General features: G+C 39.7%; 46 protein-coding genes and 1 pseudogene. 25 read left to right on the top strand and 22 right to left on the bottom strand.

Going from position 1 to position 57,671, the window contains the following annotated elements; translation table 11 throughout:
- Positions 1–45: 45 nt before the first annotated feature.
- Positions 46–237: pseudogene (locus CSC79_RS20275) on the top strand (sterol desaturase family protein); the annotation flags it as partial.
- A 64-nt stretch (positions 238–301) separates the two neighbouring features.
- Here the strand turns inward: CSC79_RS20275 and CSC79_RS15620 are convergent.
- The 4 genes from CSC79_RS15620 to CSC79_RS15605 form a co-directional block, all read right to left on the bottom strand.
- Complete coding sequence (locus CSC79_RS15620) at positions 302–1,783, bottom strand: S41 family peptidase (RefSeq protein WP_099296674.1); 1,482 nt, start codon at positions 1,781–1,783, stop codon at positions 302–304.
- A 174-nt stretch (positions 1,784–1,957) separates the two neighbouring features.
- Complete coding sequence (locus CSC79_RS15615; protein ID WP_099296673.1) at positions 1,958–2,392, bottom strand: hypothetical protein; 435 nt, start codon at positions 2,390–2,392, stop codon at positions 1,958–1,960.
- A gap of 118 nt (positions 2,393–2,510) precedes the next feature.
- Positions 2,511–2,771, bottom strand: coding sequence for a PspC domain-containing protein (locus CSC79_RS15610; RefSeq protein WP_099296672.1), 261 nt, complete (start codon positions 2,769–2,771; stop codon positions 2,511–2,513).
- Between the two features lie 329 nt (positions 2,772–3,100).
- The gene (locus CSC79_RS15605) at positions 3,101–4,621 is read right to left on the bottom strand and encodes an aldehyde dehydrogenase family protein (protein ID WP_099296671.1); all 1,521 of its coding nucleotides are present in this window, start codon (positions 4,619–4,621) and stop codon (positions 3,101–3,103) included.
- 173 nt (positions 4,622–4,794) lie between these two features.
- Between CSC79_RS15605 and CSC79_RS15600 the strand changes: the two genes are divergently transcribed.
- Together CSC79_RS15600 and CSC79_RS15595 are read left to right on the top strand one after the other, a co-directional pair.
- The gene (locus CSC79_RS15600) at positions 4,795–5,745 is read left to right on the top strand and encodes an AraC family transcriptional regulator (RefSeq protein ID WP_099296670.1); all 951 of its coding nucleotides are present in this window, start codon (positions 4,795–4,797) and stop codon (positions 5,743–5,745) included.
- A 157-nt stretch (positions 5,746–5,902) separates the two neighbouring features.
- Positions 5,903–6,988, top strand: coding sequence for a methyl-accepting chemotaxis protein (locus CSC79_RS15595; protein WP_099296669.1), 1,086 nt, complete (start codon positions 5,903–5,905; stop codon positions 6,986–6,988).
- Between the two features lie 95 nt (positions 6,989–7,083).
- Here the strand turns inward: CSC79_RS15595 and CSC79_RS15590 are convergent, their stop codons facing one another.
- Both CSC79_RS15590 and CSC79_RS15585 read right to left on the bottom strand, forming a co-directional pair.
- On the bottom strand, positions 7,084–7,500 hold the full coding sequence (locus CSC79_RS15590) for a phosphate ABC transporter substrate-binding protein (RefSeq protein ID WP_180270449.1): 417 nt from the start codon (positions 7,498–7,500) through the stop codon (positions 7,084–7,086).
- 10 nt (positions 7,501–7,510) lie between these two features.
- The gene (locus tag CSC79_RS15585) at positions 7,511–8,587 is read right to left on the bottom strand and encodes a porin (RefSeq protein ID WP_099296704.1); all 1,077 of its coding nucleotides are present in this window, start codon (positions 8,585–8,587) and stop codon (positions 7,511–7,513) included.
- A gap of 417 nt (positions 8,588–9,004) precedes the next feature.
- Here CSC79_RS15585 and CSC79_RS15580 point away from each other — a divergent pair, with 417 nt between their 5' ends.
- Positions 9,005–11,185 (top strand): OsmC domain/YcaO domain-containing protein, encoded by a 2,181-nt coding sequence (locus CSC79_RS15580; RefSeq protein WP_099296668.1) that lies wholly within the window; start codon positions 9,005–9,007, stop codon positions 11,183–11,185.
- Positions 11,186–11,276: 91 nt separating this feature from the next.
- Here CSC79_RS15580 and CSC79_RS15575 read toward each other — a convergent pair whose 3' ends face one another.
- From CSC79_RS15575 to CSC79_RS15555, 5 genes are all read right to left on the bottom strand, one after another.
- Positions 11,277–11,681 (bottom strand): DUF1801 domain-containing protein, encoded by a 405-nt coding sequence (locus CSC79_RS15575; protein WP_099296667.1) that lies wholly within the window; start codon positions 11,679–11,681, stop codon positions 11,277–11,279.
- A 17-nt stretch (positions 11,682–11,698) separates the two neighbouring features.
- Positions 11,699–12,319, bottom strand: coding sequence for a DUF1287 domain-containing protein (locus tag CSC79_RS15570; protein ID WP_099296666.1), 621 nt, complete (start codon positions 12,317–12,319; stop codon positions 11,699–11,701).
- A gap of 18 nt (positions 12,320–12,337) precedes the next feature.
- Positions 12,338–12,724, bottom strand: a complete 387-nt coding sequence (locus CSC79_RS15565) for a DUF6768 family protein (protein WP_237114040.1) — start codon at positions 12,722–12,724, stop codon at positions 12,338–12,340.
- Positions 12,725–12,733: 9 nt separating this feature from the next.
- On the bottom strand, positions 12,734–13,252 hold the full coding sequence (locus tag CSC79_RS15560) for an RNA polymerase sigma factor (protein WP_099296665.1): 519 nt from the start codon (positions 13,250–13,252) through the stop codon (positions 12,734–12,736).
- A 129-nt stretch (positions 13,253–13,381) separates the two neighbouring features.
- On the bottom strand, positions 13,382–16,264 hold the full coding sequence (locus tag CSC79_RS15555; protein WP_099296702.1) for an insulinase family protein: 2,883 nt from the start codon (positions 16,262–16,264) through the stop codon (positions 13,382–13,384).
- A gap of 160 nt (positions 16,265–16,424) precedes the next feature.
- Between CSC79_RS15555 and CSC79_RS15550 the strand changes: the two genes are divergently transcribed.
- On the top strand, positions 16,425–16,844 hold the full coding sequence (locus tag CSC79_RS15550; RefSeq protein WP_099296664.1) for an MAPEG family protein: 420 nt from the start codon (positions 16,425–16,427) through the stop codon (positions 16,842–16,844).
- A 51-nt stretch (positions 16,845–16,895) separates the two neighbouring features.
- Here CSC79_RS15550 and CSC79_RS15545 read toward each other — a convergent pair whose 3' ends face one another.
- A complete protein-coding gene (locus CSC79_RS15545) occupies positions 16,896–17,642 on the bottom strand; it encodes a peptidylprolyl isomerase (RefSeq protein WP_099296663.1) in 747 nt (248 codons plus the stop codon).
- Positions 17,643–17,905: 263 nt separating this feature from the next.
- Between CSC79_RS15545 and CSC79_RS15540 the strand changes: the two genes are divergently transcribed.
- Positions 17,906–18,088, top strand: coding sequence for a hypothetical protein (locus CSC79_RS15540; RefSeq protein WP_099296662.1), 183 nt, complete (start codon positions 17,906–17,908; stop codon positions 18,086–18,088).
- Between the two features lie 87 nt (positions 18,089–18,175).
- On the top strand, positions 18,176–19,810 hold the full coding sequence (gene ushA, locus CSC79_RS15535) for a bifunctional UDP-sugar hydrolase/5'-nucleotidase UshA (RefSeq protein WP_099296661.1): 1,635 nt from the start codon (positions 18,176–18,178) through the stop codon (positions 19,808–19,810).
- A gap of 350 nt (positions 19,811–20,160) precedes the next feature.
- Here ushA and CSC79_RS15530 read toward each other — a convergent pair whose 3' ends face one another.
- Together CSC79_RS15530 and CSC79_RS15525 are read right to left on the bottom strand one after the other, a co-directional pair.
- Entirely contained in the window at positions 20,161–21,108 is a 948-nt protein-coding gene (locus CSC79_RS15530; protein WP_237114039.1) for a hypothetical protein, read from the bottom strand.
- A complete protein-coding gene (locus CSC79_RS15525) occupies positions 21,101–21,928 on the bottom strand; it encodes a PhnD/SsuA/transferrin family substrate-binding protein (protein WP_099296700.1) in 828 nt (275 codons plus the stop codon). The genes CSC79_RS15530 and CSC79_RS15525 overlap by 8 nt, the downstream gene beginning before the upstream one ends.
- A 286-nt stretch (positions 21,929–22,214) precedes the next feature.
- On the opposite strand from CSC79_RS15525, the gene CSC79_RS15520 reads away from it, so the two are divergent.
- The 3 genes from CSC79_RS15520 (at position 22,215) to CSC79_RS15510 (ending at position 29,679) form a co-directional block, all read left to right on the top strand.
- A complete protein-coding gene (locus CSC79_RS15520) occupies positions 22,215–23,075 on the top strand; it encodes a S1/P1 nuclease (protein WP_099296660.1) in 861 nt (286 codons plus the stop codon).
- A 39-nt stretch (positions 23,076–23,114) separates the two neighbouring features.
- On the top strand, positions 23,115–26,321 hold the full coding sequence (locus CSC79_RS15515; RefSeq protein WP_099296659.1) for a TonB-dependent receptor: 3,207 nt from the start codon (positions 23,115–23,117) through the stop codon (positions 26,319–26,321).
- Positions 26,322–26,601: 280 nt separating this feature from the next.
- Positions 26,602–29,679, top strand: coding sequence for a TonB-dependent receptor (locus CSC79_RS15510; RefSeq protein ID WP_099296658.1), 3,078 nt, complete (start codon positions 26,602–26,604; stop codon positions 29,677–29,679).
- A gap of 63 nt (positions 29,680–29,742) precedes the next feature.
- On the opposite strand, the gene CSC79_RS15505 is transcribed toward CSC79_RS15510, so the two are convergent.
- The gene (locus CSC79_RS15505; RefSeq protein ID WP_099296657.1) at positions 29,743–30,174 is read right to left on the bottom strand and encodes a MarR family transcriptional regulator; all 432 of its coding nucleotides are present in this window, start codon (positions 30,172–30,174) and stop codon (positions 29,743–29,745) included.
- A gap of 138 nt (positions 30,175–30,312) precedes the next feature.
- Between CSC79_RS15505 and hmgA the strand changes: the two genes are divergently transcribed.
- Entirely contained in the window at positions 30,313–31,608 is a 1,296-nt protein-coding gene (gene hmgA / locus CSC79_RS15500) for a homogentisate 1,2-dioxygenase (protein ID WP_099296656.1), read from the top strand.
- A gap of 9 nt (positions 31,609–31,617) precedes the next feature.
- Positions 31,618–32,247 (top strand): maleylacetoacetate isomerase, encoded by a 630-nt coding sequence (maiA, locus tag CSC79_RS15495; protein WP_099296655.1) that lies wholly within the window; start codon positions 31,618–31,620, stop codon positions 32,245–32,247.
- Here the strand turns inward: maiA and CSC79_RS15490 are convergent.
- Entirely contained in the window at positions 32,244–32,477 is a 234-nt protein-coding gene (locus tag CSC79_RS15490; RefSeq protein ID WP_099296654.1) for a TIGR02647 family protein, read from the bottom strand. The genes maiA and CSC79_RS15490 overlap by 4 nt on opposite strands.
- Positions 32,478–32,649: 172 nt before the next feature.
- Between CSC79_RS15490 and CSC79_RS15485 the strand changes: the two genes are divergently transcribed.
- A complete protein-coding gene (locus CSC79_RS15485) occupies positions 32,650–32,952 on the top strand; it encodes a DUF1496 domain-containing protein (RefSeq protein ID WP_099296653.1) in 303 nt (100 codons plus the stop codon).
- A 100-nt stretch (positions 32,953–33,052) separates the two neighbouring features.
- Positions 33,053–33,316, top strand: a complete 264-nt coding sequence (locus tag CSC79_RS15480; protein ID WP_099296652.1) for a VF530 family protein — start codon at positions 33,053–33,055, stop codon at positions 33,314–33,316.
- Here the strand turns inward: CSC79_RS15480 and CSC79_RS15475 are convergent, their stop codons facing one another.
- Positions 33,317–34,942: a diacylglycerol kinase family protein gene (locus CSC79_RS15475; protein ID WP_099296651.1), complete on the bottom strand. Its 1,626-nt coding sequence runs from the start codon at positions 34,940–34,942 to the stop codon at positions 33,317–33,319.
- A 272-nt stretch (positions 34,943–35,214) separates the two neighbouring features.
- On the bottom strand, positions 35,215–36,249 hold the full coding sequence (locus CSC79_RS15470; protein WP_272897228.1) for a branched-chain amino acid aminotransferase: 1,035 nt from the start codon (positions 36,247–36,249) through the stop codon (positions 35,215–35,217).
- Between the two features lie 266 nt (positions 36,250–36,515).
- Here CSC79_RS15470 and CSC79_RS15465 point away from each other — a divergent pair, with 266 nt between their 5' ends.
- From CSC79_RS15465 to CSC79_RS15440, 6 genes are all read left to right on the top strand, one after another.
- Positions 36,516–37,055, top strand: coding sequence for a sigma-70 family RNA polymerase sigma factor (locus CSC79_RS15465; protein WP_099296649.1), 540 nt, complete (start codon positions 36,516–36,518; stop codon positions 37,053–37,055).
- Positions 37,052–37,747: an anti-sigma factor gene (locus CSC79_RS15460; protein WP_099296648.1), complete on the top strand. Its 696-nt coding sequence runs from the start codon at positions 37,052–37,054 to the stop codon at positions 37,745–37,747. Before CSC79_RS15465 ends, CSC79_RS15460 begins: the two co-directional genes overlap by 4 nt.
- A gap of 267 nt (positions 37,748–38,014) precedes the next feature.
- Positions 38,015–39,607 carry a DUF4331 domain-containing protein gene (locus CSC79_RS15455; RefSeq protein ID WP_099296647.1) on the top strand — a complete coding sequence of 531 codons (1,593 nt, stop codon included), beginning with the start codon at positions 38,015–38,017 and terminating at the stop codon, positions 39,605–39,607.
- Between the two features lie 10 nt (positions 39,608–39,617).
- Complete coding sequence (locus CSC79_RS15450) at positions 39,618–40,133, top strand: Ig-like domain-containing protein (protein ID WP_099296646.1); 516 nt, start codon at positions 39,618–39,620, stop codon at positions 40,131–40,133.
- A gap of 50 nt (positions 40,134–40,183) precedes the next feature.
- A complete protein-coding gene (locus CSC79_RS15445; RefSeq protein WP_099296645.1) occupies positions 40,184–41,191 on the top strand; it encodes a hypothetical protein in 1,008 nt (335 codons plus the stop codon).
- Positions 41,188–42,300, top strand: a complete 1,113-nt coding sequence (locus tag CSC79_RS15440; RefSeq protein WP_099296644.1) for a HupE/UreJ family protein — start codon at positions 41,188–41,190, stop codon at positions 42,298–42,300. Before CSC79_RS15445 ends, CSC79_RS15440 begins: the two co-directional genes overlap by 4 nt.
- Before the next feature lie 74 nt (positions 42,301–42,374).
- Here CSC79_RS15440 and CSC79_RS15435 read toward each other — a convergent pair whose 3' ends face one another.
- Entirely contained in the window at positions 42,375–44,075 is a 1,701-nt protein-coding gene (locus CSC79_RS15435; protein ID WP_099296643.1) for a cyanophycinase, read from the bottom strand.
- Between the two features lie 444 nt (positions 44,076–44,519).
- Between CSC79_RS15435 and CSC79_RS15430 the strand changes: the two genes are divergently transcribed.
- The 3 genes from CSC79_RS15430 to iadA all read left to right on the top strand — a co-directional run bounded on the left by CSC79_RS15430 (position 44,520) and on the right by iadA (position 50,185).
- Positions 44,520–47,447, top strand: coding sequence for a TonB-dependent receptor (locus tag CSC79_RS15430; RefSeq protein WP_099296642.1), 2,928 nt, complete (start codon positions 44,520–44,522; stop codon positions 47,445–47,447).
- A gap of 152 nt (positions 47,448–47,599) precedes the next feature.
- On the top strand, positions 47,600–49,006 hold the full coding sequence (gene yfcC / locus CSC79_RS15425) for a putative basic amino acid antiporter YfcC (RefSeq protein ID WP_099296641.1): 1,407 nt from the start codon (positions 47,600–47,602) through the stop codon (positions 49,004–49,006).
- Positions 49,007–49,018: 12 nt separating this feature from the next.
- Positions 49,019–50,185, top strand: a complete 1,167-nt coding sequence (iadA, locus tag CSC79_RS15420) for a beta-aspartyl-peptidase (RefSeq protein ID WP_099296640.1) — start codon at positions 49,019–49,021, stop codon at positions 50,183–50,185.
- A 200-nt stretch (positions 50,186–50,385) separates the two neighbouring features.
- Here the strand turns inward: iadA and CSC79_RS15415 are convergent, their stop codons facing one another.
- Positions 50,386–51,573: a serine hydrolase gene (locus CSC79_RS15415; RefSeq protein ID WP_099296639.1), complete on the bottom strand. Its 1,188-nt coding sequence runs from the start codon at positions 51,571–51,573 to the stop codon at positions 50,386–50,388.
- Positions 51,574–51,873: 300 nt separating this feature from the next.
- Between CSC79_RS15415 and CSC79_RS15410 the strand changes: the two genes are divergently transcribed.
- The gene (locus tag CSC79_RS15410; RefSeq protein WP_180270448.1) at positions 51,874–54,162 is read left to right on the top strand and encodes a winged helix-turn-helix domain-containing protein; all 2,289 of its coding nucleotides are present in this window, start codon (positions 51,874–51,876) and stop codon (positions 54,160–54,162) included.
- Positions 54,163–54,264: 102 nt separating this feature from the next.
- Here the strand turns inward: CSC79_RS15410 and CSC79_RS15405 are convergent, their stop codons facing one another.
- Positions 54,265–55,152 (bottom strand): LysR family transcriptional regulator, encoded by an 888-nt coding sequence (locus CSC79_RS15405; protein ID WP_201796686.1) that lies wholly within the window; start codon positions 55,150–55,152, stop codon positions 54,265–54,267.
- A gap of 149 nt (positions 55,153–55,301) precedes the next feature.
- Here CSC79_RS15405 and CSC79_RS15400 point away from each other — a divergent pair, with 149 nt between their 5' ends.
- Positions 55,302–56,486, top strand: coding sequence for an MFS transporter (locus CSC79_RS15400; protein ID WP_099296636.1), 1,185 nt, complete (start codon positions 55,302–55,304; stop codon positions 56,484–56,486).
- Between the two features lie 150 nt (positions 56,487–56,636).
- On the opposite strand, the gene CSC79_RS15395 is transcribed toward CSC79_RS15400, so the two are convergent.
- Positions 56,637–57,329, bottom strand: coding sequence for a hypothetical protein (locus tag CSC79_RS15395; protein ID WP_099296635.1), 693 nt, complete (start codon positions 57,327–57,329; stop codon positions 56,637–56,639).
- Positions 57,330–57,671: the final 342 nt, after the last annotated feature.

Genomic DNA, 57,671 nt, shown 5'->3' with positions numbered 1-57,671 from the left:
GCGAAATACAAGCTTTATGATGGGTGTCTTTGTTATTCTTCTTTTCACCACAGCCAGCGGCCTGATGAAACCAACAGTAATTATGGCTTTAGTGTAATTTGGTGGGATAAACTCTTTGGCAGTTATAAACCGCATGCCAGTGAAACCGACGCCACATTGAAAGTCGGCTTAAGCCAATACTCCGCAAGCAAAAAAAATGCATCAGTAATAACCTTATTACTGATGCCCTTTAAGTAAATACAAAACACCGGGAGTTTACCCACTTATCATATTAAAAACATGCTGAATAAGTAGTCTAGAGTTAAAGTTTTTTTATTCGTGCTAGTAGCGCTTGCGTTGTCCACTCAAGTTCATTAAAAGGGATATCCGGCTTGTAATAAGCCCCTTTTCCGCGGGGTCTATCCACATAGACTTTATTAGGAATAATCACCTTAGTTAGCCCCGATGGAGTATCAACAAGTCTTACTTCCATATACGTTGAATCTGCACTGCTGGGTGCACCTAATAACATTGTATTTGAAAATAGTTTGAATGTATCAATTGCATCAAGACAAGCACTAGCGCACTGCCCCGGCGCAATCACGATAACGTTATTATTGAAATCACTCTGTGCCACCACTGCTGCTTGTGTTGATGCTGCCTTCTCTTCGACATAAAATATCGCTTCTTTTTCTAAAGATTCCTTCATACCAGCAGATACTTTATCAACCATGTCATACATTTGAGGCTGCTCTTTTAGTAGTACTTTTAATGATTCAACATAATTAGTATTTTCTTCAGACGCCCGCCACCATACTTGCGTATTGCGCCCATATTGCGCTCGTTTTTGGTTTACTATGTGTTCTCCCCATAATTGCTCAGCAACTTTTAAACTCCAAAAAGAGGAGCCACCTTGATTATGACGAAGATCGAGTACTACCGTTTTGGCATTGAGTAACTTACCTCGTTGCTTTGTAAGATCATCAAGCAATGTTTGGTAATCAGCTATTTGCAACTCATTAGGGCTAAAAGTTGGCATTGCAACCCACGCTATATTTTCACTCGGCCAGCCTAAACCAATTGGCAATTCATCGCCATTGTAGGCATACTTTAATTGCTTACTCACGCTCTTTGGACGAACAGACCACTTCAGTATTACGCTATAAGTAGCGCCATTCGCGTTAACAAAATCACAGTTTTTTAGTTTAGGCAAAAATGGATTTCCATCATCAATCAATAGACGCCACCCTTGGTTCCACCAATGCCCAGGCTGGTCAACCTCACCATGAAAATTAAAGAGTGTTTCGCGCATCAGAGTTTTAATATCCGTATTATTACAACGTATTATTGTGTCACCTTTGTTCACTTTATGGTGTTCGCTGTAATATACCCTTAAGCTGTCACCACGCCATACAGCAGAAAACTCGGGCCACCGTCTTGGAAGTTTAAACTCGTCAGGTAAAACAGCGACCGCCCCGGCATGTCCATCTTGTAAAATCGTGTTAAAGCGCGCAATTGCAGCCTCGTACCCTTGAGGCGTTGTCACTTGCTGTGCAAGTGTTAAAGCGTGTTGTTTGGCGTCTTCTAGTAACGTGGGGAAGTTTGGATTATCACTGTCATACATGCCGGGGTGATTTGCGGCAGTCTGCGCATAAGCATATTCAATATCATGTGCTGTTAGCGCTTGCCATTGTGTTGCGGTTCGTGGGAAGTTTGGCTTCACAAAGTCATCATTTTGCGAAAAGCTATTGAATGAAATAAGCGTTAACAAACCCAATAAGCACAAATTAATGTCGTTTTTCATCTAAATCCTTCTATTTATTCCGAGCTAACTTGAAGTTTTATACAAATTAATAGAGAGCTAAACCTCATTCACATAAAGCTATGTTCTCGATAATCACTATTTTGCTATAGACTTTTTCTCAATAAAGAACGCCGATTCCACAAAAATACTAGACTGCATTTATAAACACGTTTCCTATGTGTTTTTCACCATTATCTGATTAATTTTATACTGCATATAAATCACATGAAATAGCGAGGTACTTAACGGATTTAACCAAAGTGTGTCACCCTTTTTAGCCTTAGTCATTAAATTAATACGGTTGCGTACCATGACTATCCAAGTCACATCAAAAATACTTGATACCACATGCAAACCAATGGAGCTTCTTAAAACGGTAGGATCATCAAAATTAGCAAGCCCATAGATTAAGCTACCCAATGAAACAACAAATAGCACACTCGCTGTTACAATAAATAACGTGGGTATTTTATACTCTGTATGTTTATTTATCTGGTTAGAAAAAGTATATAGTTTGTAGATCAGGTATGCGCCAATTGTCAGCAAACACAAAACAAGTGTTTTTATTACTGAGTCAACAACAAACACCCCAGTCAGTCCTTTTTGCATGTTATTTCCTTAAATCGACTCAATAATGTGCTTTTAAACAGCACAACCACAAATTAATAGTGACAAAACTAAACGTACTGGATTTACACAGCAACTCTCCCTATTAAATAAACGAGTGCTAATCTGCGCTGTTTTTATAATGCAGTGCTTTGCGCCTTAAATGCCTCGCCATTGCCTGTGTTGACGGATAACAAGGTAAAATAAGCCATAAAACAATGTATAACAATACTGGAATAACTAAAAACAAGCTGCTAAATATAAAAGCTAATCGTAAGCCATTTTTTCTCAAATTGTAATGTTCAGCTAACCCCGAACATACACCGCCGAGAACACCAGATTCGCCCCGTGCTAATAATTTTACTTTTGATAGATCCTGTATGCTTTTTATATATTCCTAATTTATGCAAATTAAATACTCAGTATCGCTCAATCGCTGCGCCACCTATCGAAATAATATACCCAAAGGCCATCCATGTTCACAACACGATATTTTGATACAAAAAACAGTGTTCCCTATTTATGTCCAATGAATGACTTCAATGCTAAATAAAATGGAGACTCAAGATAATTAAAAGCTCAGTTGAATGTAAAGGGGTTGTTAAGACTTTTTTGCTTTTGTACGGCTGATAAAACCAATGCTTTGAATAAAAAAGCGCTGCAAAAATACAGCGCTTGGCATTACTTAATATACTAAGATCTGTTTAGTGGTTAAAAAAAGCCAAGAGGATCTTCACTATAACTTACTAATAAGTTTTTAGTTTGTTGGTAATGTTCAAGAGCGAGTTTGTGGGTTTCACGACCAATACCTGATTTTTTATAACCACCAAATGCAGCATGGGCTGGGTACATGTGGTAACAATTCGTCCACACACGGCCTGCCTCTATTTTACGGCCAAAGTGATAAGCGCGGTTCATGTTACGGCTCCACACACCGGCGCCTAAGCCAAACTCTGAGCTGTTAGCAAGTTCTAGCGCTTCTGCTTCATCTTTAAAGGTCGACATGGAGATAACAGGGCCAAAGATCTCCTCTTGGAACACTCGCATGTCGTTAGTACCTTTAAGTAAAGTAGGCTGAATATAATAACCGCCATTTAGCTCCTCACTTAATTGCTCGACGTTACCGCCAGTGAGTACTTCTGCGCCTTCTTTTTTACCAATTTCGATGTAGCTGAGTATTTTATCAAATTGAGCTTGAGACGCTTGCGCCCCTACCATGGTTTCACTATCAAGTGGGTTGCCACGTTTTATCTGCAGTGTGCGCGCTAAAATACGTTCAATAAACTGATCGTAAATGTCTTCTTGGATGAATAATCGCGACGGGCAAGTACACACTTCACCTTGATTGAAGTAAGCCAGCACCGCTCCCTCAATAGCTTTACTTAAAAATGAATCGTCTTTTTCCATTACATCATTAAAGAAAATGTTAGGAGATTTACCACCGAGCTCAACTGTTGAAGGAATAATATTATCTGCTGCGCACTTTAAAATATGCGAGCCAACTGGCGTCGAGCCAGTAAAGGCAATTTTAGCAATACGAGTATTTGTTGCCAGTGCTTCGCCAGCTTCTTTACCAAAACCGTTAACAACATTTAATACACCCGCAGGTAGTAAGTCACCGATAATTTCCATCAACACTAAGATGGAGACTGGGGTTTGCTCCGCAGGTTTAAGCACAACACAATTACCCGCAGCAAGCGCTGGTGCGAGCTTCCAAGCTGCCATTAAAATTGGGAAGTTCCAAGGGATTATTTGCCCAACTACACCCAGTGGTTCATGAAAATGATACGCAACAGTGGTTTCGTCTATTTCTCCAATAGAGCCCTCTTGAGCACGTAAACAGCCCGCAAAGTAGCGAAAGTGATCAGCAGCAAGTGGAATGTCAGCCGCTAACGTTTCACGAATCGCTTTGCCGTTATCCCATGTTTCTGCAACAGCCAATAGCTCTAAATTTTGCTCAATTCGATCCGCTATTTTAAGTAAGATGTTACTGCGATCAGTAACAGAAGTTACACCCCAAGCAGTTTTGGCTTCATGCGCTTTGTCGAGCGCCAGTTCTATATCTGCTTTATCTGAGCGTGGAATTTTACAAAACACCTCGCCGTTCACAGGGCTTATGTTGTCAAAGTATTGGCCATTTACAGGCTCAACCCATTGCCCACCAATAAAATTACCGTATTGCGATTTAAAATTAATGAGTGCGCCCTCTGCGCCAGGATTTGCGTAAATCATTGTGTGTCCTTTGATCAGTTGTTGCTCAATAGTTGCCTTATAAGGCTCAATATGGCGAGGTAATTATTAATTGTTTATCTGCCATTTATTGACATTAGCGTATATAAAGCATACAAACTTGATTGCCTGTCCAGAAAACGTGCCTGTGTGTCCAAACTTAAAAAGGGATTATGATGACAGCCTACTTAATGACTGAAAAGCTAACAAAGCAACGTAAAGCGGTTGATGTACTCATTGAAAATAAGCTCACTTTTGCCTCTGACAGTGCACACTTAAGTATTTATGACACATATAAAAATGCACAAAAAATAGCATTACATTCCAGTGAGTTACTATTTTGCGGTATGATCACTGGAAAAAAAATAATGCATGTAAACGACAGTGACTACCACCACTCATTTTTACCTCAGCAATCATTTGTGCTTGCCCCTGAGCAAGGCGTCCTAATTGACTTTCCTGAAGCGTCAATGACCCAACCCACAACGTGCTTAGCCATTGAGATCAGTAGAGAGAAAATAAGCCAAGTAGCAGATGCATTGAATATACAACAACAAATAAGCAAGGATGATTTCTTTCAATATACCCCGCAACTTGTTCACACTGAACACAATCAAAACACGCAAAGTTTATTAGAGCGCATGGTGGGTTTATTTAGCGAAAATGAACAAGACCGCCAATACTTGATTGAGTTAAGCATTAATGAATTAATTACTCGCTTATTACAACAACAAAGTCGCGATTTATTATTGGCAAATAGCCAAAAACCAATAATTGATTGTGGTTTTACACACGTCTTAAGGCATATTGAACAAAACCTCAGTCATCCACTCGATATTGATGAACTATGCAAAATAGCCTGCATGAGCCGCAGTAAATTTTATCAACAGTTTAAATTAGCCTTTGGCCAAAGTCCTGCCCAATGGCAGCAGCAGTTAAGGCTTAAACTTGCACACTCACAATTACAACAGGGTAAGTTAGTTAGCCAAATTTGTTACGAGCTTGGCTTTTCAAGTCCGAGCCATTTCAGCCGCTTATTTAAGAGCGCGTTTGGCAAGCCACCCAAGAGCATTTTGATGCAAGTCAAAAACAAACTTGCTAATAAGTGCAATAATTCGCTGCAATAATCTATCTGTACAGGTTAATTACTTATTACTATTCTTAACATAAGAAAATTTAACGAATTAAATTATCCTAATGTATTAATATAATTGTACTTCATCTCAATCTAAGCTAGTTTTATTGTTCGGGTCATATTTGGATCCTCAATTACAGGAAATGTTCATGTTCGTCTCAAGTAAAACCTATTTAGCATCACAAAGCCAATGTGAGGCGCTTTTAAAAGAAATTGAGTTATTAAAAGCTGACAATCAAGCAATCACCATTGAAAATGAACAATTGCACGCTCAGTTAAATCAGCAGTCATCAGATGAAGAACAGCAATTTAATGCAAGCTTACTGCAAAGTACAATTGAATGTATCAACCAAATTGAGGGCATTAGGCAAACAGTTTTAGAGTCATACACAACCATTGATGAAGAAAGCAAGGTGAGCTATCAAATCAGCGACCTACTGGAGACTTCGAGTAAATCGCTTCAACAAATCATCCAAGAAATGGATCAAATGACCACTAAAATGGGCAGCATGACAGAGAGTATTTCTGGGCTATCTACTATGGCTGATAGCATTAATAACTTTGTAATCACCATTTCTAAAATTTCTGATCAAACAAACTTATTGGCATTAAATGCCGCTATTGAGGCTGCAAGAGCGGGCGAGGCTGGCAGAGGATTTAGTGTTGTTGCCGATGAAGTGAGGACATTGGCCACTAACACCAATAAATCTGCGCAAGAAGTCTCAGAGCTTGTTAAAGGCATTATTAGTAAAACAAGTGAAACCGTTAACTCCGTTTCAACAATTCAAGACAACAACTCGCAGCTTTCAAGTAACTTTGGGGCATTAAATAATGATTACGGCACCATCATTGATCATTGCTCAAGTATGAAAAATACTATAACTAATGCTGCTATACGTTCATTTATTCAAACCGTAAAACTTGACCATATCGTATGGAAAGGCGAAGTATATGCGGTTGCTAATGGTACTTTAAATAAGTCGATTGACGATTTTAGTAACCATACAATGTGCCGCTTGGGCCAATGGTACAACTCCGAAGATGCACAAAACTTTAAGCAGCTTAATGCATTTAAACAATTGGAAGAGCCGCATAAAGAAGTACATCGCAACGGCGTTGAAGCACTTGTGCTTATTCATAGCGGTGAAAAAACAAATGCAATCAAACATATTAACTTAATGGAAGCAGCCAGTGAGCGTGTTATGAATCTGCTTGATGATTTAGCAAACCAATAAACCACAATTTTTTTAGTCATCAATACATCATAGCTCAGGCATTAAAAAGTCGATTACGGTTTAAATGTAATCGACTTTTATACTTTCATATACGATCAGAACTTACCCACCGACTTAACAGTATCGTTGAGTGATGCAGCATCAACGTAACCAATCATGCTGGGGTTTTTACTGATTAAATCGATTACATCTGCATCATTTGACACTTCTTTCGGTGGGGATCCCTTGCCCGTAAAAATAAGTTTTGACCAATACGCTTTGAGCTGGCTTCCAGATTTAGATAATACGTTGCTATCAAACTCTTTACGTACTGTGGAACTATCTTCTTGGTTAATTGGAACAGCTTGATTCCCATCAGAAAACGATTTTGCTTTACCTAAAAAGAACTTAGAGATTTCTGATTGATCAAAACTGCTACTATTAGATGGGTGAACAATAACAACAACTTCTGCATTTACTGAATAACAACTCAGCAATAAAAGTGGTAAGAGTACCTTTTTAAACACTATCATAACGTATTCCTTAAAATACCAAGTCAATGCCAAGTGAGATTGATTCACTATCACCTGCTACAGCAAGGTCAAATGATTCATCGTTCACTTTATCAAATTGCACTTTAAACGCTGCCGATGAATGAAAGTCCCAACGTACTCCAAGTGACGTAGTATTATGCTGCTCACCATCTTGAGAATCTTCTTTAAATTGAGAATATGAAACATAAGGTGTTACAGCATCAAAGCGATAACCTAGCGTGATCATTGAGGTATCGAGATTGCCATTTAGGTCTAAGCGATTTAATTCTGTTAAAACAAATATGTTGTCAAAATCTAAATTAACAGCCACACCATAAAACTTACCAGTTCGGCTCGTTTCACCATCAAATAGCACACGTTCACCACTACGATACCGTTCATTTTTATAAGTCATGTGAGTGAGCCGTACTTCAAACCACTCTTTATTTAGTTGCAGCACTGCGCCAAGCATGTCACGCCAAATCTCACGTGTTGGCTCTTTAAAGAAAAACTCGCTGAGCAATTTATTATCTTTATCGTCTTCTTCTCCATAGTAAAGATTTCCCATCACAGACCAGTCGCCGATTTCTCCGCTGTATAAGGCGTTCACACCATTGTAATTAAAGATTTGCCAGGTGTAATTATCTGCAGGTGGGCGCATCCATACATAGGCGTAACCTACGTCATAGAAATCAGAATAATAAAATAGAGGTAAGCGTTTCTTTCCTGCTTGAATTGTCCAATTGTCATTGAGCTCATAGGATAAATAAGCCCATTCGATTGATGCATCAAAATCATTAGCGCCCCGTGCAACTATTTGTCCTGTCATAGACAAACCATCGGCTAAATCTGCACTTATCTGTAACCCAAATAAGCTCTCAGGTTTAAATGAAACATCTTCGTCATACGCTGAAACAATCGGATAATCAGCTAAAAAGGTAGGAGGTATATCGTATTGCGGGACACCACTTCCGGATAAAACTTTACCAGCATTAATACTGCTAAAGCCTGAGAAATTAATCTCGCCGTAAGAAACCCCCGTAAACAGTAAACAATTTACAGTTAATAACCAATACAGCTTTTTCATCATTTGCGTTACCTTATGATATGAGTATTTTGCAATATGCATAATTAAAACTAGACCAACATCAAAATATTGCTCATTAATCCAACAGATTATTTCAAAAATAAGTATGGTAGGCGCAAATACACGCCACTATAAAGTCTGACACTGTAAACTTATCACTGCATATCCTATGACTCAAATACAGTATTTTTCCTATAAACCTCTAAATATTTATCGCGTTTTTCACAAAAATAGACTTACTAAACTTTGATTGCGCGGGATCGTTACCCGTATTTATTTTATTTAACCTAAGACTATTACTTGTATGTGAGGCCTTAAAAAGCGGATAATTACCAATTAATGAAAATACACTGATTTAGTGTGGCTAAAACAAAGTAAAGCTAACTAAAAAAGTGCGCACGAAGGTGGACCAACTCAATGGAAATTAAAGTTAATTTTCTCGATAACCTTAGATTAGAAGCTAAGTTCGACGATTTCTCAGTCATTGCAGATCAACCAATCCGTTACAAAGGCGACGGCTCTGCGCCAAGCCCTTTTGACTACTTCCTGGCCTCTTCAGCTTTATGTGCTGCGTATTTTATAAAAGTGTATTGTAATGCGCGTGACATATCGACCGACGGTATTCGCGTTGCGCAAAATAACATAGTTGATCCAGAAGATCGTTATAACCAAATTTTTCAAATTCAGGTTGAACTGCCTGAAAGCATTTCTGAAAAAGACCGCACCGGTATCCTGCGTTCAGTCGATCGCTGTACAGTAAAACGTGTTATTCAAACCAAGCCTGAGTTTAAAATTGACGCGGTAGAAAGCCTCGATAACGACGCAGAGGCTATGTTAATGGCAAAGCCTGAGGGCAGCGAAAACACCTTTATTCTTGGAAAAGACTTACCGCTTGAGCAAACCATCGCTGATATGACCGCGATTTTAGCCGATTTGGGCATGAAGATTGAAATTTCATCGTGGCGCAATATTGTACCAAACGTGTGGTCATTACATATTCGTGATGCTGCCTCTCCAATGTGCTTTACCAATGGTAAAGGCGCAACTAAAGAAAGCGCATTATGCTCTGCCCTGGGCGAATTTATTGAGCGTTTAAACTGTAACTTTTTCTATAATGATCAATTCCTTGGTGAAGAAATTGCCAACAGCGAATTTGTTCATTACCCGAATGAAAAATGGTTTGCCCTTACTGACGATGACTCATTGCCTGAAGGCATTTTAGACGACTACACGCTGAGCATTTATAACCCTGAAGATGAGTTGTGTGGCTCACACCTAATCGACACAAACTCAGGTAATGTTGAACGCGGTATTTGCTCTATTCCATATGTTCGTCAATCTGACGGCGAAACTGTGTATTTTCCATCAAACTTAATTGAAAACTTATTTTTAAGTAATGGTATGAGTGCCGGTAATAACTTTGCTGAGGCAAAAGTACAATGTTTATCTGAAATTTTTGAGCGTGCTGTTAAACGCCAAATTATCGAACAAGAAATCGTACTGCCTGACGTACCAGAAGACGTGCTTGCTAAATACCCAGGTATTGTTGCCGGTATTAAAGGTTTAGAAGAGCAAGGCTTTCCAGTCGTTGTTAAAGACGCCTCCCTTGGCGGCCAATTCCCTGTGATGTGCGTGACATTAATGAATCCAAAAACCGGCGGTGTTTTTGCCTCATTTGGTGCACACCCTAGTTTTGAAGTTGCCCTAGAGCGCAGCTTAACAGAACTATTACAAGGTCGCAGTTTTGAAGGTTTAAATGACGTACCAAAACCAACTTTCAACAGCATGGCTGTCTCAGAACCTGAAAACTTTGTTGAGCACTTTATTGACTCAACCGGTAAAATTTCATGGCGCTTTTTCAGTGCAAAACATGATTATGACTTTGTAGAGTGGGACTTTTCTGGCACCAATGAAGAAGAAACAGCCAGCCTGTTCGGCATCTTAAAAGATTTAGGTAAAGAAGCCTACATAGCTGAGTTTTCAGACTTAGGCACTGCATGCCGTATTTTAGTGCCTGATTACTCAGAAGTTTACCCTGTTGAAGATTTAATTTGGGATAACACCAATAAAGCCCTTAAATACCGAGAAGACATTTTAAACCTGCACAGTTTAGATGAAGACCAACTTGCCGATTTAGTCGAGCGCTTAGAAGAAAGCCAGCTTGATAACTACACTGATATTATCACTCTAATTGGTGTTGAGTTTGATGAAAACACGGTATGGGGACAGTTAACAATTCTTGAGCTTAAATTACTTATTTACTTAGCATTAGGTGATTTAGAAGCGACGATGGAACTGGTTGAAACCTTTTTACAGTTTAACGATAACACCGTTGAACGCGGCTTATTTTACCAAGCAATGCACGCCACACTTGAAGTTGCCTTAAATGATGACCTTGAAATTGAAGACTACATTCACAGCTTTACCCGCATGTTTGGCCAAGAAGTGATGGATGCAGTGGTTGGTTCAATCAATGGCGATGTAGTGTTTTATGGCTTAACGCCTACCAACATGCAGCTTGAAGGATTAGAGCGTCATCAGCGTTTAATCGACAGCTACAAAAAACTCCACGCTGCACGCGCTGCAAGGGCTAAATAAAAAGTGTGAGCGCGAATTTGCGTAGTTAAAGGTTTGAGCCGTCGTCCTTCACGTAGGCTCAGCTTTACGCCGCGCTAATCACTCACTAAATTTAAGCACCTAGCATTGGCAGGTGCTTTATTTTTTTGTAGCGCAGTGCCAAAGAGATACAATGAGCAAGTTCCTTGTTCGGCAATGCTTGATCAAGCTCAAACACCAACGCACGGTTACCTTGATAGACAAAGGTATCGCCGTATAACTCTTTAAATGTCTCCACCAGCTTTGTATTACAGTTAAAGTAAATACAAAATTGCTGCGGTGCTTTATCTTTATAATCAAATCGGATTGTGGAACCACTTTTTGAGATATAACTCGGCTCTCCCCATTTCAAGGTTTCTTCAAGTTCGGTGATACCATCTTGTGCGGCAACGCCAAAAATTAAATTTCGAATATCGTGCAATAACACCGCAATATTGTCAGGGTAAGTCGTAAACTTTTGCTTTACGTTTTCATCCATAATTTTAAATATTTCCTTTATAGTTCAGCAGGCTTATACCGGTAATGCCCGGTGATTTTATAGCTAAACAGCACATCTTCTCGTTGTGGCCCAGCTCCGATGTTATGCACAATAAGCGGCGTTTTGTTATCTGGCGCGAGCTCATTTACCACGATACCTATATGCGGCAGATTACCTGGTAGCATCCACGTAACAATATCACCCGCTTTATAGCTATCAGCATCATTAGTTATAGCTAGCACAGTACCGTGACGTTTAAAAAAAGTTTGTAAGTTGGGCACTCTGCGATGATCAATATTGCTATCGGGCTTAGTTAAGCCCCATATTCTTGTCGAAGGATAAGATGAGAAATTATCGCGCATGTCTTCATGCACTAATTGTTGTAAATCAATCCCAAGTGTTCGGTAACTGCGAATAATGACATCGGTGCACACGCCAATATTGGCAGGTACGTCTCCATTTGGGTATGCAATACGATGATAAGCACCGTCATAACGTACAGTGTGCGCTGTTCTTTCATTTGCGGCGTTTACCAATCCATCAGTAAATGTATTGCTATAACTAAAAGCAGAAAACAATAAAGAGAGAGTCAGTAACAATAAATGATTAGTATTAACACCTAGCGATCTTAACTGCATTGCATTTTCCTTTTTAGTTTAGGTTCGACTGTTAGAGGTTAAATGCTCACTGAGCACCAGCCTAATCTCAAGCTCGCTTCGCTTGATCTCTTTCATTATCGATTGTCGGTTCATTTCCATAAACAGCCACAGCTTTATTGCAATTTGCATCATTAAACTACTCACAAAACACACTGCCCAAAACAATTGCTGCTCGGAATTAAAAAATTGATACGCTGATAATATAAAAATGGCTGTGAGTATAAAAGCGAAAAACGTCCCTAAAATAGTCCAACGTCGCATATTTCCATTATACACACCGCTAAGCTGCTTAAATAAGCCAGGATCACTCTCTAAAATAGACTCTAAATTGTGTTGCTCTGCTTGCAAACTCTGTTTAATTTTTTCATCAAAATTCATCATCATTCTCTCCAATTATTCATTTAACCATACTGCCAACTGATCTCTTGCTCGGTGCAAGCGTGACTTAACTGTCCCAACCGCTACATCCGTTATTAAGGCGATGTCACTAATCGACATTTGCTCTAGATAAAATAAGTAGATACTGTGCCGTTCACTATCTGGCAGGTTATTTATTAGTTTGAGTAAATCAATTGATTGCTCATTACTACTTGTTATATCTCTTATTTGTTCATGCTTACCTAGCTGAAAACTCTCGTAGCCTCTGCTTTGTCGGGTTGTATCTATGAATTTGTGATACACCACTCTAAATAGCCACGCTTTAAATACACTGGGCTCTTTTAGTTTTCGAATATCTTTTGCCACTACAGCCCACGCTTCTTGAGTAATATCCTTCGCTAAATCCGTCTGCTTGCTCAGTTTCATCGCAAAGAGAAAGCTTGGTTTGTATAAACAGTTACATAATGAGTTAAAAGCTAACTCATCGCCCTGCTGCGCATTAATGACAGCAAGCGTTATTTGCGTCGAATCCATGCAATTCCTTTATCTCTTTTTTACAAGACGGTTTAGCTTAGTAAAAGGTTCGCAACTTTTTATTTATTACAAAAAAGCCCAAGCAATTGCTTGGGCTTAATGTGTTTATACTACTTATATTAGCATTTGTTACTTTTGCAATTTAATACCATCAAAGTGCGCTTGTAAGTCTGTGACTTTTGTTTGCTTTGGTAAGTCTGCGAACGCTTTGTCGGCAAATTTACTACCACGTAATTGCACATTTAACCGTGCAGCTTCTGGGTTTAGCATGGTTTGTTTGTAATAGTCTTTAATATCCGCAAGGGTGACTTTTTCTACTTCTGCGATTAGCTTTGCTCTTGAATCAAAGTCAAAGTTCTCGCGGTACCAATCACCAATCAATGGGCCCATTTCATCACTTAAGTTTTTAGGCTGCTCTTTAAGCGAAACAAGGGATGCATTTTTAAGCTGAGCAAATGTCTCCTCGCTCATATTATCAAGCTCAACAGCGTATTGCTTTTTGAACGTCTCGAAACGCGCTTGCATTTCTTTAGGACCTTTTACTGGTGTTTGAATAAACAGGCCAATTGCTGAGTAATCTTCGATTGGGCGAGCAAGTGCACCTACGGCATAGGCTAGCTGCTCTTCGGTACGCATTTTGTCAAACGCGATAGTTCTAAAGTGATCTTGTAATACTTGTGCTTGCGCTTTTTGCTTATAACCGGCGATTGGGTGCACAGTCATATCGATGATCGCTACATCCGCAACATCAATGTCTTTTTGTAAAACGATGGTTTCACCTACTTGCGGTAACCACGCTTTACTGCGCGCAAAGGCTGTAGATTGATGATTGTTAGGTAAAACATCTGTTAGCTCTTTTGCAATGGCTTCAACATCTTGTTGGTTGTAGTTACCAAAGGTAAATACACGCAGTTCATTATTGCTAAATGTATGTTGTTTTAATTGCTCAAAATCTGCAAGGGTAATTGATTGGGCGGTTTTAATTAATTCGTCCGTATCAAAGCTGCCGGTTCTGATCAGCTTTGAGTATTCGTCAAATGCTTGATAGAAAGGAAATTGCTTTTGTTTATTCAGTAAGCCACGTTGGAAGCGGTCTAGCGCTTGCGCTAAGCCTTGCTGCGTTGTTTGAACATTAATTGATTCAAGCGCTTGTGCCAACAATACATCTTGCTTATCCGTAAAACCACTTAGTGATAAGATCAAGCCATTACTTGCTTCTAAACCTACACTCATGCCTGCAACCGCAGCCTCAGTGCTTAATTTACTTTGTTGTAAATTATATAGATCAGCCCATACTGAATACAGTACTTTGGCTTTAATATCTGTGAGTGCGTCAGGTGTATTTAAATACACTTCGACTAAACCTTTAGGTTGCTCAGCAAAGTTTTGACTTGCTTGGCGCCATACTTTTACGCCTTGTTTGTCATAGACTAACTCTGGGTTTTCTTGCTCACCGAATTCAGCGGTTTTAATAGCAAAGCTTTCAGGCAATAAACGGTTTACCGTTGGCAGTGCAAGGTCAAACTCACTTGGCTTGTCCCAGCTGGCAATCTCTTCATCGCTAATATCTTCAATGCGATATTTACCATCGTAAAAATGTAATTGTGAATCGGTTTCTTCTTGCTTAGATGTATACCAAACTCGCAGAGTGTCGGCGTTTAATTGCTTAAGCACATTGTTTATCGCATCAGCATCAAACTTCGCATAATGATACGGCGCATTAATAGCATGATTAATTGGGTACTCTTGCATGCTGCCAGCGAGGTTACTAACATAACCAAATTCGTCGCCCTTTTCTAAGAATTGGAATTGATTATTTAACGATGTACGAATTTCATTAAAGTATTTGCTATCAACCCCTTCTTTTTTAATAAGATCGATATATTGCATAATAGTCGCGACTATTGTTTCACGATTCTTCATACCCTCATCGGTCAGCTGTATATCAACCGTAAGTGCACCATAGTTGCCGTAGTGCGTAGGAGAACTACTTGCTGATAATTGCGAAACCCAGCCTTTATCACGCAATATTTGCGCTGGGCTTCCCTGCATTTCATTACTGAGCAGGTAAGCAACAAAGCGATTTGGTTTAACCGCAAATTCATCGCTATTATCAACTATAGTAAAATCAAGCTGTAACTGTTTTACGTCTTCGTTTGGTGCGTAATGAACACGTTTTCCGCCAACGTTATCAAAATCAAGCTTCTTAGTGACTGTTGGTTCTTCGATTTCTTTGTCTTCAATATCTGCAAAGTACGTTTGTGCTTTTGCTTCCATTTCGCTCAGTGGTAAATTAGAAATCATTGCCACTTTCATAATATTTGAAGAGTAATATTTGTTGTAGAAATCGACGGTTTCTTTATGCAGTGAGCTGCCTTCTTTATCACCAAGCGTTTCAAGGTTACCAATTAAAAAGCGGTTAGCTGGGTGATCGCCCATCATTTTACGTGCCAGTTTAAATTGGCCAAAAAAGTCCATTTCACGGCGCATTGACCACTCGGCGTTTACGGCGTTTTTTTCTTTATCTGTGTATTCAGGATAAAGCTTAGGCGATTTAAAGAAATCGGCAAAGCGGTCAAGGGCTTCATCGTAGGCATCGTTATTTACTTTAAACATGTAATTAGTGATATCAAGCCAAGTGTAGGCGTTGTGGGCACCACCATTTTTAGTCATGAAATCAGAGTAGCCTTTAGTGTCTGGGTAGCGCTCTGTGCCTAAAAACAACATATGCTCTAAATAGTGCGCCATGCCTTGCTGGCTCATAGGATCATGTAATAAACCTACCCCTACACTCAGTGCCGCTGCTGACTTTTCTGCACTTGGATCTGAGACTAAAATCACTTCAATGTTATTCGCTAACTTAAGCGTTTTATATTCGCGATTGTCATTTGGGCTTATTACTAAGGTATCTGATAATAATGCAGTATTTTGTTGAACGGGTGTTGTTGTAGTTGTGCCGCAACCTGATAAAACAGCAAGCGCTATTGCACTTAGGGTAATAATTTTTTTCATATTCAGGGCTAATCCATCACTTAATGTATTGTTTGAATGATCGGTAAATATCAAAATGCTTGCAATCATTTTCCTATTTACTTTGTAACACATTGTAAATTGCAAAAACAAACTGTTAGTCTGAGCAAGTTTTATAATTAAATAATAAAAAGGACTCAAAATGGATAAGTATTTGTTATTGGCGATGTTTGCACAGGTTTTATTAACTTTTACCGTTATGGTAATTATGGGGCGTCGTCGTTTCGCTGCTGCAAAAAACAAAACAATTTCAATGTCTGATTTCGCGACCATGAAACTCGAACACGCAGGAGACAGAGTAAGAGTGGCAGATAGAAATTTTATCAATCAGTTCGAAATGCCAGTATTTTTCTTCATTGCATGCCTAGCTGCAATGCAAATGAACGCAGTAGGCACTTTATTCACAGCCGTTGCATGGGGATTTGTGGTATCAAGAATTGTGCACACGCTGATTCATGTCGGTGCAAATAATGTAAAACCACGTTATTACAGCTTTTTACTTGGTTGCTTAATGATTCTAGTACTGTGGGTACTAATTGTTTTGCGCGTATTTAGCGTTTAATAACGCATTTAATAGTGCTATCAAACAGTTGATAGCACTATTTATAAATGCCTAAACAGTGCGACGGCGTTTAAAGCCGAATAACACCAACGGCAGTACAAACCAGCCAATAGCGCCACTAGAGCTACCCTCATCAGGAGTAACAATCAAACCATCGTCATTATTACTTGTATTTTCTTTTGGCGATAAGTTTATTGACGAGTTTGGATCATCATCCAAAACAACAACACTGTTAATCGAGACTAAATTAGCAGATGTTATAACAGTATCTGGATCAGCACACTGCTCGGTGGTGATGTCTACAACAGGTATTTCACCGCAATGTGTTAGCTCACGAATTGCATCAATTACAGCATAGCTATCTGTCGTAATTTGGCCAAATACAGTAAAACCACCATTTTGATTATCTAAATTTGCGCTGTTGTCTTTTAAATTAAAAAACCATTGGCTGGTCGCACTGTTTGCATCATTGCCCAACTTTGCCATAGCGATAGTGCCTTTTACATTTGATAAAACAGGCTCGTTATCAACAGCATCTGATGTCTCAATTGCTTTAAACTCATTGTTATAGGTGAATCCACCACCTTGAATCACAAAGTTACTAACTGAGCGGTGAATCACTGTGTTGTTATACAATTCGTTATCAACATAACTCAAAAAGTTTTCAACTGTTTTCGGTGTGTGTTGATCAAATAAATTGATAGTGATGGTTCCTTGCGAGGTTTGCATTTCAACAACAGTCGCGCTGCTGGCAAATGTTGTGACCGCTAGAAGCCCTGCTAATATCATTTTTTTCATTGTTTTTGTTTCCAGTTACAGTGTTGTTCTTATGTAAATTTAATGAAAATACTATACAAACACTGCATCAATTACGAGCTGCAAACCATTAATAATACAAATCAACTCAAAACGGTTACAATCGAGTTACACTTACTTACACCTTGTTCTTTATTCGTTGACGTTATAAAGAGACGCTGCTTAAAACTAAATGATCTCAATTCCATGGTTTTAATTTGTTAGGATGACCGCGACAACAAAAACACACAACAGGATCAACCGTCATGTCACAAAGCAATGAGCATATTTGCGACTTTGGGTTACATCAAGGTCAGTCGTATACAAAGCTCCCAGCCAGTTTTTTAAATTGGATGGTGGGTAACAATCATGAAAAATCAGCACTCGCTGAGCAGGAACTAAACCGCAGGCAATTAGCGGCAACAGGACAATTAGAGACTGAAAACTAAAAAAGTAGCGCTGTAAACGTTATTTAGTCATAAATTTAGTTTAAACTACGCGTTTAATGAACAGCATCTGACAACACGGGTCACATTATGCGCGTAATTATTAGTTTTCTCTTACTATTAAGTGTTTCTGCTTGTAGTAATAACCCCCCCCAACACGAATCAACCTCTTCAAATGAAGCTCGCTATTTAACTGTCTTACATACCAATGATAATCATGGTCGCTTTTGGCACAATGAAAAAGGCGAGTATGGTATGGCGGCACGCAAAACGTTGATTGATCAATTGCGAAATGATGCACAAAAACAAGGCCATGCTGTTTTACTGCTTTCTGGTGGCGATATAAATACAGGTATACCTGAGTCTGATTTACAATTTGCCGAGCCAGATTTTAAAGGTATGTCGTTGATAGGCTATGATGCAATGGCATTGGGGAATCACGAATTTGACAACCCTTTAAGTGTATTAAAGAAACAACAGCAATGGGCAAACTTTCCCTTATTATCAGCTAATATTTTTGATAAAAAAACCGGTGAAAATGCATTTCAGCCTTATAAGGTATTTGATAAGCAAGGACTTAAAATTGCAGTTATTGGCTTAACCACTACCGATACAGCTAAAATTGGTAATCCTCAATATATTGGCGGTTTAGAGTTCAAAGAGCCGATAGACGTGACCAACACATTGGTAAACAAAATCAATCAGCAATACCAACCAGACATTACCATTGCCGTAACGCATATGGGCCACTATGTAGATGCTGCATTTGGTATTAATGCGCCAGGCGATGTAACACTTGCTCGTTCACTCCCTAAAAACACACTGGATATGATCATCGGCGGCCACTCTCAAGAGCCGATTTGTATGGCAGATAAAAACATCAATGATGATAATTTTGGCCCAGGTAAAGCTTGTAAACCAGATCAGCAAAATGGTACTTGGATCATGCAAGCACATGAATGGGGAAAATATGTAGGTAAAGCTGAATTTAAACTACAAAACGGCCAACTCACATTAATTGATTACAAATTACTCCCTGTAAATCTATACATAGAACAACCACAAGCTGACGGCACTACAAAACCTGTTTTAGCTGCAAAGTACATTACACCTAACCCTGAGCTCAAGTCATTTTTAGCTAACTACCAAGCAAAAGGTGCGAAACAAATTGAAGGCAAAATCGGCTTTGTTGACGCAAAATTAGAAGGTGACCGCAACAAAGTACGTTATCAACAAACTAATTTAGCACGCGTAATTATAGCGGCTCAAATGAGTACAGTCGGCGCAGATTTTGGAATTATTAGTGGCGGTGGTATTCGCGATAGCATTGCTGCTGGTGAAGTCAGTTACAAGGACATCTTAAAAGTTCACCCTTTTAAAAATCGTATTACTTACATGGATTGGCAAGGCCAAGATTTATGGGATTACTTAGACGTTGTAACAAGCTTCCCACCCGATGCTGGCGCTTACATGCAGTATCATAAAATGCGTTTCAAGCGCGAAAACGGAAAATTAGTCAGTGTACTTATTAATGGCCAGCCACTGGACTTAAGCGCGACCTACCGTATGAGTATTAACAGTTATAATGCCTCTGGCGGTGATGGATATCCCACATTGACTGATCGTCAAGGGTTTGTGAGCACTGACGAAACTGATGCCCAAGCATTAAAACGTTTTTTTACAGAAAACAGCCCAATCAGTGCTGCAGCGTTTGCACCTAAATAACCTGAACTCGGGTTAAGAGATGTACTAATGTATTGATATTAAATCACAAATATATTTGTTCGTCTCCAGCCGGAGACTTTTAGCGATAACAAGGCGAATTTACGCGTCAATAGCTGGCCTATTGCATGTAAATTCAACGCAGTTAGCGTTGAAAGTAGCCGCTGGAGATAGATTTATTATCCAGAGTTCAGGTTAAATAACCTTTAGCAAACAACTTACAGCACTGAGGAACAATTGACCTCAGTGCTGTAGTGGCATTGTTATGTGTAGGCTCAAGACTATTTAATCTTACATTGCATGGTATTACGCAAAATAAGCGTTAAACCTACTCGTGTTAAATGTTTGCCCAGTTACTTACCAATCACTTCAATACACTCATTGCTAATTTGGTTTAAACCATAACTGTGCAGGCGCGAACGAGAGCCTTCGCCATGCGCTTTCGGCGGGTAATAAATCTCTTTTAATTCTGGGTATTCAACTAACACTTCATCTAATGCAGCACGAATTTCACTGAGTGTTTTTTCCAAACTGTTGGAAAAGTTGGGCCGTTTACGAATCGTGTGTCCGAGCTCTATTAGTCGGTAAAAATATTTGTTTGCAATGTCTATCAACTCATCTGGCACATTTTTATTTTGATTTAAAATGGTATCTGGCTGCTCGCTGCAAAATTCAATCAGTGCTAAGTAAAAACATAATGGTTTATTAGCTAATGATACATTTAATGCTGCATCATGCGTACTGCCCAACGTTTTAGTATTAAGATCTACAACCAATTTAAACGGCTCTGGTGCTTGGGTTTCATCTGCTTGCTTGCGTGCCCTAATAGCACCCGCTTTGGAGCGTTTAATACTCCCAGCCCAATAACCAAAAGCTAAAGCAAACAAAGCCAAAATTAAAGCACTTGCTAAATCACCTAGCTGCCAAAATGTATGGTTAATTCGAAACGTGACTGCAACACTACTATCACTGGTTGCAAGTTGGCGAACAATTACCGACTTACTGCTTAAGTCTGCAGCTTCTATTTTAGTCTCACCAATGGCCTCCACAGTCACAGCGTCACTTTCTAGCGCCTTATTCAATCGCCTGAGGTAGCCTTTGATTGCTGCACTATTGCCCGAATGTTTTAAAAACGTATTCGATAAATCTAAGCGAGGTATATCAAGCGCTATACGCTTTTCTGCTTGGGTAATAACATTCTCAATATTGTGTTGTTGTTGCAGATAACCCGCAGCTTTAAAAATCACTATAGAAAATATAAAAACAAGTACTATAACCACTTGGCAAAATTTATTAATCATCACCCTCTCCTAAGAAAACAGCGCCTGAATCGCTGCATTGCCAATAGGGCTCAACATGATTGAAGTAAGTAGACGTTTGTGATTGTGATAACGCTAGTAAATTTATTTGAATAGCACATAGCAAGTCAGTATTTTCGTGTTGCATTTTTAAATACCAGCGTGTGCCAATAATATTATTACTGATAGGCGTAATATAGTTTTTTGAAAAGCTTTGTTGATCTGTATTTTTCCAAAATGAGGCTATAATATCTACCTCACCGTTTGCGAGTAACTCCCTAAGCTCACTGTGGGAGCTTGCGTAGGTTACGTCTAAATTTTCTAAGTTGATACCTAACTCTTTAAAGGTTTGTTTTGGTAAAATATGACCTGAGCGGCTGGTTGGATAATCTAGTAAGCCAATTCGCTTATCTAAAAAATACTGTTTTTCAATTTTAGGCTTTTCTTTTGCTGATATAAAAAATGCGGTATAGCTTGGAAAACCTACAATTGGTTGGTAGTTATACGTAGATTCTGCCTTAAACGCAGACATAATATTGTTTTTCGCTAATATCAGATCAGCAATTCCTTTACCCACAAACTCAATACTGTCAGCAGTACGATAACCCCAAAAACCTCGTACTTCACCGTATTGCTTTGTTACAACAGTATCTTCGCACAAACTATTAATAATTGATTTAGCTACTTTTTGTGACGTTGCATAGATAATTAATTGCTCTTTGTTTTGCGACGCAGATGTAAAACAACGGCTCGATGTTTCTATTAAAGGCTTCAGCGTTTTCGATTCAGTAGCCACAATCAATTGAGTGGTAAACCAAAGCATCACAAAAAACAGTAGTAAAACTGTAACAAATGTAGAGTGAGATAATATCTGCTGCTTAATTTTCAAATCTTCAACAATCCAAAAGCGAATATATCACCATTTGAACAATTTTAATTACTCATTACAATAGGTAATTTTACTCAAAACAAATAACCCATTGATAAATATAGTTTATGAACAAGAAATTATGAATCTTGTTGAGTCCTTCCTATTCCACTAAAAATCAGGACAATTGACCTCTAAGAATAGTTCAGTACGCAGTTAATTTATTTTTAGGAAAATACAAATGTTAAGCAATCGGATTAGTGGTCTCAGTTGTTTTTTAGCTATTAGCTTTCTTTTTACATCCCAAAATGCGCTCGCTTGGGGTCAAAATGGCCACAGAATTGTTGGCCAGGTTGCCGATAACCACATAACCGATACCACCCGCTCATCACTTAGCAAACTATTAGAAGGTGAAAGCCTTGCACAAATATCTACTTGGGCTGATGAAATGCGTTCGAACCCAAGCGAGTTTTGGCAAAAGAAATCCTCTCGCTGGCACTATATTAACTCCCCTACTAATTCTTCACAGTTTTCTCACGACCATTCTCATCAATTAAATAAAGATAACGTAAAAAATATTCTTGAAGGAATGTACTTTGCTATTGAGACGCTTAAGAACGAAAAAAGTACTGTGGACGCTAAACGTTTTAGCCTGCGGTTTCTTGTTCACTTAGTGGGTGATGCACACCAACCATTTCACGCTGGCCGTGCCGAAGATAGAGGCGGTAACCGCATTAAAGTAACCTTCTTTGGTGAAAACACCAACCTGCATTCACTGTGGGATACCAAATTAGTTGAGAGCGAAAACTTATCGTTCACTGAGTTTGCACAATTTATCGACATTCATAATGCTGAAATAAAAGCTGAGTACCTTGCAAGCTCACCTGAGCAATGGTTAACCGAATCACATAACTTAGCCACTAACTTATACAAATTAGAAAACGATAAAGTTAGTTATAGCTACATTTACAACAATGTTCCGATTGTTAAAACACGCTTACTTCAAGCCGGTATCAGACTCGCAGGGTTATTGAATACTTTGTTCGATAGCTCAGCAAAACCGTTAGACAAGGCACTTAAGATGCCATCTAACATCAATTAGTAAAAACCTTAAATAACCTATTACACGGGAATCAACAAAATGAACAAGCTTCGTCTTTCGAAATTAACTGGAGCGGTAATACTCGCTTTAGGTGTTTCAACGAGTGCTATGGCAGCAGATACATCATCAGCAATGCGCGGTAAAATTACTACGCCTTCTGGCGCTGCCGCTGCCAATGTTAAAATTAAAGTTATCCACCAACCAACAGGTACTGTGAGTGAATTAACGACTAACGAAAGTGGTACGTTTATCGCAAATGGTCTTCGCGTAGGCGGTCCTTACACGGTTGTTGTAGATTCAGACACGTTTAACGACACAACGTTGGATAACATTTATTTAGAGCTAGGTGATACATATCGTTTATCGTCACAGTTAGCACCGTTAAGCATGGAAAAGATCGAAGTATCTGGCTATAAAATTGTACAACAGTCAGGTGGTTCTAGCAGCGTATTCGGTGAAGACACCATCGATAATATGCCAAGCTTTAATCGCGATATTAAAGATGTTGCCCGTTTAAACCCACTTGCAAGCATCAACGGTAATGGCGAACTAACATTTGCTGGTAGCAACCCGCGTTCAAATAGCTTAACAGTTGATGGCATTGGCCAAAACGATGACTTCGGTCTTAACTATGGTGGTTACCCAACTGCGCAACCTCCTGTAGCACTTGATGCGATCGAACAAATTTCTGTAGATGTTTCTCCTTTCTCTGCATCTAAAGGCAACTTTGGTGGCGGCACAATCAACGCCGTAACAAAGTCAGGTACTAACGAGTTTAAGTTTTCTGGTTTTTACGAAACATCAACACCTGATATCGCCGGTGATGTGGACAGCATTTCACAAATTACAGCTGATGGCAGCCCTGTATTAGATAAAGATGGCCACCGCACCTATGAAGTTAACAAAGTATCACCAAACCAAACAGAAGAGCGTTTTGGCTTTAATATTGGCGGCCCGCTAATTGAAGATAAACTATTTTATTTTGTAAACTACAACAGCTGGAAGAGCGAGCTTGACCTAGATTACGGTTTTGAAGATTCAGGCGCGACCAACGAATACGATGTATCTGAAGAAAGCTTTAACCAGTTTATCTCAATTCTAGATTCAGTTTACGGCATGCAAGACTCATTAGGTGGTGACCCTGAAGATAGCAATGAATCTTTATTGGTTAAACTAAGCTGGAACGTTAATGATGACCACCGTTTAGACTTTACTTACCAGTGGCAAGATGACCAAGATGAGCGTAATTTTGGCACAGGCGGTAGTACGGTTGATTTAGCATCATCACGTTACACCTATGCAACTAAGTTTAATAACTTCTCATCCAAGCTTTACTCTGATTGGAATGAAGACTTCTCTACTGAAATCGGTATTGCATACAAAGATGTTACTTCTGACAGCATTACAAATTCAAACATCGGTAGTGTAAAAGTTGAAGAGCGCTTCCGTGGGCCTGCATTCCAGTTTGGTACTGACGAATTCCGCCATGCAAACTCTTCTGCAACTGAAACCCTTACCTTAACGCTTGACGCAACCTACCTTTTAGATGAGCATGAGCTTAGCTTTGGTGCGCGTTACGAGTCACTTAACCTTTACAATCTATTCGCCGCAAACTCACTAGGCTCGTGGGAGTTCGATACGTTTGACGGATTTGCAAACCGTGAAGTAGGTAACTTTAGAGATACGTATGACTTCTCTTACAGCAATGCGTACACAAATAACCCAGCAGATACAGCATACGATGCAACTCGCAGTCAATTAGCGCTATATATTGAAGATACTTTCTACATTGGCGACGATTTAGAATTATCAGCAGGTATTCGTTATGAGCGTTTAGCGTCAGATGACAAACCAACGCTGAATGAAAACTTTGCGAGCACCTATGGCTTTACTAACCAAGAAAACCTAGATGGCTTAGATATTATTTTACCACGTGTTGGCTTTAAGTATTATGCAACCGAAGCCCTTACTATCAATGGTGGTATTGGTCGTTTCCAAGGTGGTATTCCAAACGTATGGTATAACAATTCATACCAAAATGACGGTATTACATTCGTTGCAGCACCACAAAGCGCTATCGACGAATACTATGCGGCTAACCCTGCAGACATTACCGTTGTACCAGATGAAATCAAAAACACGTTAGTTCAAGGTGCAGGTAGCACGAACTATGTTGATCCAAACTTTGAATTACCTTCAAGCATTCGTTCGCAAATAGGCTTTGAATACGATTTTGATTCAGCATTACTAGGCAACGGCTTTAAATGGCAGGCAGAAATTGCTTACCATGTTAAAGAAAATGAAGCGGTTTGGCACAACACAGCCATTCGTCCTGTTGGCACAGCTGCTGATGGTGATCGTTTAATTCAAGAGAGTATCTACACTGGCGATTTACAAGATAACTTTGATATTGCGATGACCAACTCGTCTGAAGATGGCCGTTCAGTTGTATTCTCAACAGCTCTTGCAAAAGAGTGGGACAACGGTCTTTATATTTCAACAAGCTATGCGCACCAAGATATCACTGAAGCAGCATCAGGTTCTTCATCGCGTGCACAAAGTAACTACCAGTACAACATTACGCAAAACCGTAACCAAGATTTAGCGCACCGTGGTTCATATGAAGTTGAGCACAGCTTTAAAATCAACGTGAGCTACAACACTGAGTTTTTCGCAGGTTATGCAACTAAGTTCAACATGTACTTTGAGCGTCGTTCAGGTCGTCCATTTAGTTACACTATGGGTATGTTCCGAGATGGTGATTTAGGTGACTCACGTGATTTTAACTCAAGCTCTGCTTACTTAGCGTATATCCCAACAGGGGCTGATGACGCTAATGTAAACTGGGAAGAATCAGGCATGAGCTGGTCTGAACTTGAAACGCTACTTAATCGCGCAGGTATTTCTGAACGTGGCACTATCCTAAACCGTAACACAGGTACTCAACCTTGGGTTACCACAATGGATGTAAGCATCAAGCAACAAATCCCTGGTTTTGCTAAAGGCCACAGCGGTGAGGTTTACTTCATGGTTGATAACTTCGCAAACTTGCTTAATAGCGATTGGGGTGTTGAAAAACGCCTAGGTTTCTCTGACCAAGCTGTGTATGACTTTGGTGGTTTAGATGACCAAGGCCGCTACATCATCGATAGCCGTTATAACGGTGCTGATGTTCGTAACTACAGCCAAATCACAACGTCATCATCTGCATGGCAAGCTAAAATTGGCATTAGCTACAAGTTCTAATACCACTGTGTAAGTGAATAATCAAAAACCCGCTTTATTGGCGGGTTTTTTTATATCTAAAATAATCGATTTCATACTACTGTCATAAAAAACACCTAAATTACAGTGTATTTCATGATTAAGGCACTCATTTCAGCGCCTATCATTATTTTTATTACAAATTTGTGTGCAATGTAATCTATTTGTAATAAAATGAATGGGTACAATTTATTGCTTAGCAAACCAAGCATGTTACAACTTAAAATTACTAAAATATAATACCTTACACGGGAAATTAATAATGAAAATTCAACTACGCAAAACTGCGTTATCACTTGCTATTGCAGCATGTGTTGGCGCAAGTGGTGCTGCTTTTGCAAATGAAACTGCATCATCTGTAAAAGGTCAAATCACAGGCCCTAATGGTAACCCTGCCTCAGGCACGCAAATTACTATTATTCATATACCTTCTGGTTCAACAAAAACAACAACGGTAAACGAACAAGGTAACTTTTCTACAAAGGGTTTACGTGTTGGTGGCCCATACAAAATAATCGTAGATTCTGATACTTACGAAGACGCGCAACTAGACGACGTCTATTTAACACTAGGTCAAACTTACCCTATTTCTGTGGCCCTGCGTTCACAACAAATGGAACAAATTGTTGTAAGTGGTGCACCTATCAGCTCACAATCAGGCAGTACAGGTCCTGCTTCTCATTTCTCACTAGATGATTTAGAAAACAAACCTGCTATTAACCGCGACTTAAAAGACATTGTTCGTGCCGACCCACGTATCTATATCGACGAGACAAACGCAGGCGCTATCAACTGTGGTGGTGGTAACCCACGCTTCAATAGCTTAACTGTTGATGGTGTTCGTATGAACGATAACTTCGGTTTGAACTCAAGCGGTTATCCAACTGAAAGAATGCCATTCTCTTTCGATTCAATCGCACAAGTAGCCGTAGAGCTTGCACCATTTGATGTACAATATGGTGGTTTCACATCATGTAACATCAACGCAGTAACTAAGTCTGGTACAAATGAAATCAAAGGTGGTTTTTTCTACGACTACACCAATGATGCAATGTCTGGCGATTCAATCGAAGGCGAAAAACAAGACTTAGGTGACTACTCAGAAAAACGTTATGGCTTTAATGTAGGTCTTCCGCTAATTGAAGATAAGTTATTCTTGTTCACTTCATACGAAAAGCTTGAAGGCGCACAAATTTTTGATTATGCCCCGTTTGCAAATGGTCGTATTGACCAAGCAACGGTAGATCGCATTAGACAAATCTCAATCGACACTTATGACTACGATCCAGGTACTATGGTACCAAGTATGCCTGTTGAAGATGAAAAAATCTTAATCAAGCTTGATTGGAACATCAATAACGATCACCGTGCAAGCTTTGTTTATAACTATAACGATGGTTATTCACTATCGCAATCTGATAGCGGGTCAAGCCGTTTATCTTTGTCAAACCACTTTTTTGAGCGTGGCGCGGAGCTTCAGTCATACGTAACATCGTTCTACTCAGATTGGACAGATGACTTTTCAACTGAAGTGCGCGTAGGCTACTCAAAGCTTGATAACCGCCAAAATTCACTTGATGCTGCATCAGGTTTTGGTGAGTTTAATGTATTTACCGGCAATGTTAATGTTTACTTAGGCCCAGATGACTCTCGCCAAGCTAACAAACTTAAATACGATAATTTATCACTTAAACTTGCAGGTACCTACTACTTAGAAGATCATGAGCTATCGTTTGGTTATGAGCGTGAAGAGCTTGATGTGTTCAACTTATTCGTACAACATAATGAAGGTGAGTACCGTTTTAGCTCCATACAGGACTTTGAAGATGGTATTGCTCGTGTTTATTACGGTAACGCAGCAAGCCATAACCCAGATGACGCAGCGGGTGAATTCAAGTACGCATTAAACACGTTATATTTCCAAGATAAGTTTGACCTAATTGATTACGACATTTCAATTGTTGCCGGTCTTCGTTATGATTTTTATACCAGTGATGATGTACCAACATTTAATCAAAATTTTGAAGACCGCTACGGTTTTTCAAACAGTCAAAACTTAGACGGTGTTGATCTATTACAACCACGCTTAGGTGTAAACTGGATTTACAGCGATGAATTAGAGTTCCGTGGTGGTATTGGCTTGTACTCAGGCGGTAACCCAAATGTTTGGATTTCAAACAGCTATTCAAACGATGGTGTTCGTAATGTCCAAATTAATCAACGTGGTATGCAAATCCTAGGTCCTGACGCGGTGGCATTTAATGGCAATGGCCAACCTGGTTACGATATCCCACAAGATCTTTACGACACTGTAGGCCAAGGTGGTGCGGATGCAGATGTTAACGTAACAGATCCTGACTTTGAAATCCCTTCAGAGTGGAAGTTCTCTTTAGGTGCGACATACATCACTGAAAACGATTATGTGTTTAACGTTGATTATCTTTACACTGATAAACAAGACTCAGCAATTGTTAAAAACCTAGCTTACGAGCAAACAGGTGTTGCACCAGACGGACGCCCAATTTACAACGGTGGTTCAGACTTCCTTCTTACTAATGTAAAAGGTGACGATGCATACTCACAGGTTTTATCATTAGCGATGAACAAGTCTTTTGACAACGGTATTGATTTAGCACTTTCATATGCTTATACCATCGCAAAAGATGTTCACCCAATGACCAGCTCGGTTGCGTTTTCTAACTACCATCGTATTGCGGTATCTGATTCAGAAAACCCAGGCCTTGCAACATCTAACTACGAAATCCCTCATCGTTTTACTATGAGCGTATCGTACAACCATGAAATTTTTGATGGCTACGAGACTAAGTTCAACTTATTTGGTCAAGCACAACAAACTAACCCATACTCGTATGGATTTGAAAACCAAGATAACTACTCACTTGGCTTCAACGACGCACCTCGCCAATTACTTTATGTTCCAACACTTGACGACAGCCAAGTTGTTTATGGTGATGACTTTGACCAAGCAGCATTTAATGAATGGGTTGAAAGTGAAGGCCTAACACGCGGTAAAATTAATAACCGTAACAGCATCGATGGCGACTGGTGGGTAACGCTAGATTTCAAAGTAGAGCAAGAGTTTATGGGCTTTGGCGAAGGCCAAAAAGGCGCTGCATACTTTGTTATTAAAAACATCGGTAACATGATAAACGATGACTGGGGCGTACTTAAAACGGGCAGTGCAATGCAAAGTGCTGTTGACGCTAGTATCGTAAACGGACAATACGTGTTTAATGAGTTTAAAGACCCATCAGGCGCAAGCGTTGAATCAAGACCTTCACTGTGGGAAATGCGTATTGGTGTTAAATACACTTTCTAATTTTCCAAGTTAGCTTGATACAATAAGCATTCTAAAGCCCATCTTTTGATGGGCTTTTTTGTTTTACGCCTCTAATTTTGTCTGTAATTTATTTAAGCAACTTAACAAAACCGTATACTCATCTTGCGTTAATGACGCTAATAAATCTTGCTCCCACGCTAATGCAGCTGGTGCCAGTTGCTGATATAAACTATGACCTTCATCACTCAGTGCCAGTAGATTGGCTCGCTTGTCTTGTGGATTCTCTAAACTCAACACATAACGCTTATCTATTAATGCTTTGATAGCGCGTGACACAGTTGATTTATCCATTGCTGCTTGCTCACACAAAGCTTTTGCATGGCTTTGCCCAAACTGCGCTAAATTAAATAAAATACGCCATTGTGGAATAGTTAAGTCGCTTTGTTGTTGATATACATTCGCAAACTCCTCACTCATTTTACTGGCTAGGTTTGCTAATCTATAAGGTAAAAAGGTCGCTAAATCGAGTGCCATCTTCTTAAATCTCCGCCCAAATGGGCTTTACAGTCGTGTTTTGCCTGTCCATAAATATGTACAGCACGATAAAAACAGAAGGTTTGAATTTAATCTCACATGAGAGTATCTTACAGTAAAACACAAAGGAGTCGAGTGATGACAAGCGAATTAAAATACATGACAGGGTTTGGTAATGAGTTTGAAACCGAAGCCCTACCCGGTGCATTACCTATTGGTCAATTTAGCCCTCAAAAAGTAAAATATGATTTGTACGCTGAACAATTTAGTACAACAGCGTTCACTGCCCCGCGTGCTGATAACCGTCGCACTTGGATGTACCGTATTCGCCCTTCAGTGGTACAAGGTGATTACACTGCAATAGACAATGGCTTAATTCGCACAGCACCAATCACTGAAGTACCGACTCCACCCACTATGTTACGTTGGAACCCTATTGATATTCCAAGCCAACCTACAGATTTTATAGATGGTCTGATCACAATGGCCGCCAATGGCAATGCTAATGGCCAAGCAGGGATTGGTATTCACGTATATGTAGCCAATAAATCAATGACCGTCCGCTATTTTTATAATGCTGACGGTGAAATGCTGTTTGTTCCGCAGCAAGGCGAGCTACTGCTTAAAACTGAATGTGGTAACTTAACTGTGAAGGCTGGTGAGATTGCGGTAATACCTCGTGGTATTAAATTCCAAGTGATGCTACTAACTGACACGGCCCGAGGTTATATTTGTGAAAACTACGGCCACGCATATGTATTAGCTGAGCGAGGCCCTGTGGGCGCAAACGGCTATGCAAACGATCGTGATTTTCAATACCCTGTGGCCGCGTTTGAAGATAAAGAAGGCGAGTTTGAATTAATCGCTAAGTTTAACGGCAATATGTTCAGCTGTGATATTGGTCACTCCCCGCTAGATGTTGTCGCGTGGACAGGCAATAGCGCGCCGTATAAATACGATTTAGCACGCTTTAATGTGATGAACACAGTAAGCTTTGATCACCCAGATCCGTCAATTTTCACAGTGCTTACGTCACCATCAGGTACTGAAGGCGTTGCAAATATTGATTTTGCAATCTTCCCGCCACGTTGGATGGTCGCTGAAAATACCTTCCGCCCACCTTATTATCACCGTAATATTATGAGTGAATTTATGGGGCTAATTGAAGGTGTGTACGATGCCAAAGAGCATGGTTTTGTGCCTGGTGGAATGAGTTTACATAATTGTATGTCGCCACATGGGCCAGAAGCCGATGTATTTGAAAAAGCGTCAAATGCTGAACTTGAGCCTCAGCGCTACGAAAACACACTCGCCTTTATGTTTGAGTCGCGCTATGTAATTTCGCCTACAAAATATGCCCTCGAAGGCAAAGAGCGCCAACCAAACTATACTGATTGCTGGCGTACAATTAAAAAACATTTTAAAGCTGAATAAGGTCATTTCATGAAACTGTATACTTATTTTCGTTCATCTGCGGCTTATCGTGTGCGTATTGCACTTAATTTAAAAGCCATTGATCATGAGCTAGTACCTGTAAACTTATTAAAGTCAGAGCAGCAAGGTGAGCACTACCTGAGTAAAAACCCACAAGGGTTATTACCCGCGCTTGAAACTGAGGAAGGAGTGCTAGGACAATCGTTAGCCATTTTAGAATACCTTGATGAAACGTACCCTCAACACCCGTTGATTTACGGCAATGCATGGCAAAAAGCACAAATCCGTAATTTAAGTTATGCCGTAGCGTGCGATATTCACCCTATCGATAACTTGCGCGTACTTAAGTATTTAAGCACTGAGCTTGCGGTTGATGATGAAGCCAAAAATAAATGGTACCGTCATTGGGTTGAAGTAGGCTTTGAAAAGCTAGAGTTATTACTGGATGAGAAGCATGATTTTTGTGTTGGAGATAAACCGAGTCTAGCTGATGTGTGTTTAGTGCCACAAGTATTTAATGCCTTGCGCTTTAATGTCGATATGACTGCGTATCCGAAAATAGCAGCCATATACGCGCATTGTAATACGCTAGCTGCATTTAGTGATGCAGCACCGCAAAATCAGCTTGATGCTGGCTAACTGCTCAGCGCGCTGTGTATCACAGTAACATGCTCAATTAAATCTAAGCCCAGATCGGTTAAATATCCGCCGTCTGGGCTATCTATAATCCCTTTTTCAAATAAACGCTGTGCGGCGCTAATAACACTGTCGTTGGCATCGCTATGAATCTTAATACCTTGCATTTTGCTGCTAACAGGAAATTTAGCAAGCAGTTCAAATTCATCCATCATCTTTTGGTTAAATTGCATGTGTTCACCTTGTTTTCGAAATTATTATTTTATTGATTATTTACCCTAACACATTTTATACCCAAGTCACTCTAAAACACTTATTAGCAACCAATTGAAAAATTGCTACTAGTAATTCTTGGTAACTTGGGTATAAGCTTAGTGGAGTTATTTTTTAATGCAAAGGCTGAATATGAGAATTTTAACTACTATAGGTCTATGTTTTGTTTGTTTTATTTACTCTGTAAATAGCTTTGGAGACAATCTAAAAACAACATTATTATTAAATCCACAAGATGTTATTAACCAGCAATCTGTCTGTTGGTTTGATGATAAACGCTACAGTGAAGGTGCTGTCGTTATCATGGCTAATTTAAAAGTCATATGTACTGCAAAAAAACCGCAGCATAATAATAGTTCATTGATATGGTTAATGCTCAGTGATGAAAACGAGATTATTTATCCAAAAGCACCTAAAACAATTCGGGTTAATTAGCCAAAACTGGGGTTATTTAATACTGCACAAAGATATCGCGTTGGTATCAACGGCCACTTAGGCTACAATAGCCCCGAATTTTTTAACGCTATAGTGAATTATGAATCAGCAAGCTAACAATCCATTACACGGCATAACCCTTGAACAAATCGTCGTAAAACTTGAACAAACAATCGGCTGGAAAGCCATGGGCGAACAAGTGGACATTCGCTGCTTTAAGTCTGATCCTAGCGTTAAATCGAGCCTTAAATTTTTACGCAAAACCCCTTGGGCACGCACTAAGGTAGAACAGCTTTATCTTGATAACTGTGTTGAAACAAAGCCGCAAGCAAGCGGCTTCGTCTGGCCAAGTATTAAAAAGTAATTAAACTGGCTGCTCTGCACACACTACAGCGAGTGAGCTAGGTTCAATTTCGATCACTAATTCATTTGCTGTTTTAACTTCACCATCTATGACATATTTAACCTCATCATCAGCGCTTACCACCACCCGACGAGCATTGGTGTGGTGCGAGTTTATCGCTAAGTGAGCCTGCGTTACACTGCTTAAAACAAGCTCTGCAATGCTAAGCACATTGGTCGAATTATCTACATTGGGCGTTAGCCAATTAACATCTAGTAAGCCATCATTGTGATCCGGCTGACCGCTAGCTTGGGCCAACAATGTAGTAAACGGCGCAGCATTGGCAACAATCAGACTGTTTGTAAATAATTCTTGAGGCGCATTGTCATCTAACTTTACACTCAACTTTTGCGCTTTTTGCTGACCTAATGCCTGCCAAAAACCTTGTAAGTATGCAACTTGACCAACCGCGTTCTTACTTTCGCGATCAGCTTTTTCGATCATCGTTTGCTCAAAGCCAATTCCAGCCAATAGCAGCATAAGCTCGCCATTACAGTAAGCTGTATCCATACGTTGAGTTTGACCATCTATGATAAGGTCACATGCCGTTTCAACAGGGATTAATTTAGATTTTATCCCCATCAAAACATGAGCAAGGGCATTAGCTGTACCCAACGGAATTATGCCGAGTTTACAATCGGTATTAACAAGTACACTGGCAACCTCTGTAACTGTTCCATCGCCGCCACAGGCAATAATCAAATTTGGGCTGTCACTCATAGCTTGCTTTGCTAATACAATACCATTTTCTTCTTTTGAGGTTGTTAACACTGTCAAATCGTAATAGGCAGACAAGCGATTAATAATCATGTCCTTTTTTTGTTGCCACAGTTTTGTACCAGATACTGGGTTTGCAATTAACACTGCTTTATTTTTTATAAGCAACTCCCCACTACGATGGCGTTTAACTAAATGACGTAATTGGTGTTTATTGAGGTTAGCTGTTTCACGGGTCTCTTTAATTTGTGCTAATACTTGATGAACATCAGCGTCCTTATTTTGACTCAATAAATAAGCTGCCATAACAAATACTGACCGTCCACGACCCAGTGCACAATGCACCACCACACGGCGATTAGCTTTAATATGATGATCAATCCAATTTAAAGCTTGATTAAGCTGTGATCGCGTAGGCACGCGATGATCAAGTACAGGGATATTCAGGTATTTGATATTCTCTTGAGTGGATGACCATTCTAGTCCATCAAACTCGCAAGTTACATCTAAGATAGCTGTGATATTATTCTCTTTCATGGTGTCTATGTCTGAGGGAAATAAACGACACGCTAAAAATAAGTGATCATTTATCTGTTGTAATGGCGGTACTTTATCTCTTTTTCGGCTCCAAGCGTTGTAAACTTGTGCACCCAATAAAAAAGGCACAAAAGCCCAGCGGATATAAAAGGGAATGACTCCGTTTTCACGCTTACGAAAAATTTTGGCTACGTTAAACACATACGCACCACCTACAAGTAGCAATGACAGTGCAGTCCAATAAAACATAATGGAAAAATAAACAGCATCAACTTGCCAGCCCATCACAATAAAAACCACTGCCAATACAATATAACTAATTGCGGCCCACATAGATTCTCCTTTGTTATTAATTTTATGTGGTTAGTACTGAATGAACAAACCACTTTGTAGGTTAGTTTGCAATAATTACGCCGAGATAATTAAAATAAAAGTTGTTATATTTCAATAACTAAAATTTTCATTTTGAAAGCTTTGCGTTGATTTTACACACAGGTGTGAGTTACTTACAGTTTAAGGGTAGGATATTGAAATGAAAAAGCCCAAGTTTCAGCATACCAGTATTATGGCTAGCTTTCTCTTAGGCATAATGAATTACACAGAAATTAAACGTCTACTTTGGTTAACCAACCATGTGTATCTGGTGCTTTACCCCACTGAATATCATTCAATGCTTGACGTAAACGGGTTGTCGTTGGACCCGGCTCGCCAGTACCTACTTTATATTCTTTATCATTATGAATAAAAGTCCCTACCGCAGTGAGCACAGCAGCTGTACCAGAAAGCGCAGCCTCAGTGCCTGGCTTAGCTGCACGCTCTAATAATTCAGTAACTGTAAAGTTACGTTCTGACACTGTCATGCCTAAATCTTTGGCAATAGTCAAAATACTGTGGCGTGTTACACCATGTAAAAATGTGCTGTCGAGCGCTTTGGTGATGATCTCGTTACCATCAATTAAAATAAAGTTAGCAGCACCGGTTTCTTGTACGTCACCACCTGGGCAAAATAAAATTTGATCTGCTTGGTATTTTTCACGGGCTGCTGAAATTGGTGCCAATGCACTGGCATAATTACCACCACTTTTAACCATTCCCATGTGCGGCGCACAGCGCATACCATCTTCTTCTAGTAATACGCGCAGTGCGGTTGAGCCACCAGCGAAGTAATCCCCTACTGGTGAAAGCAATACATACATAAGTGAACTTGCAGAGGGAACCGCCGCTTTGCCAATCGCAGCTTCAGTGCCAATGTGCGTTGGGCGAATGTACATTGATCCCGGTGGTAAAGGTGTTTCGTCAGCGTATTCTTTTACTATATCTGTGATCATTGTTTTAAGCTTTGGCCCTTCAAAGCTTGGCAAACTTAATAACTTCGAGCTTTGCTGCATACGCGCAATATTTGCATCCATTCTGAAAATGTATACTGAGCCATCATCATGGCGAAATGCTTTTAAACCTTCAAAACATGTACTCGAATAGTGAAGAACGTGTGCTCCAGCGTGTAGTTCTATTTTATCTGAAGGAACAATTTCACTCTCACTCCAAGCATTATCAGTAAATCTCGCTTGGATCATTTGTGGCATAAATACCGTACCAAATGCTGCCATTTTAATCTCTCTTGTGTTGTGTGCTTTTCCCACAGTGTATTACATTCACCCACTGTTTAACCATATCTAAAAGGGTGCTTTTATTGTGGAAAAACACATTTTTTTAACCTTTTAGCCTATTTTTGCTTTAATTGTATTAATTTAATACGTTTAGTATGCTTAAAAACTGATCGACTATGCTTGCCAAGCCGTAAATCACTGCTAGATTTAAAGCATTATACTCTGCACTTAACCCTACAATTTATTTTGCATCCAATTATCAACCTCAAACGTTTACTAATAATAACAACAGGAACTCTATGGAAATCGATGAACTATTACCGCTGCTGAGTCAAACAGCGCAAGGAAATAAACAGGCTTTTGCAAAACTATATAATGCAACTAGCCCAAAACTATTTGCCATCAGCTTAAAAATGTTAACAAATCGCGCTCATGCGGAAGAAGCATTGCAAGATGCGTTCGTTAAAATATGGCATAACGCATCTGAATACCAAGCCAGCAAAGGAACTGTTATTAGCTGGATGATCAGTATCGTACGGTATCGAAGCTTAGATTCACTGCGTTATCATAAGGTTCGTAAAGAACAAAGCCTAGATGATGACAACGATCACTTTGAACCTATTGCAGATACTGCAATAACTGTCGATTACGAAGATAAAACTAAACTCGTTGATTGTATGGAACAATTGGATGAGCAGCAAAAACAAGCGATCCATTTAGCCTATTATAAAGGGTTAACTCACAGCGAATTGGTGGATCACGTAGACACTCCTCTTGGCACAGTTAAAAGCTGGATCAGACGGGGCTTACAACAGCTGCAGAGGTGCTTAACGCTATGAATTATGACAATCAAAAGCTGATAGATATGCTTGCAGCAGAGTATGTTTTAGGCACACTTACAGGCTCAGCTCGTAAGCGTTTTCAACGCTTAATGCTCACTTCTACACGTGTTAGAGAAGCAACGTGGATATGGGAACAACACTTAAATAACTTAGCGAGCTCAATACAATCAGAGCAACCAAGTGATAAAGTTTGGCAAATTATATCTCAGCGTATCGATGCTTCTAAGCCAATACAATCATCCACTGACTCAAATGTAATCAAGCCCAAAGCACATATTTGGAAGGCATGGTCTTTAATTGCGACAGCGGCCAGTATTATACTTGCAGTGATTATTTGGCAGCCACAAGCGCCGGTGCAACCCACACAACAAATTGCTTTGTTTAAAGATGCAACAGAACAACCATTGTGGTTTATTGATATAGATGAGCAAAACTTATCTATTAAAGCCAGTGACAAATTAGTTGCAAGAAACGATAAAGACTATCAATTATGGATGATTCTCAAAGGTCAAGATACCCCCATTTCTTTAGGTATTTTACCAAAAGATGGCGTCAAATCATTGCTCAAAGATAGCCGTTTTAGTGCCCAAGATATTGCACTACTGGCGATTAGTTTAGAGCCAATTGGTGGCTCACCGACGGGTCTGCCTACAGAAGTATTGTATACAACAGAGCTTATATTGCTTTAACAAATGCACCTTAAGTAATTAAAATGCATTCCACTATTCAGTGAAATAATACAAAGCCAGCATTAGCTGGCTTTTTTGCTTTTAGTTAATTAGCGCACTGTAACCCATAACAATAATGCAAAATAATCAAAAATAAAAAAGCAATATAATCAGTGATATAAGAGTAAACTTCACATTTATTTAAATTAATCTTACATTTCCTGCATCCAATCAAACCGCTCCCCCGTTATTAGCTATGAATATAATCTAAAACTAAAGGAAGCAATCATGAAAGTATTAACTCCGTCCATTTTAGCAGTAGTAGTATGCAGCACCTTAGTGAGCGTCCCAATTGAGGCATCTAGTCACCGTGAAGCGCCAAACATTAGTCGCTTTCCAACGTTAGACTCAACCGACTTTTATGCATTTAATAGTTATGAGCAAGGCCGAGGCGACTACGTGACATTTATTGCCAACTATATTCCATTGCAAGATGGTTATGGCGGGCCAAATTATTTCGCCATGGATCCTGATGCTACTTACAGTATTCATATTGATAACGATGGTGATGCTGTTGAAGACATTACTTTTGCCTTCAACTTTAAAAGCATGCTGCCAAATGATAATAATGGCGTAGCGTTAACAGTTGGCCCTGCTGATAACCAGCGCACTGTCGCTGTGCCTTTAAAAAATGTAGGTGGTGTTGCCTCTGGTGATAATTCAGCGGTTAATTTTAGCGAATCATACACCATGAGCATGATATCAGGCCCTATGCGCACTGGCACAAAAACGATGCTCACTAACAGCAACACGAATACAAACGAGTTTGGTAAACCACTTGATTATATTGGTAATAAAACATTTAGCTCAATGGACGGCTACAAAACGTACGCCGATCAATTTGTTTATAATGTAGCTGTTCCTGGCTGCGACGCTATGGCAAAAGTATTTGTTGGACAACGTAAAGACCCATTTGTTGTAAACCTAGGTAAAACATTTGATTTGGTTAACTACGTTCCAGTAGAAGGTGATAGTGCACCAGGTGCAGGTGATGGCGAAGGCTTCCCAGGCGGCATAACACAAAGTATGGATAATGATGACCTTAAGGATAAGAATGTAACCGCCATTGCTGTTGAAGTTCCTAAGGCATGCGTAACTGGCGAAGGTAATGGCACTATTGGCTCATGGACTACTGCAAGCTTACCGCAAGCACGTATTTTAAATCCAAATGCAAAATTTGCTAACAATGCGGCTAACGGCGGTGCGTTAACACAAGTATCGCGATTAGGTAACCCACTGGTCAACGAACTTGTTATTGGTTTAAAAGATAAAGATACATTCTCAACATCTCAACCAAAAGACGACGCACAGTTTATTGACTATGTGACACACCCTTCATTACCTGAGCTACTGAATATTCTCTTTAAAGATGCAGTAAATACAACGCTTGGCGCTAACCTAGAAACACTCGCTCCAACTAACTTTCCTAGAAATGACCTAGTTACAGCATTTTTGACTGGCTTCCCTGGCGTTAACCAATTAGCAACGGTCACGGGCGCCGAAATGCTGCGCCTAAATACGGCTATTGCCGCAAAAGCGCAAGCCGATCAATCTGCTTTTGGTGTTGCTGGTGATGATTTAGCGGGTTTCCCAAATGGTCGTCGCCCTGGTGATGATGTAGTCGATATTGCCCTACGTGTTGTTATGGGCCGCCTATGTTACCCAGTGCCTGTAAATGGCACCGATACTGATTTAGGCCTGTGTACCAGTGATGATGCAAGTGTCGGTAACGTGCCGTTTACTGATGGTGCTCCACTTGACGCAACGATGATGGATTCAACTTTCCCGTACCTTGCAACACCGCTTGCAGGGTCTAAATAAGGAGAAACTCATGCAACAGTTAAAACTATCACACATTGCGACCCTACTCACAGTTTTGGTGCTTAGTGGCTGTAATAACGATGATGACAAAAATAGCGTAGAGCCACCACCAGTGGTGAATAAAGCACCTACCGCATCTGCAGAAATGGTTACAACACAAACCGAAGTAACCATTGAAGATATGCTACAAGGCACTGATCCTGAGGGTGATACGCTGACATTTAGTTTAGTCACTGAACCTATGCTAGGCATGGTTGTAGTTAATACTGATGGTAGCTATGTTTACACACCGAATGCAGAAGCAACTGGCACAGACAGTTTTACTTTTGCTGTAAGCGATGGTGTCAATGAACAAGTAACAGCCATGGTTGATATTACAATTGAAGTACTGGAAGTTGACTTTGCCCAGTTTAGTCGTGCTGCGTTTAATCAAGCGCCTACAGACAAGCCGCTAAGTGTTAACGGACGTGCCTTTACTAATGCCGATGCAAAAGTCAATTATGACGACTTGCTAACGGATAATTAAGCTTTTTAATACCAACTTGCAGGCCATGGAAGGCCTTTTTAGGAGACACTATGTTGATTCGTGCCTTTACTTACTTTGCTCTAGTACTTTCACCTTGTTTATTCGCTGAACCCATTATACCTGCCGATAACACCATAATAGCCAAGGCACGCTCTGTTAGTACGGCGATATTGAATAATAATGAGTTAATGGCATTACTCATTACAACGCAGCAAGTAGGTCAAACAGAATTACGCCAAGGGCTGTTAAAATCACAATTAGAATTGCGCTACAAACAATCTAAAACACCCGATATTGGTTACATGTACGCTCGTGTTTTACAACGTGAACATCAATTTGAACAAGCATTAAGTATTACTCAAGAAGTATTACAAAAAGACCCCCAACACGTTAATAGCCATCTACTACAAGCAAATATGTTGATGGTACAAGGCAAATTCACCGCAGCAAAACAACAATGCTTAAATCTTGTAGGCTTAGCACCTATGGATGTAGTAAACACATGTGCATTAGATGCATTAAGCCAAGATGGCCAATTAACACAAAGCTATCAAAGTTTAAAAAATAGTATTGTTATTAATAAGCAAAATGAAACCACCCGTCATGTGCTTGGTGAGATGGCGCTTAGGCTTAATAAACCAAAAGCAGCATTGGATCATATTCGCTCAATTGAGTTAAATACAGCCCCTGTTAGTTTGGTTGTATTGTGGGCTGATATTCATTTAGCTTTAGGGTCTTATCAAAAAATACTGAACTCTTTACCTTCACTAACTTACGATAATGAAAATTTAGAAGATGCATTATTACTTCGTTTAGCGATTGCCGAGCGAAACAACACAAAAAACCCACAAACTCAATGGCAAACTCTTATGTCAAAACGCGTGCAATTAAGAGAACTGCGCCAAGATGTATTTCATGCCAGCGATCTTGCTCGTTATTATTTAGACCTTGATCAACAGCCTGATAAAGCACTTTATTGGGCAAAAATTAATTGGCAGCAGGCAAAGCTACAAGCAGACCAGCAGCTATTGGCACGCGCAAAAGGGGCAAAGTTATGAAATATTACATTCACAGTTTATTGTATAGTGTGTGCCTATTACTCAGCAGCACCGCTTTTGCTCATCAACTTAGTACCAGCTATCTCAGTTTAAATAAAGTTGAATCATCTGAAACACTTAATGAGTTTAGCGGTACTTGGCAGATCCCGCTGATTGATTTAGAACATAAAATTGCATTCGATCTTAATCAAGATGGCAATATTGCTTGGCATGAAATCACCGCCAAGCGTGCTGCCTTAAATGAGTTTATGTATGCATCAATCAAGATATCATCACCTGACGAACAAGCCTGCCTTGTACAAAGCGACAACGATTTGAAGCTCGATAATCACTTTAATCAACCGTATGTTGTATTGCCCATAAGCGTAAACTGTGCTGAAAAAAGCGCGATAATACTTACATACAGCGCATTTTTTGATATCGACGCTAATCACAAGGTCATCACCACTGTGAACTCGCAAACGCGTGTTATGAGCGCTGATCAAGCAACCCAGGCGTTCGACTTTACAAGCACCAGTTACCTCGCAACATTTAAACAATATGTCTATCAAGGGATATTGCATATTTGGCTAGGTCTTGATCATATTCTATTTTTAATTGCGTTATTACTTACCTGCGTATTGGTAAGAAAAGATAGTAAATGGCAAGGAGTCACATCAAAAATTGCTATTTTTAAGCATACCGCCTGGATAGTAACAGCGTTTACCTTGGCTCACTCTATTACGTTGACAGCAACTGCAATGGAGCTGCTTTCACCTAATAGCCGATGGGTTGAATTTGGCATAGCCATTTCAGTATTATTTGCTGCACTAAATAATATTTGGCCATTGGTATTGCGTTTAGGCTGGATAACCTTTGCATTTGGCCTACTACACGGTATGGGGTTTGCGGGTGTTTTGGGTGAGCTCGGTTTATCAAACGACTATCAATTGCTCAGTGTGTTAGCATTTAATTTAGGAGTAGAAATAGGTCAATTAGCTATTTTAGCCGTTACCTTACCTTTACTGATAAGCTGCAGAAGATATGCTGTATATCAAAAATGGGTGATGCCAGCAGGCTCTCTTATTATTGCATTGATAGCAGTACAATGGTCGATAGAACGAATTTAAATAACATAAAGCGATGGGATAAGCCCATCGCTTTAATATTGCCTAGCTTAGGTTCTGTTGACCTTTATAAAAACTCACTGAATCTGTTTAATTTTAATAGCTAAATTATCGACTAAACACCCATGTTTTGAGCTGTTAACACGGTAAAATTGGCTGTCTTCATTGCCTGAAATAGCAACAGAAAACTCATCTTGTTGTGCTGTCGCTTGCGTATCATTGGTCAAGCACATGGCTTGCGTTAACGAACGTAGTTTAGTATCAGTAAAAATATTGGTAAAACGCTGCATAGGCAAAGGAGGTATTTTCATTTTTGGCAATGCATTTGTGATTGTTTTGTCATTAATACTAAAGCCATCCTTCGTTATATTTACGCGTGTGCCCACAGGCCAATACGAATAATTAAAACCCTCTGCGCTGTGTGGCTTATGTAAATAGACAACACCATTTTTACCAATCACAGTCATCAGTTTAGAACTACCAGAGTTAATAACCACCAATGCGGTTGTCTCATCAACACCAAATCCATAAGGTTGCTTTGTCGCATCTAACAATGTTGCCAAACGTGCCGTACGATCACGCTCACTAAAGTGGGTATCCAATATACCGAAGTTAAAGCTGCCTAGGCCACCCTCACCTTGGTAGGTTAATGAGTCAACTGATAGACCTTTATCACAGTCAGTCGTGCAGCGTTCACTAGGTGCTGATTGAGCGAAAGCACCATCACGCAAAGCGCTAAGGCTTGTGCCATTTGTGATCATCGCCACCTGTCCATATTGATTTTTACCACCACTTTGAATCGCAGTACCGGCGCTTGTTCCTACCAACAACGGACGTGAGCGTAATGCCTCTGTCCACGGGTAAGGTTTACCTTGCTCATCGAATAATACTTTGTGCGTTAAGCTTTGGTCGCCGCCATTAAGCATGACACCCGTTGCCGATTCAATTACCTTAACCAAATTTTTAACACCTTGCTTGCACAGCGCCAACTCTGCCTTAATACGATCGGGGTAGATAGCATCACGATTATACACATTCATGGTTTTTTCGCGGATACTGGTCAATTGAGCACATTCCCCGCTGGTGATCGCCCTTGCAAGCGCAGGTGTCAACGCCAGCCACTTAGATGCAATACCATTGAAATCAAGTAATCCTTCATAAAAGTCTGCTGATTCATAAGGGTCGCGACTAGAAGCTGTAATAGCTAAAAGGCTAGGCTTAGTTGCACTTACTTTCGCAGTAGCCGAAATAAAATCTAAAATATCGTTAGCCGCAGTTTCACTATTTAGTGTGGTGTTGACGACTTCTTTAAGTCGCGCTTGCTTAGCATCAACAACTGGTATTTCTATACTATCGATAACAAAGTTGTACTCTACATCGGTTAATTGATTAAGTAATGCGTTGTTTAAATCTCGCCATGCCCACAGCAGATCGCTCTTGGTATAAGGTGAAGGATGTTGGCGTGCCATTGTAGCTAAAACTTGCAATGTTTTATTGCGATGTCCTGCATTATCATTGGGCCAATTTAATTTTACTTGATTTAATGTGTCGCGGTTTAATTGATATTGGTTTGCGTTTTTACCACTTAACTGTTGTTTATCTTGGCAGTTTTTGGCGCTCATGCTTGAACATGTTGTTAAAGCGCCTCCCACTAGAACCAAGGTCTGATTTTTTTCATTTGCAGATATCGTGGAAGAATATGAAGCTAAAATCAGCAAAGATGCTGCCAAAAAACCATCAAACCGCCTAAGCTTAAGTTGTTCCTGAAAGGTTTCCATAATGTTACTCGCATGTAAAATATAATGATAAATAGCTTGCAGTGTCTCTTTATGCTTGCTATAAAAAAAAGGAACTTTTAAATCGCGAGTAAGCTAGCACTCAATAACTAGCTTTGTCAAAAACCTTTTGGATTGGAATTATGTTTAAAAACGCAACATCGCTTTGTACATATTTCTACTCTCCTCACTACCTTTCGGAGTGGTTTGACGAGTAGCCACACCTCACATTCTCGTGAGGGGCTAACTGTGTCTAAACATCACTGCCCTGTCTGAAACCAATCAAATTTAAAGCAAATAAAAACTAAAATAACATTAGTTTTAGCTGCGCTTTGCCGCTGCTATTAATTTTGCCTCAATTCGATTGGAAAAATCATAATAAAAATGAGCAAGCTGCTGTATTTAAAGCATGTTTTGACTCTTGAATAAGACAAAAGGTAAATTAATATGTTTCGTCAACTAACTATTGCAGCGGCAATAAGCGCATCGCTTTGCCCTGTCACCACTGTGTATGCACAAGAAAATGATGAATCAACAAACATTGAGCGAGTAGAAATTACTGGATCACGCTTAAAAGGCGTCGACCTTGAAGGTACAATCCCATTAACGGTATTAGACCAAGACGCAATAAAGCGCTCAGGGGCGAATACTATTCATGAGTTATTAAAAGACTTATCAGTATTTAAAGGCGGCAGCGGCACCTTTTCAACTTCAGAAAGTGGCGGCACCTCAACCTCAACACCGGCTGGCCAATCTGCTGCAAGCCTTCGTGGTATGGGCCCTTCAGCAACATTAACTCTTATTAATGGTCGTCGTGTTGCCCCCAGCTCTTTTGCTGCAGGCACTGAAAACTTCGTCGATGTAAACTCTATTCCACTGGCTGCTATCGAGCGTATTGATATTTTAGCCACGGGTGCCTCAGCTGTTTATGGTGCTGATGCCGTAGCTGGCGTAATCAACTATATTTTAAAAGATGACTTTGAAGGTGCTGAAATAAATGCCTCTTTAGGCAACAGCTTTAACAGTCACGATGAAGGTAAAAAACAATTAAACTTGGTTTATGGTACTAAAATTGGCGACAGTAACTTAACGGTATTTGCCGACATTTATGACCGAAACGCATTCAAAGCAACCGATCGCGATTACACTGCATCGCCTTCATTAGTTAATGGCTATTCATATTTACCAAAACTCGAAAACTCACCAAATATTTATTATTTCAGTAGCCGTGATGGTAATGAGTTACCGGCTCCAAACTGCAAAACTGAGCTAGTCACTACTGAATTTGGTGAACAAATTTGTGCCTACTACCCAAATCAAGATGATTACCTAGACACGCCATTTGAAAGTCTATCAACTGGATTCATGTTTAACAGCAATGTGGGTGAACTTGATTGGCACACTGACTTTTTCTACAGTCAAACAAAGTCTAGAGCCTATTCGTCTCCTTCACCTATTAATCAAATCAATGATGATGATGGCCCGTTTATCTTAGAAGATGCACTATTTATTTATGATAATGCAGACGGCAGTAATGATTTAATGGATAAGCTCTACATTGACCCATTTGACACCCAAGCGGGTCGCGAAGTTTATGGTTTTGGTTTTGATGCACGCTTTAATGCCCCGCGAACTGTTGAAGTTGAAACTAAAAACTTTCGCTTAGTAAGTAGCCTTGCTGGCGATATTGGTGATTGGGGCTGGGAGTCTGGCGTAACGTTCTCTCGCTCAAGTTCAGAACAAGAAGCCATTGATGGTGTGTATAACCGTTATCAATTCCACGGTGCAATTACAGGTGAGTTATGTTCAGACGGTACACTGGCAAGTTATGATGGCGAAAACCTTAACTGTGCATCAGGCGACTTACTGCCATTTTATAATCCATTTGTGCAAGGCGATGCTGCTAATGATGCGGTTTTAGCAACGGCACAGGCACGCCCAACCCGTAGTGGCGAAAGCACCGTATACGGCTGGGATGCAAACTTTAACGGTGAGCTATTTACCTTTAATGACTTACCCGCTTATGCCTCATTTGGTGTTGAAGCTCGCCGTGAAGAGTTAAGCGACATACCATCACTTGATTCGCAAGCACGCCCTGAAAACGGCTACCTAGTAGATGTATTTGGTTTTGGTTCAAGCTTATCAGAGGCTGATCGTACTCAATACGCTGCATTTGCTGAGCTGAATGTGTCGTTGACCGACCAGGTAGAATTACAAGCAGCGGGTCGTTACGATCATTATGATGACTTTGGCGGCACATTTAACCCGAAAATAGGCCTAAGCTATCGCCCTACTGACTCGTTAGTTGTTCGTGGTTCGTGGTCAACGTCGTTCCGTGCACCTTCATTGACCCAAGCGGGTGTTAAATTAAGAACCACTCAATCAACCTTTGATTGCGGTGCGAACCAATCCGTGTCTGACCTATACTGTATGGGAGATGGTACCGAAGTTAGCGTTAACTCTCTTGAGCTGGGAAATAAAAACCTGAAAGCCGAAGAGTCTGAAGCAATCAGTGTTGGTTTTGCGTGGAGCCCAAGTGTTGATACTAACTTAACGGTTGATTATTGGCAGTTTGATCACGAAGAAGTGATTGATACTAACATGACTGCGGTACTTGATCGTGCCAGCACAGATGCTTCACTTCGTCATTGTGGTATTGTGCCACAAGGCCAACAAGGCATCTCTTATGATAGTGAGTTGTGTGAAATCAGTGACAACAGTGGATTAAACATAGAACAAGATGGCGCTAATTTAGGCGAAATTTTGGAAAATTACATAACTGAGTTTAACCCGCGAGATGATGAACTATTTCTGCCATTATTTCGTGATCATGTTATCCCACTTGAAAACACCGGCACACAGACATTAGCAGGGATTGATATTAAGTTTGATCACCGCTTTACACTATCTGGTGGTGACTTAACATTTGCATTTGACGGTACTCACTACCTTGAGTTTGAGCGTAATAAACCGGGCTCTGATGCAATTGAAAAACTCATTGGTACCTATCGCTACCCTGAAAACATCGGCCGTGTATCAATCGATTGGGAAGCACAAAGCTACTACCTAAACCTTGGCGCAAACTACACCAGCAGTTATGAAGATGATATTGAAGGGCTTAGAGGCCGTCAAATTGACGAGCTTGATGAGCTCGGTGAACTTGATTCACAAGGTAACCACCAAGTGGATGATTGGCTAGTGTGGGATTTATCAGCAGGTTATTTTGTTAACGATGCACTCGCGATAAGAGTGCGTATAGATAACATTTTTGATAAAGAGCCGCCTAAACTATATGGTTCAAGCCGTGGTTTTGACTCAATAAATCACAATGCCTTCGGCACACGCTACACGCTTAGTGCCAGCTATCGCTTTTAAAGTTACTTGCGGATAGCCGTGCTATCCGCTACACCACCCAAATTGCACTCAGTGGCGCAACAGTTAAATTGTTGTGCCACTTATTATGAGTGTTAGACTTATTGGATGCTGATCTTTTTAAGCAATAACCTTCCTTGGTTAAAAGTGAAATTATGAAAAACAAACAATTTACCATGCCTGATGCAAGTATCATCTTGTTATCAGTGGCTGTTATTGCCTACCTGGCCACCTTATTTATTACACCCGGTTTTTTTAATGCTGAGCAGGGCAGCAACCGAGTTGAACTTGCTCAATACCAACCTGTCACACAGAGCACAACAGCACCTATTTTTGCCGAAGGCGGTGAAATAGGCCTTGCAAATGTGTTATTTGAAGGGCTTGTATCGGGCGATAAATATGGCGCAACCATAGGTGTAATGGCGTTTATACTCATTACCGGTGGTGCATTTGGCATTATTATGAAAACGGGTGCTATTAATAACGGTATTATGGCCCTCATTCATAAAACACAACGTGTTGAATGGCTGTTTATCCCACTCATATTTTTATTATTTTCGTTGGGTGGCGCCGTATTTGGCATGGGCGAAGAAGCCATTGCTTTTTGCATTGTGCTACTGCCTATCATGAAGCAACTAGGCTATGACGCAAAAGTCACGGTCTTAACGACCTACGTAGCAACTCAAATTGGTTTTGCCACCTCATGGATGAACCCATTTAGCATCGCAATTGCCCAATCTATTGCAGAGATACCGGTATTTTCTGGCGCAGGTTTTAGAATGGCGGCTTGGTGTGTATTCACGCTGTTTGGCTTGGTATTTACTGTGCGCTACGCCAATTCAATAAGGCAGACCAAAACTGAACAAACACAGCCAAGTAACCAACCAACGCTAGATATTGCCGACAAACTAATTCTAGTGACCTTTGTTGCTGGTATTGCCTGGGTTATCTGGGGCGTCATGGCTCGCCAGTACTACATTCCTGAGCTGGCAGCACAGTTTTTCTGTATAGGTTTAGTCAGTGCTTTTATTGCCAGTGTGTTTAACAAACAAAGCGCCAATGAAAGTGCCGATGCCTTTAAACATGGTGCGCAAGAGTTATTACCCGCCGCCCTATTAGTCGCATTGGCAAAAGGCGTTGTACTGCTTTTAGGCGGCAGCGATTTGAGCACGCCCTCTACACTCAATACGCTTTTGTATTACAGTGCAAGTAGTATCGCCGCAGTGCCTGATTACGTTGCTGCATGGGGAATGTTGTTATTTCAAAGTGTATTTAACTTCTTTGTTTCATCAGGATCGGGGCAAGCTGCTATCACCATGCCTTTAATGGCACCTTTAGGCGATTTACTCAACGTATCTCGTCAAATCGTGGTGCTGGCTTTTCAGTTGGGCGATGGACTCACTAATATACTCATACCTACCTCTGCCAGCCTCATTGGCTGCTTAGGAATTGTTAAATTAGATTGGAGCGAATGGGCGGCCTTTATTTGGCGTTTTACCGCAGCACTTTTTGCATTAGCAAGCGGCTTTATCTTTCTTGCTTATTTTATTAATTATCAATAAAAAGACGTTTATATGTTAACACTTATTTGTGGGGCACACCTTTACACCCCCACCCCTCATGGGAAAATGGATGTATTAATAGCTGGTAGTAAAATCGTTGATTTTCAAAAAAAGATAAATATAGACAGCAATACAAATATAAAAGTAATTGACGGTACAGGCTGTATACTCACACCCGGCTTTGTTGATTCACTGGTACACATTACGGGCGGCGGTGGCGAAGCAGGCTTTGCCAGCCGTACACCTGAAATGAACTTAACCGATGCCACCTTACATGGCATAACCACCGTTGTTGCAGCACTTGGTACAGATTCAAGCAGCCGAACGCTCACTAATTTAGTCGCAAAAGCGAAAGGATTGAAAGAGTTGGGCTTGAACGTATTTTGTCACACGGGTTCGTATCACCTTCCGGCAAAAACCCTCACGGGCTCTATTACTGATGATTTGATGTATATTGACGAGTTTATTGGTGTCGGTGAAGTGGCCATTTCAGATCACCGCAGTAGTCAGCCTACGGTTCAGCAACTAGCAGAACTTGCCGCACAAGCTAAAGTGGCAGGAATGCTCAGCGGTAAAAAAGGCACGGTGAGTATTCATGTGGGCCCTGTTGATACCCATCTCAGCATTTTGCATGATATTGAGCAACAGACAGATATCTCGTTAGCGCAGTTTTACCCTACCCACATGAACCGTAATAAAGCCCTGTTAGATGCCGGTATTGAGTTTTGTAAAGGCGGTGGCACGATTGACTTTACCACCAGCACCACTGAATACGATTTAGCGAACGGTGAATACGCAGCTGCAAGAGCCCTTGCTTATTGTTTAGACCAAGGTGTTGATAAAACAAAGCTAACAATGAGTTCAGACGGCCATGCCAGCCTACCTATTTTTGATGCTGATTTTAATTTAATTGGCCTAGAGGTGGGTAAAGAAGCGTCCTTACACGACTCTTTTGTAGAGGCTGTCAATGTGCATGGTGTAAGTATTGAACACGCATTAATGGCTATAACTAGTAACCCTGCCAACGTATTAGGCCTTAAAAAGGGCAATATAGCCATAAACACTGATGCTGATTTAGTGTTGATGGATAGCCAAAGCCTCAAGCCTACGCATGTTTGGAGCCAAGGCAGTCTAATGGTAGACAATGGATTTGCAGTGATAAAAGGGCCGTTTGAGTAACAAAAGGGGCGTTCAATTGCCCCTTAATTGAGTAAACCTTTACTTGAACTGTCAGGTTTACCCAACTTAAAAGCTATCTATTATCATTTTTGCAAAGAAAGGAAATATAAATCAAAAGTAAAGCCTGATATTGATCTGGTTTCTATCTGACAATTGATAGCAGACAACTACACATCTACTTAGTTGTCTGCCATTTAGTATTAGCTTTTAATAAATGCAGGCAATATTGCTTTAACTAGCGGCTCAAAAACGACATCTTCTTCGTCATGACCGGTTACGGTTATCACTAAATCAAGCTCATTAACTACAATGATTCGGTTTCCACCCGCTCCCCAAGCAAAATTAACGTTGTAGTTTTTATTATTTAAAGCGATGTCGGTCTGGTACCATAAATAGCCATAATTAAAACTCGCTGGGACCCAACTTTGAGTTGGCTTGGTAACTGCTTTAAATGCAGCCATTAAATAGTTTTCTGATATAAGCTGCTCATTTTTCCACCGCCCTTTATTGATAATCATTTTTCCTATTTTGAGCATGTCACGAGGGGTTAAATTCAGGCCACTTTCTGCCTTTGGAAGTGCTTTAGGGCCTAGCTTCCACTCATAGTTAAATATCCCCATTTTGTTTAAGAACTCTTTCTCAATAAAGTCTTTAGTTGTTCCTGGCACAACCGCGTTCAAAACGTGCATTACTAAAATGGGATCGGGTGCTTGGTATTTGTAAACCTGAGACTCTTTAGTTATTGGCTTGGTGAACTCCAAGAAAGCTTGCACTTCAGCAACGCCGGAATATTTATCACGGTTTTCTCTAAAGTCTTTAAGTTGTTCATCAGTGAACCTAAGTCCAGAATTCATTGAAAGCACGTGATGTAAAGTGACTTTTTCTGCACCCTCTGCCAACTTATTGGTATCTAGTTCTTTAAAAAAACTCATCAAAGGCTTATTCAAGTCAGCCATTGTGATATAACCTAATTGAATGGCTCTAGCTAAAACTAAACTAGTATACCCTTTAGTTGCAGAGAACTGGAAATGAGGTAAATCGATTCGTCCACGCTTATAATAAGACTCAAACAATAGTTTATCTTTGTAGCTAATAAGTAAACTGTCATATTTCCCATACTTACTTTCAGCTAACGCTTTAGCTAACTTTAATATAGGAGTTTTGTTACCTCCATCAATACCCAGTTTTCCTACTTTTATATTGTCTGCTAACTTTTCTGGTGCAATATTGATAAAGGCCTTTTCTAGTGGAGCCATGTCCCAAAAGTCTATTTTAACCTCTTCGGCTGAGGCTCTTGGTGCTTTAAGCTCAGTGGCTTTTGAAAAGCCCGCAAACGAAATAAGTAGAAGTAATGCAATGAGTAATTTGAACCGATAATTTGCGAACATGTTAATTCCTATAATTATAATATCGAAATATGTTTGCGTTTTAAAACTGATATTTAATTTCATAAAACTCGTTACCAAAACGCAAATAAAGTACGCACAAAGTACATTTGAACTGCACCTTACCCAACTTAAATCATATTAAATGTTCTAAAATCAATCGTTAAAGATATGAATTTATTAGGCTTTATGTTTTTATAGCAAAATAAGACAAAGCGTTGTTTGCATACGATAAAAAGTAAAGGTTAATCAGCATTGTTCAGTTATAATACTCTTCAGAAAAATTACTTTTCGGATATGTCTTTGCAAAACAGTCAAAAATATCAATTAGGACGATGGGTTGTCTGTCCAATCACCAATACGTTTCAAGACAATAACGAGCAAAAGTCAATTGATAATAAGAGTATGCAAGTGCTTTTATTTCTCATTCATAATGCTGGAAAAAGTGTAACCAAAGGACAAATTATTGAGCATGTTTGGCAAGAGAGTATTGTCAACGAAGAGATATTATCTGTAGCGATCAGTAAAATTAGAAAAGCATTAGGAGACAATGCTCGCCAACCAACATTTATCAAAACGATACCTAATGTTGGCTATTGTTTAGTTGCAGCCGTAAAACCGCTAGTAGAAAACACGCAACCATCAGAAGCGCCCTCAAATACGCTTAATTTACAAACGAACTATCGTAAACCTAATTTTATAGAAAGTTCGCTCTTATTGCTGTTAATTGCCGTCATCATTATCGTTATTTTCTTTCGAGTATATCAAGAACCTGAGAATGATGATTATGTAGCTATTAGCTCAATTGCTGTATTACCCTTTGAAGACCTAAATGATAATGAAGACAATGTACATTTTACAGAGGGACTTTCTGACGCAATCATTAACCAGCTTTCTCAATCAAAACCTTTAAAGGTAATTTCTCGTGAATCTTCTTTCAACTTCAGAGGAAATAAGGATCCATCCATAATTGGTAGCGCCCTTAAGGTAGAAGCTTTATTAGACGGTAGCGTCCAAAAATCAGCGGATCAAGTAAGAGTAAATGTACAAATAATTAGCACGTTTGATGGACGATTGCTTTGGGCAAAAAGTTTTGACAGTACAAAATCAAATTTATTCAGTTTGCAGGATAAAATAAGCCGTGAAATTAGGCTGACTATTCAACCAAGTTCACAAGCCCAAATCGTGACCAAAAAGAAAATAGACAGCCAAGCATACGAATGGTTTTTAATGGGTCAATATCACTGGCGGCAAAGAACGCCAACCTCACTATCAAAAGCAGAGACTTATTTTAAACATAGTCTCGAATTAGAGCCTAATTACGTGAACGCACACGTTGGATTGGCCATCACTTACAGCCAATTTCATTATTACGCGAATTGGAGTGCGAAAAAATCGGTTAATAAAGGACTTCCTCATATAGAGCAAGCATTAGCTTTAGAGCCAAACTCGCCGACGGCGCTTGCAGCTAAAGGGGTGCTATTGACTCTTAATGCAAGTTACTCCGAAGCCCCTTTAACTATCTTGAATGAAGCACAGAAAAAGTTCGAACGTTCCTTAGCGCTTGAAGACAATGCAACAACACACCATTGGTATAGCTCACTACTAAACCAGATGGGAAAAGAAGCGTTAGTCATAAAACATATGGAGCATGCCATTGATTTAAACCCTCTTTCAGCATCATTAAAAAGCATATATAGCCGATATTTAGCAATTAGAGGAAAGTTAGATACAGCGCAAAATCTGTATCGTAGAGCTATAATTTTGGAGCCGGAGCGAGATCCAAACATTGTTGAATCCACCCATATATTCCGCAATACACCAAGCTCAATTAATGCCATCGCTCAATGGCACTTAAGCAATAGCGAGCAGCTTGAATATTGCTCTAGTGACGAATATTGTGAGCAGGTTATATTTTCGTACTTAAGTATTGGGCAGGATGAAGAAGCCAATAAAATATTGGCTCGCATGACATCAAAACACGAACATTTTAAAAACTCTCTCAAGCTAATAGATTACGGCCTCAAAGGTGAGCCAATTAACGCAGTTTCTCTATTAGAACAACTAAGTGACACTCAACCAAATAGCTATAAGTACAAATACAGTTTAGCTATTGCGCAATATAGAGCTGCTATGTATGAGCAAACCCAAACTTCATTGTTAAACCTTTATGCTGATTGGCGTAATGCCGGCGTAATTGAAGTGACAAGTGACAATTATTTAGCGTTGCTGCTCTATGGCGCAACCTTATTGAAGTTAAATGAACAAGAGTACGCCAATGTTGTATTAAATAATGTGGAGCAATTTCTTCTTTTAAATAAGGTTCATGACAAAGCACAGGCAGATATGGCGTTAGCTCAAGTAAACGCTCAGTTGCATAACCCAGCTAAAACTATAAAGCATTTGCGTACAGCGTTAAATCATGGCTGGCTTGAAACCTTTGATCGAGAATGGTGGACTTTGCAAGATGATCATTTATTGAAGCCTATGCAGCATCAAGCTGAATTCAATACTGTATTGCAGGAGCATCAACAACGCACAAGAAAATTAGCGAAACGAGTTAGTTTGAAACTAAAAGACCTGAAAATTTAAAGCTTTATTTTATAGGTTTGATTTGAAGTAAAGTCTCTCTTATTAGTACAAGCACATAGCTGAACTTCGAAAAGCGCCAATAGCCGTCACAAATATCAATCATTACAATGTTAATCTCGGTCTAATAAAATCAATAAATGCTTTAACTCTCTCAGCAACCGGTGAGGATTTATAGTAAACAGCATTTACCAATTCACGATCAGAACCCATTAACCTATATGGCTCAAGAAGTGATATTAGTCGACCTTCTGCAATATCTGAATTAACCATAAAACCTGATAAACAAGTAATACCGCTTCCAGATAAAGCTAGTTGCCGAATGGTTTCTCCATTGCTCGCTGTCATGTCAGGGTTTACGTTATTTAAGCCTTTTACAGGCCATTGATTGAGTGACTTAATGTTTGAAAAACCAATTAACTTATGGTTTTTAAGTTCATCGGGCGTTTTTGGTAAACCATTTTGTGCAATATATTTAGGTGATGCGACTACAAAAAGCGGGCTTTTTCCTAATGCGCTAGCATGTAAAGTTGAATCTTCTAATTTTCCAATTCTTATCGCAACATCAGTTCGTTTTTCAATTAAATCAACAATTCCCTCGTTAGAGTTCAGTTCAATCTCTATTTCAGGATAAGCCTTAGTGAATGCATTAATATAAGGTGTTAATTGGTGAAATATAAAAGGACTCACAGCGTCGATACGTAATTTACCTTGAAGCACTTTTCCTTTAACAATAAGGGAAGATTCCGCATATTGAATTTGTTTTAAGCCTAAAGTAACCGCATCGATAAACTTTTTACCTTCATCAGTTAGCATCACTCGCCTAGTCGTTCTAATTAAAATGGCTGTGTTAAGGGCTTTTTCAATTTTAGTCACTGAGCGAGAAATACGCGCCACCTGAATATTAAGTGCATCTGCGGCAGCAGAGAAACCACCAAATTCAATAACAGCTAATAAAAGTTCTAAGTCGTCAGATCTTGTTTTTAAACTCAAATTAACCTCATTTATTACAAAAGTATTTTGTAAATGACACTATTTATCACAAAAGTTTATCAGTTAATAATGCCGTCAACAAATAAAGTAAGCGATTTAATTTCGCGCATTACTTTATATCCATTACATATACTTATTTGGAGATCATGATGCCACTTGCATTGATAGCATTAGCGCTAAGCGCTTTTGCCATAGGAACAACAGAATTCGTGATTGTTGGACTACTTCCAACAATGGCACGAGACCTTAATGTATCAATACCTTCAGCAGGCTTACTGGTCAGTCTATATGCTTTAGGTGTGGCCATTGGCGCACCGGTGTTAACAGCGCTAACCAGTAGGTGGAACAGAAAACATGTATTGCTATCTGTTATGGGCTTATTTGTTATTGGCAATTTAGTGGCATGGCAAGCACCGAGTTTTGAGGCATTGATAATAGCCAGAATTTTAACTGGATTAGCACATGGTGTATTCTTTTCAATAGGATCGACCATTGCGACAGGTTTAGTATCTAAAGAAAAAGGCGCAAGCGCTATAGCCACTATGTTTACAGGATTAACTGTCGCTTTAGTTACAGGGGTTCCTCTGGGCACTTATATTGGTCAAGTTTTTGGCTGGGAAGCAACTTTTTTAACCGTATCAATTTTAGGTTTACTGGCTATGATTGGCAGTGCCATTTTAGTACCGAGTAATTTAAAACAAGCTAAACCAACAAATATTACAGCCCAGTTAAAAGTCTTAACTCACCCTCGATTACTATTAGTTTATGCAATTACGGCTATTGGTTACGGTGGAACTTTTATCGCATTTACTTACTTAGCGCCTATCCTTAATGAAGTAAGTGGTTTTGATTCAAGCTCTGTAGCCTTGATACTTTTAGTTTATGGTGTGTCAGTTGCTTTGGGCAATATCTGGGGCGGTAAAATGGCCGATAACTATGGCCCAATTAAAGCTTTAACAATTATTTTCGCAGGTCTTGCAGGCATATTATTTATGTTGGGCTATACAGCTTACAACCCGATTACCGCCGTGCTTACTATTTTGGTTTGGGGAGCCTTTGCCTTTGGAAATGTACCCGGTTTACAAGTATACGTAGTTAAGTTAGCCGAAAAACACACACCACACGCCGTAGATGTTGCATCAGGTTTAAATATCGCAGCTTTTAATATTGGTATTGCAATAGGTGCATGGGGAGGGGGTAATATTGTTGCTGAGCATGGCTTGATGAATACACCTTGGGCAGGCGCAGTGGTTGTTTTAGTTGCGCTTGTATTAACACGTTATAGCGGAATGCTTGATAGAAAGGACGCAAGCTTAAACTTAGTGAAAGATTGAACCCCATATAGGCTTTTCGTCTAGGTAAACAACAAGTGTATTTTAAAGCAGGCTTAATGAGTAAAGTAAGCCTGCTTCTCGCTCATTGGCGAAATTCGTCTTTAGTTCATTGACATTGCAGGTGGAGAATAAATCATATTATTTATCATATTAACTGTTGTATTCTTTTCTACGCTCTATAGCCACAGGGCTTAACTTAACCCATTTGAACAAATACATTATGATTATTTTTGTTATTCCACTCGTTATAGCAAGAACCATTAATGGCCAACCGTTTTCAATTCCCATACTCAAAGCAAAGGCGATAGTTGAAATATCCATCATAAAAATAAATTGACTCATTTTTAAATCGACTGCACCTGTAGCACCAGATTTGATAATTAACTTTATTTGATGATAATAACCTTGCGCTATTAAAAGCGATATGACGAGAATGATAGTTGTCGACACATAACGTCCTTCGTCAACAAATGTATCACCATAAAACAGCCCCGCCATTCCTAACGTTAAAGAAACTAAAGCAATTAAAACAGCGTAAGTAGACGCATTTGTTTTTCTATCAAGCCATATTTCATACAAAATAACGCCTACCAGTATAGTTGCTATCAAACGAGGCCACACTATGTAATGATTAAAAGGCTCTATAGAGTAACCATAAATAAAAAACGAGAAGTACGCTAAGTAACTGACAATAAATTGATTAATAGATAACAACTCTGTAGAACCAGTGCCTACTTCTTCTTTCTTCCTACGCCAAATAGTTCTTACTTGCGACAAAACACCATACAAACTGACAAAAATAAAAACAGTATTAACAGTTCCAAAAAAATCATAAACACTCATAGCCACCTCCAATATTTAAGTGAGGCTATTAAATCACATATTGTCGACAATATGTAGTTATACTTACTTTATGATTGTTATATTAGATGTAATAGGTTGAAAGTGTCGACAATGTTTTGTACAAGGTCAAATGTGACTGCCAAACAGCCTGTGCGAAATCAATAGCATTAGAGTGATGGTTTGGGTCTTATTGGCAACTTCTGCTTTTTGCAGCCAAATAAAGTCCAATCAAATAAAGTAGACAAATAAACTAGACAGCCACTTTAATTGAGCAAATAAAACAGTGCTATTAAGTTTACTCTTTTGGGCTAAAACTTATCTCTTTTTCTATTATCACTCGCT

The sequence above is a fragment of the Pseudoalteromonas sp. 3D05 genome (assembly GCF_002723455.1).
Lineage (GTDB): Bacteria > Pseudomonadota > Gammaproteobacteria > Enterobacterales > Alteromonadaceae > Pseudoalteromonas.
The sequence above is the reverse complement of the archived record's forward strand: the minus strand, read 5'-3'. Positions and strand labels throughout refer to the sequence as shown.

Coding starts and splice junctions, on each gene's coding strand:
- CSC79_RS15620 (WP_099296674.1), bottom strand. CDS start 1,783: ATGAAAAACGACATTAATTTGTGCTTATTGGGTTTGTTAACGCTTATT.
- CSC79_RS15615 (WP_099296673.1), bottom strand. CDS start 2,392: ATGCAAAAAGGACTGACTGGGGTGTTTGTTGTTGACTCAGTAATAAAA.
- CSC79_RS15605 (WP_099296671.1), bottom strand. CDS start 4,621: ATGATTTACGCAAATCCTGGCGCAGAGGGCGCACTCATTAATTTTAAA.
- CSC79_RS15600 (WP_099296670.1), top strand. CDS start 4,795: ATGACAGCCTACTTAATGACTGAAAAGCTAACAAAGCAACGTAAAGCG.
- CSC79_RS15595 (WP_099296669.1), top strand. CDS start 5,903: ATGTTCGTCTCAAGTAAAACCTATTTAGCATCACAAAGCCAATGTGAG.
- CSC79_RS15590 (WP_180270449.1), bottom strand. CDS start 7,500: ATGATAGTGTTTAAAAAGGTACTCTTACCACTTTTATTGCTGAGTTGT.
- CSC79_RS15585 (WP_099296704.1), bottom strand. CDS start 8,587: ATGAAAAAGCTGTATTGGTTATTAACTGTAAATTGTTTACTGTTTACG.
- CSC79_RS15580 (WP_099296668.1), top strand. CDS start 9,005: ATGGAAATTAAAGTTAATTTTCTCGATAACCTTAGATTAGAAGCTAAG.
- CSC79_RS15575 (WP_099296667.1), bottom strand. CDS start 11,681: ATGGATGAAAACGTAAAGCAAAAGTTTACGACTTACCCTGACAATATT.
- CSC79_RS15570 (WP_099296666.1), bottom strand. CDS start 12,319: ATGCAGTTAAGATCGCTAGGTGTTAATACTAATCATTTATTGTTACTG.
- CSC79_RS15565 (WP_237114040.1), bottom strand. CDS start 12,724: ATGATGATGAATTTTGATGAAAAAATTAAACAGAGTTTGCAAGCAGAG.
- CSC79_RS15560 (WP_099296665.1), bottom strand. CDS start 13,252: ATGGATTCGACGCAAATAACGCTTGCTGTCATTAATGCGCAGCAGGGC.
- CSC79_RS15555 (WP_099296702.1), bottom strand. CDS start 16,264: ATGAAAAAAATTATTACCCTAAGTGCAATAGCGCTTGCTGTTTTATCA.
- CSC79_RS15550 (WP_099296664.1), top strand. CDS start 16,425: ATGGATAAGTATTTGTTATTGGCGATGTTTGCACAGGTTTTATTAACT.
- CSC79_RS15545 (WP_099296663.1), bottom strand. CDS start 17,642: ATGAAAAAAATGATATTAGCAGGGCTTCTAGCGGTCACAACATTTGCC.
- CSC79_RS15540 (WP_099296662.1), top strand. CDS start 17,906: ATGTCACAAAGCAATGAGCATATTTGCGACTTTGGGTTACATCAAGGT.
- ushA (WP_099296661.1), top strand. CDS start 18,176: ATGCGCGTAATTATTAGTTTTCTCTTACTATTAAGTGTTTCTGCTTGT.
- CSC79_RS15530 (WP_237114039.1), bottom strand. CDS start 21,108: ATGATTAATAAATTTTGCCAAGTGGTTATAGTACTTGTTTTTATATTT.
- CSC79_RS15525 (WP_099296700.1), bottom strand. CDS start 21,928: ATGCTTTGGTTTACCACTCAATTGATTGTGGCTACTGAATCGAAAACG.
- CSC79_RS15520 (WP_099296660.1), top strand. CDS start 22,215: ATGTTAAGCAATCGGATTAGTGGTCTCAGTTGTTTTTTAGCTATTAGC.
- CSC79_RS15515 (WP_099296659.1), top strand. CDS start 23,115: ATGAACAAGCTTCGTCTTTCGAAATTAACTGGAGCGGTAATACTCGCT.
- CSC79_RS15510 (WP_099296658.1), top strand. CDS start 26,602: ATGAAAATTCAACTACGCAAAACTGCGTTATCACTTGCTATTGCAGCA.
- CSC79_RS15505 (WP_099296657.1), bottom strand. CDS start 30,174: ATGGCACTCGATTTAGCGACCTTTTTACCTTATAGATTAGCAAACCTA.
- hmgA (WP_099296656.1), top strand. CDS start 30,313: ATGACAAGCGAATTAAAATACATGACAGGGTTTGGTAATGAGTTTGAA.
- maiA (WP_099296655.1), top strand. CDS start 31,618: ATGAAACTGTATACTTATTTTCGTTCATCTGCGGCTTATCGTGTGCGT.
- CSC79_RS15490 (WP_099296654.1), bottom strand. CDS start 32,477: ATGCAATTTAACCAAAAGATGATGGATGAATTTGAACTGCTTGCTAAA.
- CSC79_RS15485 (WP_099296653.1), top strand. CDS start 32,650: ATGAGAATTTTAACTACTATAGGTCTATGTTTTGTTTGTTTTATTTAC.
- CSC79_RS15480 (WP_099296652.1), top strand. CDS start 33,053: ATGAATCAGCAAGCTAACAATCCATTACACGGCATAACCCTTGAACAA.
- CSC79_RS15475 (WP_099296651.1), bottom strand. CDS start 34,942: ATGTGGGCCGCAATTAGTTATATTGTATTGGCAGTGGTTTTTATTGTG.
- CSC79_RS15465 (WP_099296649.1), top strand. CDS start 36,516: ATGGAAATCGATGAACTATTACCGCTGCTGAGTCAAACAGCGCAAGGA.
- CSC79_RS15460 (WP_099296648.1), top strand. CDS start 37,052: ATGAATTATGACAATCAAAAGCTGATAGATATGCTTGCAGCAGAGTAT.
- CSC79_RS15455 (WP_099296647.1), top strand. CDS start 38,015: ATGAAAGTATTAACTCCGTCCATTTTAGCAGTAGTAGTATGCAGCACC.
- CSC79_RS15450 (WP_099296646.1), top strand. CDS start 39,618: ATGCAACAGTTAAAACTATCACACATTGCGACCCTACTCACAGTTTTG.
- CSC79_RS15445 (WP_099296645.1), top strand. CDS start 40,184: ATGTTGATTCGTGCCTTTACTTACTTTGCTCTAGTACTTTCACCTTGT.
- CSC79_RS15440 (WP_099296644.1), top strand. CDS start 41,188: ATGAAATATTACATTCACAGTTTATTGTATAGTGTGTGCCTATTACTC.
- CSC79_RS15435 (WP_099296643.1), bottom strand. CDS start 44,075: ATGGAAACCTTTCAGGAACAACTTAAGCTTAGGCGGTTTGATGGTTTT.
- CSC79_RS15430 (WP_099296642.1), top strand. CDS start 44,520: ATGTTTCGTCAACTAACTATTGCAGCGGCAATAAGCGCATCGCTTTGC.
- yfcC (WP_099296641.1), top strand. CDS start 47,600: ATGAAAAACAAACAATTTACCATGCCTGATGCAAGTATCATCTTGTTA.
- iadA (WP_099296640.1), top strand. CDS start 49,019: ATGTTAACACTTATTTGTGGGGCACACCTTTACACCCCCACCCCTCAT.
- CSC79_RS15415 (WP_099296639.1), bottom strand. CDS start 51,573: ATGTTCGCAAATTATCGGTTCAAATTACTCATTGCATTACTTCTACTT.
- CSC79_RS15400 (WP_099296636.1), top strand. CDS start 55,302: ATGCCACTTGCATTGATAGCATTAGCGCTAAGCGCTTTTGCCATAGGA.
- CSC79_RS15395 (WP_099296635.1), bottom strand. CDS start 57,329: ATGAGTGTTTATGATTTTTTTGGAACTGTTAATACTGTTTTTATTTTT.